This is a genomic window from Acinetobacter kyonggiensis, assembly GCF_900107285.1.
GTDB lineage: Bacteria > Pseudomonadota > Gammaproteobacteria > Pseudomonadales > Moraxellaceae > Acinetobacter > Acinetobacter kyonggiensis.
Window position 1 is genome coordinate 57,672 of sequence record NZ_FNPK01000007.1, and the last position, 57,671, is coordinate 115,342.

The following is a 57,671-nucleotide window of genomic DNA, read 5'->3' on the forward strand; positions in this document are numbered from 1 at the left end:
GCCTATGAAAATGACTGCATTAATCTGTTCAAATTATTGATTTATATTTTTAAACATTGATTAGTGAGTTTGTATTGGGGTTGAGTAATCGAAAATAAATCCATAGTTGAGTTAAGTCGAAATAAGGTGAGGGATTTAATCAGTGATAGGGACGGGGCTATAAACGCAGTAGGGTTAAAAACAGAGCAACAAAGGGTAGTATGGTAGTTAATATAGTAAGTTCAAATTTTTAGACCCATCTGGTATCACCCTAACTTGACCTTGATTCAGCATAGTATATGAACGATATTTTCTTTATACACCGTAATTGTAGCATCACTCAGCTATCCATGGCTGAGTGAGAGTCAACACCTGTACATGTTGATGATGAAACCCAAAATAAAGCTCAATGGATCAAGCGGGGAAGTGAGGGGATCAAGTTAGTAAGTGCAGTCGAATGAAAAGGTTCTAAAAAAGAGTAAGCTGAGCCATCCTACGAAGTCATTTATTCAAGTGTTTTTAAACGCGCGATAATATTGTCGTACTCTGCTTGAGTATTGCGATAGTTCGTTTGTAATGAATTAATAGTTTTCTTTTTTTCTACAATATTTTTTTGGTTGTAATCTAAGTTATTTTTTAAGGCAATCGGAGTGTTTTCAGCTTTACGCAAATATTCCATTTGTTGGCGTTTAAAGTAGATTCGATCATTTTGTAGTTGTTTTAACTGATCTTGTTGAAAGGCAAGTTGTTTTTTTATATACAGCAATGCATCATCGCGCTTTTTAATGGCGACTTGACTGTTGGTATAGGCTTTTTTAAGTTTTAAGTCTGCTGATTTTTGTTGTGCTTGTGCGGCACGCAAGGGGGCCTTTTTTACATCGGCCTCACTATTGTAAGCACGATTACGCTGAATCACTTGCATGTTTTGATCTAAGGCTTCATAACCATGGCGAATATGATTTGGTGTTACATTTGTACTAATATTGGCTACGCCTTTAGTATCATAGTAACGATACCATGTTGCTTTAAGTGGAGTTTGAGCACAAATAGATGTAGATTGAAAAATCATTAAAAATAGAAAAATGAATTTTCTAGTCATTTTTTTTTGCGCAATGAAAGCGAGTTTTTGTTTAAACTGACTTTGCACTGTATCCCCCAATGTAATGTTAACTAAATTACTTATTTTGAAGTAATAAAATGGTATATTAGACTCAAAGTTGAGAATAAAAAACCATTCTGAATCAAAAAAAAATCGTTGGTCGATAGAAAGTGTGAAGCTGTTGTGGTAAAAGCAAGAAAATGAGTCTTTGTTTGGAAAATGGTCGTTGAAAATGCAAGTAAAGATATGTTAAAAATGTTTGCAACTTGTAATAGAACTTTCTACTCAAATTGTTTGTACACTCAAAAAATGTGAAGGGTCATTAAATGGACGATAAATTCCAAAATCTAAAAGTTATGGTGATTGATGATTCAAAAACCATTCGTCGTACAGCAGAAACATTATTGCAGCGTGAAGGTTTTGAAGTCGTAACAGCAGTAGATGGTTTTGAAGCCTTAGCAAAAATTGCAGAAGCAAATCCTGATATTGTCTTTGTCGATATTATGATGCCTCGTTTGGATGGTTATCAAACTTGTGCATTAATCAAGAATTCTCAAAATTATCAAAATATTCCGGTCATTATGCTATCGAGTAAAGATGGTTTATTTGATCAGGCAAAAGGTCGTGTTGTGGGGTCGGATGAATATTTAACCAAACCCTTTAGTAAAGATGAATTATTAAACGCAATTCGAAATCACGTAACAGCATAAGTTAATTTTTATTGGGGACAAGCATGTCACGTATCCTTATAGTTGATGATTCACCAACAGAAACATTCCGTTTTAAAGAAATTTTAACCAAAAATGGGTTTGAGGTTATAGAAGCGGCAAATGGTGCTGATGGTGTCACAATGGCACAAGCGGAGTTGCCAGATCTTGTGTTAATGGATGTGGTGATGCCAGGGGTAAATGGTTTTCAAGCAACGCGTCAAATTGCACGTGGAGACACGACAAAACACATTCCAATCGTGATTGTCAGTACCAAAGACCAAGCAACAGACCGAGTTTGGGGGAAACGTCAAGGGGCGAGTGATTATTTAACCAAGCCTGTAGACGAAAAACAATTAATTGATGTGATTAAACACCACCTCAATGCAGGATAAGCTCTATGGCAGCTAATGGATTTATCGAATTACTTCGGCTTGCTAAACGTGGTAATAAAAACTACGTTACAACTGAAAATGAAGTAAACCGATGGTCAGGCATTGCTTTTGAGATGATGGGGCAATATTTCGTTGCCCCTTTAGGTGAAGTAACTGAGGTGATTTATCCACCTAAATATACGCCAGTTCCAAATACTCAATCATGGGTGATGGGGTTGGCTAATATTCGGGGGCGTTTACTTTCAGTGGCTGATTTAGCTCAATATATTTCTGGGCATAGAAGTCAGTTTTCACCTACTCAGAAAGTATTGTGTATTAGTCATAATGACCATTATGTCGGTTTAGTTGTAGATCAAGTTTTAGGGATTCAGCACTTTAATAAGAAAAGTTTTTTTTCTAAAAATAGTGAGTTAGACAGCAATTTAAAAGAATATTGTCAGGGATATTTTTATCAACATAATCAACACTGGCATGTTTTCTTATTTAGTCGTTTATTGCAAAATCCAAAATACATGAATGCATCTATAAAATTTATAAATTAATAGTCGCGCGCTGAAGAATGATGGCGAAAGTCGGGGAGAAGCTGGATGGGCTTTAAACTTAAGAAGAAAAATACAGGTGAAGGCAGCAGTCGTAAGATTGGTGATGTTTTATTCGCTAAGATTCAATCACAGACAGATCAATTATCACGTGTATTTGGTGACAGTGAAAAGTCCAAACCATTAATTTTGGGTGCAGCTTTTTGTCTTGTCTTAGCAATATTCCTGTTATTGTACTTATTCTATAGTGTGCCGCGCAATAATGAGTTAACGCGTAGTGTTGGTGATTTACGTTTGTTATCACAAATGATTTCACGTCAAGCGACTGAAGCAACAGCATCAGGTACGAAAGAATCGATTGATAAATTAAAAAAATCTCAAGAAGCATTTACTAAAAATCTTGAAATTGTGAAAGATATTCATGCTCGTACTCAGCCACTCGTTGACGTAGAGACGCAATGGAAAAAAGTATCAGAAGAAATTGATTTAATTTCTGCGCAACAAAAAATGATTAACCAACTGTATGATACAAATATTGCGATTGGTGAAACCATTCCTGGTATTCAGGCTGAATATAACTTGATGGTTGACCAAATGGCACGTCAAAATATGCCAAGTAATCAGGTTGTTATTGCGAAAAATCAGGTGTTTATTGCAGAACGTATTCTTCGTTCTATCAGTTCGGTATTGACGGGTAGTGAAAACTCTCGTGAATCAGCAGATGACTTTAGTGCCGATACAGAAACGTTTGGTTCTTACCTGAATGCACAGCTCAATGGTAGTGCTGAATTAGGTGTAGAACGCATTACTGATCCAGCTTTACTTGAATCATTAACAGGGATTAAGGCTGAATATGATGATGTATTAAAATCAGCGTCTGCAACGATTCTTAAAAACTCAGCACAAATTGTTAAAGTACGTCAGGCATCTTCTGCAATTTTTGCACAATCAGATGAGTTGTTAGCAAACCTGTATAAATTATCAGTGGGTTCAAGTTTAACCATTGCAATTCCAGGTCTGTTCTTACTTTTATGTTTAGGTGGTTTCTTATTCTGCGTATTCAAATTACTTGGTTTACGTGGTGAATCAGATAAACAGCGTGTAGCACGTTTACAAGAAGAGTATGACCGTAACCAGAATGCAATTTTACGTTTACTCGATGAGATTGCCGACTTAGCAGATGGTGACCTTCGTTCATACGCAACAGTATCTGAAGATTTTACGGGTGCGATTGCCGACTCGATTAACTTCGCGATTGACCAATTACGTGACCTTGTTTCACGTATTACCGATACGTCTCAAGAAGTTGCACAATATACTGCAAATACGCAGGGCATTACCAACCAGTTAGCTGAAGCATCTGAACACCAAGCGCAAGAAATTGCGGGTGCATCTGCCGCAATTAATGAAATGGCGATGTCGATTGACCAAGTATCTTCGAATGCAACAGAGTCTGCGGTGGTTGCGGAACGTTCGGTAAAAATTGCTGCCAACGGTGCTGATGTTGTAAACCGTTCAATTGAAGGGATGGATACAATTCGTGAACAGATTCAAGAAACTTCAAAACGTATTAAACGTTTGGGTGAGTCTTCACAAGAAATTGGTAACATTGTTGCCTTGATTAACGATATTGCCGACCAAACCAACATCTTGGCATTGAATGCAGCAATTCAGGCATCGATGGCAGGTGAAGCAGGTCGTGGTTTCGCCGTGGTAGCGGATGAGGTACAGCGTCTAGCTGAACGTTCAGCATCAGCAACCAAGCAGATTGAAGGTCTGGTAAAAACCATTCAAACAGATACAAACGAAGCTGTAATTTCAATGGAACAAACTACATCTGAGGTTGTTCGTGGTGCGAACTTATCTAAAGATGCGGGCGTGGCATTGGATGAAATTCAAAACGTATCGAGTAACTTGGCGAAATTGATTGCTAACATTTCTGATGCTGCAAAACTACAGTCTGCTTCCGCAGGTCATATTGCAACCACGATGAATGTTGTACAAGAAATTACATCACAAACGACGACAGCAACATTCGATACAGCACGTTCAGTATCTGAATTGGCAAATATGGCCGAATCGCTACGTGAATCTGTAACTGACTTTAAATTACCAGACTAAGGTAAGGCTAAAGCTATGGGGTAATGTGCCTTACTTTCGAGTAAGGCACATCAATAAATCACAGATAAAGCATCGACAAGATGAACTTAGCTTCAAAGTTAGGTCTCGTGTGATGGTGATAATTAAGTTTGAGCGCCCTTCTTGGTGGCAGATAAACGTAAGAAGCCTAAGCTATGAAAGAAATATTAAAAAATTTAGTTGAAACGACTACGCTTCCTGAAGATAGTTATCTTGATCAAGATGCAGAAATTTTAGAAATTTTTGTTGAAGAAATAGAAGAGATCTTCGTTGAATTAAGCACTTTATTTAGCATATGGTTTAAAAGTCCAAGTGATCAAGAAACATTGAGCACAATTCGTCGCCATTTCCATACTCTAAAAGGGTCTGGGCGAATGGTTGGGGCAAAATCATCAGGTGAGTTGGCTTGGACTGTTGAAGATACTTTAAATCGCGCTATTTTGGGTACAATTCCTTTAGATGACAAAGTTCAATACTTTGCTCAAGCGGTATTTAAGATTTATCAATATAAGCTATACCCAGTTTTTAAGAGCGTTCAGCTTGCTGATATTGATTTGCGACCTTTGGTTTTATTGGGTCAGCAAATACAACAAAAATTAAGTTTGGAGCCTGCATTAGAAGAATTACTGGAGCTTTCTACACGTTTAACGACAGAAGAAGATATTACTGGTTTAGAATTTAAAGATGAAGAATCCAGTACAGTTGCTACTGAAGCAGAAGATAATAATTATATAGAAGAAACAGTTGCTATCTTTATTGAAGAAGCTGAAGACCATTTAGCGACGATCGATCAGTTCTTGCAAAATGAAGAAGAGCAGACTCAAGATTATAATGGGCTTATTCGTGCCTTACATACTTTACGTGGTAGTTCATCAATGGCTCAAATTGAGCAGATTTTTGAAGCCAGTACTAAAGTAGAAAATTTATTTAAAACCCTATTACAAGACGATATTATTTCTACATCGAATCAAACGGCATTACTCATTCAGTATGCTGAGTTTGTACGTGATTATTTACATATTTTAAGACAGGGTCAAACACAAAAACTAGATGCAATTTATGAAACATTTAATAATGCATGGAATAATTACGGTTTTGCTTCAACTGAAATAGATGAAGGCGTTAATCCTCAAGGCTTAGTTTCTAAGCTGATTGCATTGAATATTGATTTGTTATTGGATGCTGAGTTCGAGTTTGAAAAACGTGCAAAAGTTGAATATCCAGAATATATACAAGCTTTAACTGAACAAGCGCAACAATTATTAGATCATACGGATAATCGTGCTGCGATTGGAATTCATCAATTTACCCATGAATTAAAGTTAAGTTATGAAACATTGGTATTAAAGCCAGAACTTTTAAATATTGATTATGCGTATGAGTTGTTTGCACAGGCGCATCAAGAATTTATCCATTTGTTTGATACGTTGGCTGCTGGACAACGTGTTATTTTGTCGGCTGATGTTCAGAAAGTATTAAATGATCTTTCTGCTTTCGTGCAGCAAGATTTCGAGCAGTTTGATGAGGTGGAAGCGCCTGTAGCAACCAGTACAGTATTGGCTGTTGTCGATCTTGCGCAGATTTCACAAAAAATCCGTTCTGCTCGCGCTCAAATGCATGCAGCCGATGCGAATCATGATTTTGATACAGATTTGTTGGAGATTTTCTTAGAAGAAGCCGAAGAGTTATTGGTCGGTATTGACCAAGATTTGAATACTTGGGCGAAGGATCAGACCAATACGGCCTCTTTGAATAATTTAATGCGTTATTTGCATACCTTAAAAGGTGGTGCAAATATGATTCAAGCGACTCATATTGGTTTGATTTCACATGAGTTAGAGTCAATTTATGAACGTGTGATTCGTAAACAAATTGTGGTAACACCACAACTTGTTAGTATTGTCCGTTTAGTACAAGATGATGTTACGGATCGAATTCAAATTATTCGTGAAAATAATATTGACTATGCTGGCCGTGAATCAATTGAAATTTTACGTAATATTCAAGAGATTGCACAAGGTAAGCTTGTCGGTGTACCTACTCTTGAAATGGTTGCGGCTGAAGTTGAGACATTAGAAGCACCAATTGAAACATTTGCAGTAGAACTTGAGACAGAGCAAGAACCTGTTTTAGCAGATGTAGCGCATTTTGAAAGTCCAGAAGAAAGTATTCGCTTAATTGCAGAAGAAACTTTCTTAGAAGAAGCTGAAGAAATTCTTGAGTCTACAGACGAGTTCTTAACAAAATGGTTTGAGCAACGAAGCGATCGTAGCTTGCTTCTTCAATTACAACGTGCAGCCCACAGCCTTAAAGGTGGTGCACGTATGGTTGAAAATGAACCTGTCGCGGCAATTTCATATCAATTAGAAACCACGTTTGAACAGTTTGCAGTCCATCACTTTAATTCGAATGCTTACGATTTATTATTACAAACGACATTTTCATGGTTGAAGCAGGCCATCTTTGAGCGTGATTATAGTAATTTTGATAGTTTAAGATTAAGTTTAGAGTCGATTGAGTTGGTGAATGTCACAGCTCAATTACCAAATCGCGTGGCTCAAGCAAATAGCTTATCAACGCCTAAAATCTTTGAGTTTATTCAAGGTGATGGTGCTGAACCACCAGCTATGTTGGGTGAGTGGGACTTAAGTTCTCAACAAGACAATAGTAATGAGATGATCCGTATTTCTGCCGATTTGGTGGAAAAAATGATCGACTTGTCTGGTGAGAATGCAATTAACCGTTCACGTATTGAAATGGACTTGGGTCAAATCGGTAATACCTTAAATGAGATGGAATTGGCGATGAAGCGTTTAGCTGACCAATTACGTCGAATGGAAGGTGAGTTAGAATCACAAATTATTGCCAAACATGGTTCAGAAAATTCACGTTATGCTGATTTTGACCCATTAGAGATGGATCAATATTCATCTTTAAATCAGTTGTCGAAATCTTTGGCGGAATCTGCATCTGACTTGGTCGATTTTAAAAGGACTTTGGCTGAAAAAATTCGTGATGCTGAAGGCTTACTTTTACAACAATCACGTATTCAGGCAGAGATTCAAGAAAGTTTGATGCGTACTCGACTAGTACCATTTTCACGTTTATTGCCTCGTTTACAACGTATTGTTCGTCAGACTTCATCGACCCTTAATCGTCCGACGGAATTGATTGTCAATAATACTGAAGGTGAATTGGACCGTACGATTCTTGAACGCTTGGTCACTCCGTTTGAACATATGCTCCGTAATGCGATTGACCACGGTATTGAAGATACTGAACAGCGTCTGCAAGCTAAAAAAGCAGAAGTTGGTCATATTGAACTCAATATTAGCCGTCAAGGTACTGATGTGTTGGTATCCTTTAGTGATGATGGTAAGGGGATTGATGAGTCTAAGATTCAAGAAAAAGCACTTAACTTAGGTTTGATTAAAGCGGATCAATTCCTTGATAAGCAAGAAATTCTTCAATTGATTTTCCATCCTGGATTCAGTACTGCGAAAGAAGTGACTCAAATTTCTGGTCGTGGTGTTGGTTTGGATGTGGTTCAAAGTGAAATTAAAGCACTTGGTGGGCATGTTTCTGTTGACTCTAATCTTGGCGAAGGAACAACATTTACGATTCGAGTCCCAACCACTGTATCCGTTAGTGATGCCTTGATGGTGAAAGCAGGCGATCAACAATTTGCAATTTCACTTGCTCAAATTGACCGTATTGTACGAATTGCACCTTCAACTCTGGAAGCTTATTTTAATAGTAAAGATGACTTCTTTAAAATTGATAACACCAATTACAAGTTACGTTATTTATCTGAATTCGTTTCAAATCAGCCATTACCACGCTTAAGCAATATTGCACATTCTTTACCGGTATTGTTAATTAAGGGGAATAGTGGTCAAACCATTGCGCTGTTGGTCGATCAGTTGATTGGTTCGCGTGCACAAATTGTAGTGAAACCAATTGGTCAACAATTCTCAAGTGTAGGTGTGGTTGCTGGAGCAACGATTTTAGGTAATGGTCAAGTGTGTTTGATTTTAGAAGGTCAAAACATTGCTCGACAAATTCAAGCAACACAACGCATTAAACATATTGCTGATTCGCGAGATTTGTCACGACACAATAATGCACGTCGTTTAATTATGATTGTCGATGACTCGGTGACTGTACGTAAGGTGACTTCACGTTTACTCGAACGTCAAGGTTATGATGTGGTGACGGCTAAAGATGGTGTCGATGCGATAGAACAACTTGAAAATGTGAAACCTGATTTAATGTTGCTCGATATTGAAATGCCACGGATGGATGGTTTTGAAGTCACGAATTTGGTACGTCATCATGAGGTGCATCAAAATTTACCAATTATTATGATTACATCAAGAACGGGTGAGAAGCATCGTGAACGCGCATTCAGTCTTGGGGTGACACATTATATGGGTAAACCATTCCAAGAAGCAGAATTGCTAAGTAATGTTGAAAATTTGTTAGACGCTAGTCAGGGGGCAACTAAATGAGCCAAAATAGTGTTTCCAGCTCTGCTGTTGATAAAATGACGCAACAAGAGTTGCATCACCTTATTACAGTATCAACTGGTTTTATTGATGCCTATATTATTGACTGTCATGGTAAAGATGCGATGTTATTACCACAAAACATTGTTTTGTCGGCACTCGATAGTGCCACAGATGTGTCCTTTGTGGAGTGGCATGAGCTTAAATTGCCGGTTTATGCGGTGAATAATCCTGAGCATAAAGCTGGAGTTGCGTTGGTTATTGAAGGCGATGATGTGAGTCAGCGTTTTGCATTAATGTGTAATGAGATGCCAAAAACCATCCGTTTACGTATTTCTGAAGTCGTTGATGAAGAACATGCTTTAAGTGATCCAACGGTATTCCAATATGTGCGTATGGCTGATCAAGTTTTTCACATACCCAATTTAGCCCAAATTCAATCATCTTTAGGCTTTTAATTGTATTGAGTATTTCAAATACGAGACCCAAAAAAAGGAACTGTTTATCGTTCCTTTTTTTGTTTTTTGGATTTTAGTTCGCCAATAAACCTTCTAATATTTGTTCATAAATTTCAGCAAGTGGTTCTAAGTCAGCAACATTTACATGTTCATCAATTTGATGGATGCTGGCATTTAAGACACCAAGCTCAAGCACTTGTGCACCTGTAGGTGCAATAAAGCGACCATCTGAAGTACCGCCACTGGTAGAAAGTTCTGTTTCAATTCCAGTGACATTACGAATGGCATTTTGAGCAGCATTGACCAATTCACCGACTGGGGTAAGGAACGGTAAACCCGATAATGTCCATTCAATATCATAATTTACATTGTGGCGATCAAGAATTTCTAAAGTACGTGCTTTAAGTTCTTCTGCGGTCACTTCAGTAGAATAGCGGAAGTTAAACAAGGTATTCATGGTTCCTGGTACAACATTGGTTGCACCTGTACCAGAGTGAATATTTGAAATTTGGAAAGACGTGGCAGGGAAATATTCATTGCCATTGTCCCAAACGGTATCGCATAGTTCAGCTAATGCTTTAGAGACAGTGTGAATAGGGTTGATAGCAAGGTGAGGGTAAGCAACATGACCCTGTTTGCCTTTGACTGTAAGCTTGGCATTGAGTGAACCACGACGACCATTTTTAACAATATCACCCAATTGATTGGTACTAGATGGTTCACCGACCAAACACCACGTCATTTTTTCATTGCGTGCTTCTAAGGCTTCAACGACTTTCACTGTACCGTTAATTGAAGGCCCTTCTTCATCAGAAGTAATCAAAAAGGCAATAGAGCCTTTATGATTTGGGTGTTTTGCGACAAAGCGTTCAGATGCAACCACCATGGCTGCAAGTGCAGTCTTCATATCGGCACTACCACGACCATAAAGTTTACCATCGCGAATTTCTGGTACAAATGGATCGGAGTTCCAGTCATCTAAACTGCCTGTTGGAACAACATCGGTATGTCCTGCAAAACATAAAACTGGAGCTTGAGTTCCTTTACGCGCCCATAGATTATCGACATCTTCAAAACGCATTGATTCAATATTGAAACCAATTTTTTCTAAACGGTCTGCCATAATGTTTTGGCAACTATGGTCGACTGGCGTCACAGAAGGTTGACGTAATAACTGTAAACTAAGCTCTAGAGTTTCTGAGTGGTTCATACCGGTTAAATCAATCGAAAATGTGCCCAGTATAATAGGGGAATCATGTGGATAAGGTAAGGGGCGTTTTAAATATAAAAAAACCTTATCTAGACATAAGGTTTTTTTGAGATCAATCACGTTACATTTTGTCTTGCGTTTTTTCAGCCGTATTGGTGACGGCATCGCCAGCTTTTGAAACGTCTTTACCAAAACCTTTAAACGTATTACAACCGGTTAAAACAAAAGCCATAATGAGGGATGCAGCAAGAATTTTTTTCATCATCATCTCCAAGTGTGAATCATTATTTTGATGTGGTTTTAGGTTAATTAATGCTCAATGTAAACAATATGAGTTTTTGATGGTAGAAAAGTAACCAATTGTTATGCGTTAGAGAGATTTTAAAGTCATTGTGACAATACAATTCATTCTTCAAATGTTAAGCAATTCAAATATCTCTTTTATCAGGTTATCTTTTAAAACCTTGAGAAAGTAGCGCTGCATTTCTAAACATATAGATATGAGATTGATCTTGTTGTTGATATAGGCCATTGATCCACCAATGTGCAGTTTTACTACTTAAATCCGCTTGTGGGCAAATCCATTCCTGACGTTGTAAGCGATAAAATGCGGAGTCTTGAGCAGGAATCACACTTCCCCAACAGCCTAAGCGCCGTTGTGAATTCACCCAAGTTGGAATGGGGTTTTGTGAGTGCTCAATAGGAAGATAAAGTTGACCTTTTAAGACCACAAAGCGTTGTTCAATCTGATATTCAAGCGCATCTTCAAATTGAAATTGTTTCTGGCTAAAGTGATTTAATTTTCGTAGCAATGTGTCACTACGATTCAAGCCGTACCAATAAGCGAGAGAAAAATCCCGTTCCGCCAAATAATATTTTAAAGCCACTTCCCAGTGTTCAATTTTATTGCTTTCTGTATTGCGCAATAGAAAGTCGAGTTCACCTAAAGTTTTAGGCCCTGCAATTTTTTGAATACTATGACCCAGCAATTCATAGGGGTGATAGCTGTGATCGAGTAACCAAAACCAGATAAACATTTCAAAACGTAGACCTAAACGGGTACTTTTTAGCTGTTGTAAAAAGGCTTCTAATTCTTGAGGATGTTGATCTAAATGAAGCAATCTGGAGTGATAATGTTGAAAATGCGTTGCCCATGTTTCAGTGTTATGCAGTTCAAAGGTATGTTTTAGCTCCAATTCAGGAGGAATAGAACTTAAAGTATTTGGACTGCATACGCAAAATGCCAACTGCCTAACCAATAGATTTTTAAATTGAAGCCAAGGTTCATGAAGATCAGAAGCTTGATTTAAAGCAAACATAGAAACACCCAGCGCTAAATTAAAAAGTGCAGAATTACAACGGATCACAGATAAAAACACTTTATACTACCGCAATTAGTTGTATAGGGCAGTGCTATGAAAATGTTGTTTTGGCGGAGTTTAGTGATGATTTTTGTCATTCTAGGCTTTATCGGAGCGCTTTTACCGGGTATGCCAACAACAGTATTTCTTATTTTAGCAGCTTGGGCCGCATCAAAAGGCTGGCCACAAATGGATGAATGGTTACTCAATCATCCTAAGTATGGTCAAACCTTAAGAGCATGGCGTGAAAGCGGGACTGTGCCGCGCAAAGCGAAATGGTTCGCCAGTATCATGATGTTGATCAGCGCTATGCTGATGCTATTGACCAACGCGCCTGTGTTGGTCAAAGTGTTTACAGACTTGATTATGTTAAGCGTAGCAATTTGGTTGTGGCTACGTCCTGAACCTTTGACTGTACAGATTAAAAAACCACAGATTAAAGAGCCTGAGTAATACATATCATGTCATATTCTTTAGCACACGCAGATGTCTGGATTGATTTAGCAGAGCAAACCTTAACTTTACCGAAGCATAATAAATGTTATCTGATTTCTTCAGGTCAAAATGGCATAGGTGAGCAAGAAAATACAGGGAAGACACCCAGAGGTTGGCATAAGATTGCGCTTAAATTTGGTCAGACAGCGCCTCAAAATGCAGTCTTTATTGCCAGACAAGAAACGGGTGAAGTTTATGATGAAGCTCTAGCGGCAGAATTTCCTGAACGGGATTGGATTTTATCTCGTATTCTTTGGTTAAGTGGCTTAGAAGATAACTTTAATAAAGGTGAGGGATGCGACACTTTTAAACGCTATATTTATATACATGGTACGCCAGACAGCGAACCGATGGGCATTCCCATGTCGCATGGCTGTATTCGTATGCGTAATCAGGATGTGATTGAATTATTTGATCTGATTGCTGAAGAGGCTTTAGTTTTTATTTCCGAACATAAATTAAATTTAGCGGACTTGGAAATCAGTATAAATAGATAAAACTGCATCTCAGAATAAAATGATTTACTGTTTATTCAAAAATATGAATATTTGTTGAGTAAAAATTAGGCGATTAATTTAGCTGTTTTTTAGTAAAATCCTAAATAAGTTGCAGAAATTGTTTGTTTTTATAGCGAATCACCTATTTTTTAATCACTCAAACATAAAAAACTCAAAACAGGCAGAAAAGCGTTTGACAGGCTGCATAGATTCTCTATAATGCACCACACAAACGATGAAGTCGTAAAGGGCGCTTAGCTCAGTTGGTAGAGCGTCTGCCTTACAAGCAGAATGTCGGCGGTTCGATCCCGTCAGCGCCCACCAAGTCTTTACGTTAGGTACTTAAAGTGCAGCGGTAGTTCAGTTGGTTAGAATATCGGCCTGTCACGCCGAGGGTCGCGGGTTCGAGTCCCGTCCGCTGCGCCACTTTAGTTCTTAATAAATTGTTTGTACTTTAATAGCGATATTATGTAAGTGCAGCGGTAGTTCAGTTGGTTAGAATATCGGCCTGTCACGCCGAGGGTCGCGGGTTCGAGTCCCGTCCGCTGCGCCATTTACATGATAGACCTTTTAAGGGCGCTTAGCTCAGTTGGTAGAGCGTCTGCCTTACAAGCAGAATGTCGGCGGTTCGATCCCGTCAGCGCCCACCAGATTTTTTGTGATGCAGCGGTAGTTCAGTTGGTTAGAATATCGGCCTGTCACGCCGAGGGTCGCGGGTTCGAGTCCCGTCCGCTGCGCCATCTTAAAATCGAAATGTTAGACCCTTTAAGGGCGCTTAGCTCAGTTGGTAGAGCGTCTGCCTTACAAGCAGAATGTCGGCGGTTCGATCCCGTCAGCGCCCACCATATCTTCGGATATAAAACTTAGTGATAAGTTTACAATGCAGCGGTAGTTCAGTTGGTTAGAATATCGGCCTGTCACGCCGAGGGTCGCGGGTTCGAGTCCCGTCCGCTGCGCCATTTTTCAAACATCCTGATTTTGAAAAATGTGTGACATTAGCATAGATTACGCACAGCGTTGGTCTTGCATCAAAAATTCAATTCTTGAATTTTTTCTTCAGGGCGCTTAGCTCAGTTGGTAGAGCGTCTGCCTTACAAGCAGAATGTCGGCGGTTCGATCCCGTCAGCGCCCACCATATATTCTCCTTGCTCAAATTCTGTTTTTTTCATAGAATCTCAAGCCTATAATAATTTTAAATATTGAAAAACTATGAGAAATCAATATCAACGCAAAGCTGCGTCGAAAAATCAGAATAAAAGTTATAATGCACAAGATATTTATAAACAATTTATTGAAACGATTGTTGCCCAAGGTTCATTGAGTGCTTTATTTGACGATGGATGGGCTTTATGTGCAACTCCCACAGGTCAGCGTGCTTTCGCAGTATGGCAGCATAAAAGCTTGGCAAAGTTATTGATCAAAGATAACTGGCAAAGGTATCAAATTCAGGAAATTTCACTCAAAGATTTTATTGAAAAAGTAATTCCTTTTTTGCGTCAAGAAAATACCTGCATATCGATGGATTTAACTCCTGAAGGGCAAAATGTATTGGTTGCGCCCGAGAAATTGCTCTTAGATCTGAAAAAATATCTTTATCAGATCTATATGCAAAAACCAGAATTATTCAAGGATACGAAACTTCCTTTGCCGCGCAATATCCGTTTAAATTAATTTAATACTCTTGTAAGACCCAACCACTGATAAAAGCAAAGTACTCCCTTAACCATGCGTTATAACGCGTGTTTAAGGGCGTTTCTGCACTGCTCATGATGATGTTTTGATAGCCCAGTTTTTTGGCAATAGCTGCTGCTCGCAATGTATGAAAGTCACTGGTCACAATGGCAATTGGCGCAGAGAGTGGAATTTTCTGATCCTTTAAAATTGTCTTTGAGTTAAATAAATTTAATTCAGTACTGGTACTTTTATCTTCCAAATAAATACGTTGTAGCGGAATGTTATACTGCTGATATAAATATTTTGCCATAATTTCAGCTTCAGTCTCTTTTTCAGTATAACCAATGCCACCGGTGACAATAAGAATGGCTTTCATCTGTTGTTGTGCAAGTTCAGCCCCTTTATCTAAGCGTTTAGCTAAAGTCGGAGAGGGTTGACCATTTTGGATACCACTGCCTAAAATAATAATGGCGTGTACGGTTTGCTCCGTATTTTGCTGTTGAGTATGCTGGTGAATATAAGCGAAAAATACAGCGACACTGATGAGCCAAAGTAAAAAACCACCCCAGCCCCATTTGTAGAGCGCTTTAAGTTGTACTTTTTGCCTTAAAAAGCGCTGCATGGAACGATAAAAAATGGCATGAATCAGCAATACAAAACCTAGCAATAGGGGTAATAAAGTCCCCAGATGAATTTTATTTTGCCAAATTAAAAATAAACCGTCGCAGAACAAAATGCAGCCGAAGATCAAACTAAAAATTCTTTTTATTTTTTCAAACATAAAGATGGTTTTTGTGTAAATGAGATCTTTTGCAGTCTAACTGAAGTGAGATATTTTTCTAGTCTTGATTAAAAAAACCGAGCGACTTAGGCTCGGTTTTTTATCTGCTTAAATGGTCTTTTCTTGAATTAGTAGACATCACGACGGTAACGACCTTCTTGACGAAGCTGATCAACCGTTGCTTCACCTAGAATCGCAATCAGGGCTTGATCCACATCACTGGCCATACCTTGAATACTACCGCAAACATAAATTGCAGCACCATTGTTGACCCATGCTTGAAGTTCTTGTGCGTGTTCACGAAGTTTGTGATGTACATACACTTTGGCTTCTTGATCACGAGAAAAAGCCAAATCAAGGCGTTGTAGCATACCTGTCGTTTGCCATGCTTCAATAGTGCTTTGATAGAAGAAGTCGTGCTCGCGTTGACGTTCACCAAAGATTAACCAGTTTTGGGTATAGTCTTGACGTGTACGTGCATGTAATAAGCTCATTAAGCCCGCCAAACCTGTACCGTTACCAATACAAATGATAGGGCGGTTATCATCAATCAGGTGGAATGAGTCGTTGGTGCGAATACGCAGTGCAATTTCACTCTTTAATGCGGCATGTTGAGTTAACCAGCCAGAGCCTAAGCCGAGTTGACCTTGAGCATCTGCTTGTTGGCGAACCACCAAACGCAATACCTGCTGCGATGGAATACTGGCAATAGAATATTCACGCGAAGGTAGAGTTTGTAATTGCTCAAGCAAGTGTTCTAAATTGGCAAAAGGTTCAACTTCAGTGGTTAAATCTTTGTTCCATAATGCTTGTTCAATCTTGGTGCTCAGCGATTCAACTGGGCTATGTGCAGCAATATGGTATTTTTGCATAAAGTGGGCAATACGCTCAGCACTATTACCAGGTTGAACTTCGGCAATATCACCTGCTTGCCAATGTACTTCATGAGTTGGTTTCAGTTCGATGTTAAATGCTGCTGCACCTAGGCTGTCAGGATTGAGTACATCACGTTGAGTTAATGTCCATGAATCGAATGTTTTTTCAATATTCATGGCTTGTAATTCAAGTTGAGTCACTTTTGCTAAAGCCGTATTCCATGCTTGGATCTGCTGATGATTGGCATTATTCACTTCAATGGTGGCAAATAATTGCTTCGCACCATTTTGTTTTAACCAATCATCAATAGCGTGCCCGAAACTACAGAAAGTTTCAGGGTATTCTTGAGAGCCTAAGGCTAAAACAGCATAGTTGAGATGGCTTAAATCAACTGGTATTGGAAGTATTTTTTTCACAAAACTTGATGCTAAATCGGGTGCTTCACCCGTACCATAGGTACTGACCACAAACAGAACTTGTTCAGTATTTTTTAAATCGTCTACGCTTAGATGTTGTAATGCTTTGACTGTTACAGGTTGACGCGCCTCTTGTAAGCTGGTTGCAGTACGCCATGCTAATTGTTCTGAAGTACCCGTTTGTGTTGCATAAGCAATGAGCCAAGGTTTTGCATTTGGATCGAGCGTGACTGCGGTTGCAGCAAGGCGAGCTTGTTGGGTCAGTTTCTTTTGTTTACGACGTTTGAGATAAAGCATCCAACCTGTCACAAAGAACAATGGCATGACCAACGCAGCAAGCATGGCTAAGAATTGGTATACAGGGCCAAAGAAACTGCCGCGATGCACAGGCAACATGCTGCTCATGATTTTTTCATTTAATTTTTGATCTTCGTAGAGATCCATTTTTTCAATGGTTGAAGTTTGATAATTAAATGTGGCTTTGTTACGTGCACGTTCATGTTGCGGGATGGCATCAACAAAGTTTAACTCGATTTTGCCATCGGCTTTTTTCGGTAAATTGACCGTCAGAGTGGAATAGTCACGGCCGACTTGTGCATTAAAACCAGTCCAAGTTTGGGTTAAAGCGAGATTAATTTGCGCTGCTGAGAGTTCTTTTTTCGCATCTTTATGTTTTGAATCAGCTTCACCACGCACAGCTTGATTTTTATTGCGTTGTTCACCCGCATTTTCTGTTCGTTGACCTTCTGCATTTTGACGATTGCCTTTGCCTTCTTGCATTTCTGCTTGAGGAGACTCAACCCGCAATACTTTATACATGCCATTACGCCACCAGTCATAAGACCAATATAGCCCAGTACAGGCGAGTAATAAGTAAAAAATTACCACCCAAGTCCCCACAACAGCATGTAAATCCCAAAGAAAATTACGACCTTTGAGCTGTGGTTTAATCATGAACCATTGTTTTAAAGAGTGCTTTTTAGGCCAACGTAGATATAAGCCACTCAAAACAAAGATAATCAGGATAAGGGTAGATGCGCCAGTAATTTGTTTTCCGACAGGGCCGACGGTTAAATTACGATGCAACTGTTGGACAAATTGGAAGAACTCTCGACCTTTGATTTCAGGCAAAATTGCGGCAGTGTAGGGATTGATCATCATGTTATAACCCTTACGCGCACCTTCTTTGACAATATTAATGCTAGAAGAGGCAGTTGGGTCTTTGGCAATAGTAATGCTATTAATTTTTATTGTTGAATCAGTATTATAGAAGTGCTGATACAGCTCTGCGGGTGTTAATTTATCTCGATTTTCAGCTGCTACGGTATAACTATCTGGATTGAGCCATTTTTGAATCGGTTGTTCGTATGAGTAAATAGCACCTGTGACACCCATAATAGAGAGAATCAAGCCGGCAGTAATCCCGAGAAACCAGTGGATCTGAAAAAAGATTTTTTTTAACATAGCTGGAAAATGATATGAGTGGTAAACAGTAGTAGCGCCAATTATAACTGAACATTTAGTAGATACTATGGATTTTGAGAGCGATATATATTCTCATTCTCACTTATGCTTGTGGTATTAAAAAAACCCCCAATATTTTGGAGGTTTTTTATGCAAAAAATTTGCCTTACAGCAGGTCTTAAACTTGTTTGGCTTCGCCAACCGTTTCAGTTAAATGCTTACGAATGGTATTGAATGAAAAGTTTCTTGAATCCATACGTTTTGGCAGAATATAAGCACCTTGTTGACCTTTCACTTTAAAGTTAATCAACAAAAATTCTGGCGTGTTATACCATTCATAAATATCTTTCCAGCCAATTGCACCGACACCTTCTTGTGCACCCATTTTTTGGCGCATAATCAGACCGTGCGGTTGCACGCCTAAACGAATCCCTTTGATTTCCTGAACCGGAAACTCATTCATTTTACGTTTAACGTACCATTCTAAACCGAATTTACGAATCAATAAGTAAGCAATAACACCGACCAGTGCGACCCAACAAAAAATAGTCGAATAGTTTTTTAATAAGATAATACCCACAATGGATAATACAGCGACGACAGCCATGATAATCCATGATTTAGTGCTGATTTTGTTGGTACTACGCCAAATAGCAAGTTGAGCTTGACGTTGTTCAGCCTCTGAAATTTCATAGTTCACAGGCTGAAGGGTATAAGCGTATAAATTTTTCGCGGTCATAATGAAAATAACAAATTTAGAACTGTAAAAAGTTTAGCATTATTTATAGCAATTCAGTGAGTATATTGTTCCAAAATCATCCTATTTATAATGAGGCTAATTCGGTGGCTTTATCATCACGGTCATGACTCAAACTTTGCTTTAAACGGCTGAGTTGATTCAGGATGCTCAACATTAAAGATAATTGTTGTAACACAATCAGCGCTTTTTGATCATCTTTATTATTTGAGCTTAAGCGTTGGCGAATCGTATCCAACATATTTTGTGCATTAAGATCAGGGGCTTCATCTTTGAGTAAAGATCCTTGGATATTTTTTAAAGCGAGATCTAAAAGCGTTAACACTTCTTGATCTTCTATTTTCTCACGATGTGCGCCTAAAGCTGCAATATAACTTAATAGGGTATGATTCAAGCATAAAAATTCAAAAGCTAAGGCTTTTTGCGTGGGATCAAAATCGGGTTCTGTGGCTAAGGTTGAAATGAGTGATGCGACTTCTGCATCATTATTATGTGCAGTACGACGGATCACGCGATATTTCAAGCCATTATTACGTCCATGTTTGTATTGCTCTGCAACTTCCGCTAAGTAATTACACTGTGCAGTCAGGGAGCGATTAATGGTGCGCGATAGACGACGAAATTTCCAGTCGGGGAAAATAAAACTGACCCCAAACCATGCCAATGCACAGCCAATGAGTGTATCAATCATCCGAGGTACTGCTGCTGCAAAACCTACACCGTCAAGATTGAAGTTAATCATTGCAAGAATCGTAATAAAAGCAGTTGCTTGTGCATATTGTTTGCTGCGTAATTCAAAGAATAGTACGCCACTTAAAATCAGCAGCAATAATTGTCCTTCAATAGAGGGGATAAAGTATAAAATGGCATAGCCTAAAATAATCCCCACCAAAGTACCGACAATACGTAAACGTAAGCGACGCTTGGTGGCATTAAAATTGGGTTGGCTGACAAAAAGAGCAGTCAGTAAAACCCAATAACCATATTCAATATTGCTCACTTGGACAAAAATATAACCAATCAGTAAGACAATAGAGACACGTATGGCATGTCTAAACAGAACGGATTCAGGGGTTAACTGCTGTTTGATTCGGATAACAATGTCATCCCAGCCTTTTAGGTCATCATCTTTGAGTTGGTTTTCAATATGTTTGGTTCTATCAAATTTAATATGACGTTCAGTTTCTACATTACGCAGTTGAGCATCAATCGCCTTTAAATTTTGATAGAGCGAAAATAGGGCGTTGACCCAGACTTGATCATACTGTTGTTCTGTACGTAACTTTTCTAAAGACAGTTTTAAATTGGCAAAAGCATGTTTAAAGCGTTTGTTGTGCTGATAGGTTTCACGATGCAAAATGCTGTGGCTTAAATCTTTACAGGCTTTGGCTTGAATAAATAAAATCCGTTGGAAGCGAAATAAAATATCACTGTGTTCAAAAATTTTGCCCAGTTTTTGGTAATCAATATGGGCTGAGTCAGCACGTTCATGAATATCTTGGGCAACAAAATAATACTGTAAGCTACGACGGGTATCTTTTTGTCCGCGGTCACCTTTTAAACGGGTCAGCAGTGCGGTTTTCATTTCATTAAAAATACCGACTAATTTGCCATTTTCTAAAGATAATTCAATCATACTTTGCTGATAGCTGTGGGGTGTCATATCGACATCAAACAGGTTCGATTTTGCAAAGAGAAAATCACCTAAGGATGAATAACACTGCGACAACTTGTCTTGTACTTGGCGAACGGGAAACAATAAAAAGCTAATGGTTGAAATCACGCCATACCATGCTGCACCAATCACTAAAAGTAAAGGTTGGATATACCAATGGTCAAATAGTCCAACACCTAGCATTGAGTACACGGAAATGACTAAACAGCCATAGGAAATGGTGGCATAACGACGACCCAGCGAGCCAAGTAAGATCCAACCAATACAGGAAACAATTAAGCCTAAAGCAAATAAAATTGGGTAAGGAAATAGGAAATAAACAGATGTAGCAGTAATAAAAAAACCAATATAGGTATAAATTAGGTTCATGATGCGAACTGAAAAGCGGTCATCAATATCACTTAGACCCGCAGCAACCACCCCTAAAGTCAATGGAATGGTGGCAATCTGATGTCCCATAAAATAAGGAACAAAAGCAGTCCCTGCAAATGCAATGACCATACGCAGGTTATACATAAAGGTAGTGTTGTAGGTCGCTTGTTTAATACGCGTGAGCCAAGATTTCAAATTATGTCCTTACCACAAAGTGATCTATGCATCATGAAGTAAAATTATGTGATTTTTCACTCTCAATTCTTAGAAATAATACTATGTACAGTGTAAGCTTGTCTTCAAAGCTATCATTTAAAAATTAAATATCCATATGTCTGTACAACAGTCTACTCAACAATATTCCACAGCATGGATTCTGCTGTTGGCACTATTGACATCCTTAGGTCCACTTTCTATAGATATGTACTTGCCCGCGTTGCCTCAAATGGCACAAGATTTTGGCGTAAGTACACAAATGGTTGCCAATACCTTACCTGCATATTTTTTAGGTTTAGCATTGGGACAATTGGTTTATGGGCCATTGAGTGACCGAATTGGACGTAAAGCACCACTGTATTTTGGTTTAATCCTTTATATTGTGGCAAGCATGTTATGTATTTTTGCGACCAATGAATGGAGTTTAATTGCGGCACGTATTTTACAGGCGGTTGGTGGCTGCGTTGGGGTGGTGATTGCTCGCGCTGCGATTCGTGACCGTTTAGATATGCATGCTTCTGCACAAGCTTTTGCCAGTATGATGATTGTGATGGGGATTGCCCCAATTATTGCACCCAGTTTGGGGGCGATGGTGCTTAAGTTTTTTTCTTGGCATGCCGTTTTTGTATTTTTGACTTTGATGGGTGTCGTCTGTCTCTTGTGCGTACATTTTTTCTTTAAAGAAAGTTTAGCGCCTGAACGTCGTTTAAAGTTAAATATCAACCAAATTCTAAATTTATATGCAGTGATTTTAAAAGATGAGAGTTTCCGTTGGCCCATGTTGGCGGGTTGTTTTTCTGGTGGCATTTTATTTTGCTATATCAGTTCATCAGCTTCAGTACTCATGGATGACTATGGTTTAAATCAACAACAATTCGCTTATGCTTTTGGTCTAAATGCTTTTGGTATTATGTTGTTATCGACCCTCAATAAAAAACTTGCCTATAAGTTTTCAGTACTGAATCGTTTGAAAATGGGCGGTATGCTACAGCTGTTTGGTGCATCTATTTTATTTATTGTGGGTCTATTCAGTCATAGTCCTCTGTGGATTGTTTTTATCGGCATATTTTTGGCTGTTTCAGGCATCGGTTTTACTGGGCCGAATGCTATGGCTTTAGCCATGTCTGAGCAAGGTGCGCGAGCAGGAACAGCCAGTGCTATTATGGGCAGTATGCAATTTGCCTGTGGTTTACTTGGTGGGGTGATTTTGAATTTTCTGGTTTGGAATGCACTTTTGAATATGGGGATCTTAATGTTGATTTTTGTTGTCATTACACTGGTTGCCATTACGAAATTAACGCCACCTGTACAGCATCAAAGCCCTCATCGCTAATTTAAGAATAAAAAAAAGAGACCTTCATTTAGGGTCTCTTTTTTATTGGCATGAATTGAATTATTGATCTAAGAAAACAGTAAATTCTTCAACGGCAATACGTGGGGTAATAAAAGTATTCACAATATCATCTGTATTGGCATAACCTAAAGCAATGGTACAGACCAATTCTTCATCTTCAGGTGCACCCAGTACATCCAGTACGATTGGATGAAAATGATTCCATGCTGCTTGAGGGCAGGTATCGAGACCACGTGCTTTTGCTGCAATCATGACATTTTGAATCATCATGGCAATATCCATTTTAGAACCAATGCCCATGGCTTTGTTGACGGTAAAATACAAGGCGACGGGTGCATCGAACAATTGGTAATTGCGCAGTTGTTGGCGCGCCATTTTTTCTTTTTCACCTTTTTGGATGTTTAATAAACCATACAAGCCCCAACCATTTTCACGGCGGCGGTCAATGAAGGGTGAAATCCAATTTTCTGGGTAATAAGCAAAGGTTTCTTGATATTGGCTAGCAAGTTCAGGCTGGGTAAATAGCTCGATTTGTGCTTTACAAACACGTTCTACCATTTCATTACGTTTTTTTCCAGTCACGACATAGATTTTCCAAGGTTGTGTGTTGGTTCCTGAGGGTGCGCGACTGGCTACGCTCAAAATATCTTTGATGATTTGAGCGTCAACCGTTTTATTGAGAAAAGCACGAACGGAGTGGCGTGAGGTAATGGCATCATCGACATGGTGAACTTGTTGCAAATTCATGAAAATTCCTTTTTAAAAGCAGTTTTTTAGCTGAACTTTACTATATACATTAGTCGAATATTTGTACGCAATACTTTATGTGAATAATAGCTAAGCTTAAGAATATATTCATTATTTTTAAATAAGCCTAAACAAATAAGATAGTTTTTCAATCGTTGTTTGACAAAACTGATATTAATAAAGCAGAGAACTTGATAGATTGATAGTTACATATGGTTTACATATGTTGCACTTTTATAATATTTTAAGCTTTTTTCACTGTACTAGTAGCAGAAAATGCAATGATTTTTGAAGCTTTTTACAAAAATGAATCTATATTTTTTCATTCATTTGTTGAGTTTTTCAGGGTTGTTTATGCACGGATGCGAGATATTTAAATTGGAGATTAGAATGAGTCGCTTACTCAACCGTAAATTTATGGCTAAAAGCCTAGCATTAGCCGTGACTGCTGTAATGGTAAGCACAGCACATGCTGGTAAAGCTGAGCAAGAACAAATTCAACAACTACGTAAAGAAGTTGATGCATTAAAATCTTTAATTCAACAACAACATCAAGTTCAGCAGCAGCAACAAACTCAAATTGAACAAGTAAAAGCGCAGCCTATACAAATTGCAGCAGTAGCAGTAAAAGCTGAATCGCCACTTACAGGTTTTAAATCTAAAGCAGGCGCGAATGTAAACCTTTATGGTTTTGTCCGTGGCGATGCCAACTACATTATTGAAGGCGCGGATGACGACTTTAATGCAGTGCATAAAGTAAATGGGGCAGGAGCTACAGATCCTAAACTGGTAAATGATAAATTACGTGCGACAGCGAAAACCACGCGTATTGGTTTAGATTTTAATACACCTGTTGGCGATGCAAAAGTAGGTGGTAAAGTCGAAGTTGACTTTGCAAGTTCGACTGAAAATTTACGTATCCGTCATGCTTATTTAACTTATAACGATTGGTTATTTGGTCAAACAACATCGAATTTCTTGTCGAATCATGCACCTGAAATGATTGATTTTAATACCAATCTCGGTGGTGGTACAGCACGTGTTCCTCAAGTTCGTTATGGTTTTAAACTTGCTCCTGCGACTCAATTATTTGTTTCAGCAGAAGAAGCAGATAGCTCAGGTACAGGCATTAAATATAGTTTACCAAATTTGACTGCTAAGTTAACCCAAGGTTTTGCCGAAGGTAAAGGTTCTATTTCTGCACGTGCGTTGGTTGAAAATTATAAATCGACTGTTGCTGATGATAATGAAACTGGCTGGGGTGTTGCAGCAGGTGTTAATTATCAAGTATCTGCACCATTAAAGATCTCTGCTGATGCCTCTCATGTCGTTGGTAATAGCAACTATTTATATGGCAGTAATTCAGCTTATGTTGTGAATGCGAATAACAGCATTGAACAAAATGAATTTAATGCTGTTCAAGTCGGTGCAACATACAAATTCTCGCCTAACTTCCGTTCGACTTTAGCATATGGTGCAATTTTTGCTGATGATGATACTGATTATGCAACGCTGAACACTGCGGGTAATGAAAAAGTTCAACAAGCATGGGTTAACTTTATCTATACACCTGTTGCGCCAATTGACTTAGGTGTTGAATACATCAATGGTAAGCGTGATACATTTGCTGGACAGTCATTCAAAGATAACCGTGTAGGCTTGATGGCTAAATATAGCTTCTAATTTAAAAAGTTTAGATAGAGCAAAAGAGGCGATTAATTCGCCTCTTTTTTATTTAATTTTCGAAAGTATTAATGATGGTTTATTAAAAAATATTCAAATTTGAACCTTATATAAAAAAACAATAATTTACAGTAATTGATAAAATTGTAAAAAACTAAAGACATTAATAACTAAATCTGCATAATGTATCCTCTTTTTTGAACATTACTTACTGTAATATCTTTATTATTGTGTGTGATGTATGTTTATTTTCGCATACCCTGCGTGAATTAACATGACCAGGACTAGAAGCTTTAGATGAGATAATCTCTCATGAGTCAGTCGGTTAGTTGGCATCAAATGAAATGATACTTTTGTTTTGATCGCTAGAACGTAGTAACTCGCATTGTCTTTTTTTATGATTTTCCATCATGATGGAAAAAATCATCTCGCTGTCCTGTAGTTTCATCAAAAATGAATTTTTGTTCTTATACCTTTTTGTTGTATAGCTTTCATTGTGGTTGGGTATTTACCAAATGATGCTTGAAGTTTCATTTCTTTCAAGTGCTAATAAGGCTATAGAACAAAAAGAATCCAACTATTTTATGGACAATAATGATGGAATTTACTTTTAATGCCTTTTATACGCTGATTGCAGCGGTAATCGTTCTTTTATTAGGACGTTTTCTTGTCAATAAAATTGATTTTTTAAAGCGCTACAATATCCCAGAGCCAGTTGCAGGTGGTTTAGTTGCCGCGATTGTTTCATTGTTTGTACACAATATTTGGGGTTTGAGTATCTCGACCAGTAGTGCATTACAAACCAGTTTTATGCTGATTTTCTTTGCTTCTATTGGTTTAAGTGCCAACTTTGCTAAGTTAAGAGAAGGCGGTATCGGACTGGTTATTTTCCTCGTCTGTGTTGCCTCGTTTATTGTGGTACAAAATTTTGTTGGTATTGGCTTGGCGACTTTATTGGGTATTGACCCTTTAATTGGTCTGATTGCGGGTTCAATTACACTCACGGGCGGTCATGGTACAGCTGGTGCTTGGGGTGAGATTTTAGAAGTACAGCATGGTATTCAGGGTGCATTAGCCTTGGGTATGGCAAGTGCGACTTTTGGTCTAATTATTGGCGGTATTATTGGTGGTCCTTTAGCTAAAATGTTGATTAATCGTCATCAACTGGCTATCTCTCGTACCAATAAACAAATTGCTGATCGTGATTCAACCCTCAATGCTGATACCGACTCGACTGAGTTTACTCAATTTGAATATCCGCATCAGGTTCGTTTAATTACGGCTGATAATGCGATTACTACTTTGGGTATGTTCGCAGCGTGTTTAGCATTTGCTGAATTTATGACGGGCTTTAGTAAAGGCACTTGGTTTGAACTTCCGACCTTTGTTTGGACGTTGGCTGGTGGGGTGATTCTACGGAATTTTCTAGAAGGAATTTTCAAAGTAGAGATCTTTGACCGTGCAATTGACGTATTTGGTAATGCATCATTATCACTTTATTTGGCAATGGCATTACTTTCATTGAAGTTATGGTTATTGAGCGATTTGGCTGGTCCATTGGTCATTATCTTAGGTGCGCAAACCTTGACGATGGCGCTTTATGCGGCATTTGTAACTTTCCGTGTGATGGGTAAAGACTATGATGCTGCAGTACTTGCTGCGGGACATTGTGGTTTTGGTATGGGAGCAACACCGACTGCCGTAGCCAATATGCAGGCCATTACCAATATGTACGGCCCATCGCATAAAGCTTTCTTGATTGTTCCATTATGTGGTGCATTCTTTGTCGATTTAATTAATGCGACAGTGATTCAGCTTATTCTTAAGTTTTTTGCATAAGCCTTAATATTGCTATGAAAAGCCTGTTTTTCAGGCTTTTCTTTTTTTTGGCAATGCTGCTATTACGCAAAGCTAACTCAATCAGTGCTGTATTCTAGAATATTTAGGCTTTAAGCGTATTGAGTAAAACTTGAGAAAATGTACAGCAGGGCTGCGCAGTGAAAGGCGAGTGAAGTTAAACAAAGTCAGGAAAATAGTGCGATAATAAAGAGGAGAGATGGGCGGATTTACTTGGGTTGGTCTTATACAGACTAATCATTTTAGATGACAGTTTAACGAAATACTACAGTGTAAAAAATGGATCGTTTCTACACTATACAACTTTTAAAAGCTAAGCTTATTTATCATTAGGTGATTCATGATCAAGATCAAATATGGTTTTATTGCTTTCGCAGTATTTAGTGTTGTGGGCTGCCAAACGATGCCGCAGTCCAAGATTACTGTGGGCTCTACAGGCTTATCTGAATCACCGAGTGTTGAGGCTCAAGTTCGTGCAGATCGGATCAATTTTAAAAAAATAAAGCAACAACAAAGTCGTCCCATCGTGGCTTTGGTACTCGGCAGTGGTGGTGCACGCGGCTATGCTCATATCGGTGTGATTAAAGTCTTGGAACAACAAGGTATTCGACCGGACTTTATTGTGGGTACGAGTGCAGGAAGCATTGTCGGTTCAATTTATGCAAGTGGTAAAACAGCCGATGAATTGCGTGACATTGCGCTGAATATGAAAGCCAATGATGTACGTGATATCAAACTGGACATGAAAGGTTTTTTTGATGGTAAAAAAGTTGAAAATTATGTCAATCAACAAGTGAATAATACGCCTTTAGAATTGCTTAAAACGCCAATGTATGTGGTGGCGACAGAATTAAAAGAAGGCAAAAAAGTGGTATTTAATTATGGTAACACTGGACAAGCTGTACGTGCGTCAGTGTCTATCCCGAGTATGTTTGTTCCCACAAAGATTGGTGAAGATGAATATGTCGATGGGGGCTTAGTCAGTCCTGTACCTGTCGATGTTGCTCGTGATTTAGGCGCAGATATTATTATTGCAGTCGATATTTTAGCTCAACCGATGCATACCGAAACCAGCAATGTTTGGGGAATGTTTAATCAAAATATTAATATTATGCAGAACCACTTAGCCAGAGAAGAGCTTAAACATGCAAATATCGTGATTCAGCCTGATTTAAGAGAGAAGGGACATATTTTTGATGTCAAAGGTCGTGAAATGACCATACAAGCGGGTATTGATGCAGCACAAAATCAATTACAGCAAATTTCAACGGTCTTTAATCAAAAACAGGTGCCACAAGGGCAGAGGCTTCAGCAATTCAGTGTACATGATTAAGCAAACTGATGACTGCAATGATGCAGGTAGATTCAGCAAATTTAAAATTAGATTTTTAGTTAGTTTTGTTTTTATTATTCTTTTAAGCTGATGAGTGAAATTTTTTGATCGTAAAGTAATTTTATTTGAGTGGGTGATATTGTAAAAGTAAACTAATGAGTTAATATTTTTCATGAAAATAAATTAAGTAGCTAAAGGTCTTATTTTATATAATTTTTAGATTAATACTTTTTGTTCAACTATTTAAGTTTACCCTCTATGAGAAAGTCAATAAACTTCATCTCAATAAATTTGATACAAAAACCTGTATCTATAAGGATGGTTAAATGAATAAGAGTAATCCAAAGATAGAAAAAATTACCATAGGTCATAAAGTCAAAATGGCCGCCATGGAGCATCTGGTTTTTACCGTGATTTCGGAAAATACAGATGGCACATATGGGATTGAAACACAGTTAGATCCGCAAAATGTGCTGAATTATGGAAATATTTCTCAAGAGATGTTACGTAAAGTATAAGTATTTGCTTCATCTTGTTTATTCATTTTCATCTTGGTTATTTAATATATTAGACAGTACGTGCAAATGGATTTGCATTCATGCTTGATCCGTAATAGGCAGAGCATAAGAGGATGAACTGAGAAGATTTTCAATTCATCGGTGGGTATTTTTTGTAATAATTCTTTTTGAGCATTTATTCTATAAATCAGTGATATATAAAAAATACATAATATACAGTTATTTAGGTTGATTTTGAGTGTATTTCTTAGAATGCTACTTTTTTAACTATAAATAATAATGATGATTTTATTGTCAATTGGGACATTCAATTTCTTTGAAAAACGATATAATAATAGTTACATATACTATTGTCTGTTAAAGAGTCTAGAGAACGCGATGTCCCCATTAGATCAAATTGCTCCAGCATTAGATGACCAAGCTGAATTAACCATGTCAGTATTAATGACCCCTGATATGGCAAACTTTTCAGGTAATGTTCATGGTGGAACAATTTTAAAATTGTTGGATCAAGTCGCTTATGCATGTGCTAGCCGCTATTCAGGTTGCTATGTCGTGACTTTGTCGGTCGATAAAGTGAATTTTAAAGAACCGATCCATGTTGGTGAATTGGTTACTTTCCTTGCTAGCGTAAACCATGTTGGTCGGACTTCAATGGAAATCGGGATTCGTGTAGAAGCGCAGAACATTCAAAAGCGTACCGTACGTCATACCAATAGTTGCTATTTCACCATGGTTGCTGTCGATAAAAGTGGTAAGCCACAACAAATTCCTGCATTAAATTTAGACAATGATTGGAAACGTTGCCGTTTTGAGGCTGCCGAACATCGTAAAGTGGCACGTCTACAAGAAAGTCATCATCCATCATGTAGTATTTATAAGAAAACTTCATAATGTTTGGCATTATCGATTGAATAAACAGACTGCTTCTAAGCAGTCTTTTTTTGATTCAAAAATAAGATTTAAGCTATACAGGCAGCATAAATCAGCATAATATAAAACGATACGTATCGTTTTGTTTGGGTGGTGTAATGACTGAAGCGGAAAAAACTTCACGTCGTAAGCAGTGTATTTTAAATGCAGTGTCTGAGGCATTAGAAGAATATGATTATAGTCATTTAACTGTAGAAGACATTGCGGCACGTGCAGGGGTGGGTAAATCCACGATCTATCGCTGGTGGAAGCATAAGTCCGATTTAGTCCTAGATGCGTTTAAAGAACAAACTGCACCTGTATTTGAATTAGATTTTCAACAAAGTTTGGCATTTAATTTTAATCAGCAACTTTTAAAGTTATCACAAGCATTAAACCATCCTGTAGGTCGAGCCTTATTGGTGGTGATGGCGGAACATCGTGAAGCTGCGGGTGAATTCTTTAAACAGTATTTATTACCACGCCGTGAGCAAATGCGTAAGTTGATTCAAGTTGCAATTGAGCGTCATGAAATTATTGCTGAATATCCTTTTGAACTGATGCTCGATACGCTTTATGGCCCAATCCACTATCAAATTATTTTCTTCAATCGAATACCTGATCAAACCTACATTGAACATCTGGTCAGTTTAGTCATGCAACCGATTCTTGTTCAAAACTCACCATAGCTATGCAAGTAAGTTGATCATTATGATTACCACAGCCACTGCGCGTTTATGGAATCGCTCTTTTATCTTGTGCCTTTTTAATAATCTGTTTTTATTTACTTATTATTATGCACTACTGACCATTTTACCGATTTATATCATCAAAAATTTAGGTGGAACGGTAAAAGAAGCGGGTTTGGCATTGACCTTATTTTTGGTGTCTTCGATTGCGGTTCGTCCATTTTCTGGACTGATTGTTGAAAAATTAGGAAAAAAAATAGCGTTCCGTGGTTCAGCGTTTTTATTTGTACTTTTTGCATTTAGCTATTTATTTGCCGATAGTTTGTGGGCTTTATTAGTGATTCGTTTTATTCATGGTATTTGGTTTAGTGTTTTGACTACGGTTACAGTGCCTATTGCCAATGATTTTATTCCCGATCATCGTAAGGGTGAAGGCATGGGATATTTCGTCATGTCGACCAATCTTGCCGTGGTGTTTGGGCCATTGTTGGCATTAACGGTTATTCAATTTACTGATTTTAAAAACCTATTTTTAATTTTAGCCAGTGTGGTTTGTCTGGGCTTTATGTTCTGCCTGATGGTTCCTGTAGCAAAAAATCAGATGGATTCAAGCGATGATCAAGGCGTAGGAAAGCGTCTGGGTGTTCATGACATTATTGAAATACGTGTCGTGCCTATCGGTTTTGTTGCTTTGCTTACAGCATTTGCTTACGCCAGTATTATGAGTTTTATTACCGCATATAGTGAAACTCAACAGCTGCTTGCCTATACCAGTTTATTTTTTATTGTCTTTGCCCTTTCGATGATTATTGTACGTCCTTGGGTGGGTAAAATTTATGACCGTGAAGGTGCAAGTGCAGTGATTTATCCGTCCTTTATTTTCTTTGCGATTGGTTTGGTCATTGTTAGCTTTATCTCCAATCAATGGATGCTTTGGCTCTCTGCTATATTTATTGGCATTGGCTATGGTTCATTATTTCCATGTTTTCAAACGGTGGCTATACAGTCTGTGCCTAAACAGCGCATGGGCCATGCAATTTCGACCTTCTTTACCTTATTTGATTTAGGCATGGCGATGGGTTCAGTGGTCCTTGGTTTGATCATTGCCTACTATGGTTATCAAATGACTTATCTATGCTGTGCTGTCATTACTGTGGCAACCTTATTTGTCTATAAATACACCGTTTCAGCAACACTTAAACAACCCAAATAAAGAGGTACGGCCGTGGAATTACGTCATTTACGCTATTTCGTTGCAGTGGCAGAAGAGCTGAATTTTACTAAAGCTGCACAACGTATGTGCACGGTACAACCTTCTTTAAGCCAGCAGATTAAAGACCTTGAACAAGAGGTTGGTGTGCAATTGCTGATTCGCTCGAATCGCAAAGTCGAACTGACTGAAGAAGGTAAAGCATTTTTAAAAGAAGCCTTGTTAAGTTTAGAGCATGCTGAAAAAGCCATTCAAGATGCACGGAAAATTGCCAATTTAAACAAAGACCAACTGAATATTGGTTTTGTTCCCGTGGCGGAAATGAAAATTTTCCCTTATATCATGCCGAATATTCGGGCGCATTTTCCTGAAATTAAAATTAATTTTCATAGTTTGACGGATGCAAATCAATTTAAAGCGTTAAAGAAAGGTGATATTGATATCGCGTTTACGCGCTATGTGGATGAGTCAAGTGAACTTGAGCATGTACAAATTTTTAGTGAGCCATTGGCTTTAATTGTTCCCAAAGACTCCGCAATTGCCGCGCAGCGCCATATCAGTATTAAGAGTTTTAATCAGCAAGATTTTATTATTAGTGATGAAATTGCATCGCCACAACTGCATAAAATTATTACGGATTTCTTTAAGCAGTCCAAACTGAATGTAAATGTGGTGCAACAATCGACCAATATTTTATTGAATGTCAACTTAGTGGGAATGGGAGTGGGTTGGAGCTTGGTGCCCGCTTATGTGATTCCTCTTTTGGGCGATAAAATTGTGGTAAAAAATACTATTGAGCCGTTGCCAATGATTGACCTGCATGCAAGTTATCGTAAAGGGCAAAAAAATGAAGTCATTGAACTGATTTTAAAAATATTAAAAGAGCAGTTTTATATGGGGTTCTTTTAAAAAGCTAAGCATTAAAATGCTAAATGTTGCGCGATGCTTTAAAAAATCAAAAGCATCGTGAGCGATTGCACACATCACATAACAATAATGCAAAAACGATTTTAGCTCTTTATACTTAAAATCTAAAACAACAATATAGGTCTGACAAGAATGATGAAGTTATATAACAATGTACAATCACGTGGCATGACACTTTTTCCTTTGTTCAAAGAGCTGGGAATTGAAGAGCAAATTGATCAAATTCAAATTGCTTATGAAGATATGCATAAAGCAGATTATTTGAAAATTAATCCTATGGGGAAAGTCCCTTGTTTGGTCGATCAAGGCATCGTAATTTCTGAAACGGCTGCAATATTTACCTATCTGGCCGATAAATATATTGAAAAGGGTTTGGCACCCGCATTGGATGATCCAAAGCGCGGGGCATATTTGAAATGGATGTTTTTTTGTCATGGTCCTTTGACTGAATATATGGATTTGCGCAGCCTTGAAGTATCGAATGAACAAATTGAACAGAAAAAACGAGGCTTAGCATTTGGTGATCAAGAAACCTTATTTGCCTTTTTAAAACAGGGGATGCAGCAGGCGAATCCTTATTTGCTTGGGGAAAAAATTTCAGCCGTAGATTTATATGTGGGTTACTGGCTGGTTTTTGCCATTGCCTTCAAAATCTTACCTTATCTTGATGAGTTCAAACCTTTTCTTGAATTGATTGAGCAGCGTGATTCGATGAAAGATGTGGTCTGGTTTCAGAAATTAAATGGCTAATCTTTTTTTTTATATGGTTAATTTAATGATCCAGATGAAATAAAAAGACCACGCTTTTGCGTGGTCAGATCTGTAAATATGATTCAGTTTATGAATTATTTTACATGCAGTTTCTTGAACAATTGTTGGCTGACCTGATCTAAAGTTTGTGGAATTGCCAGCGCTGCGACAAAGCGATCAGGACGTAAAATAACAACAGATTCAGATGTTTTACCAAACCATGTACGAATGTCAGTACCAATATCACCTAAAGTAATCACGCCTTCAAACTTTTTACGGTTTTCATTGCCAAATTGAACTTCAGGAATAATTTGAATGAATTTAACCCCTAATTTTTTCCATACTTGCATATTGGTATCGTTAATTCCCCATTGAGGATCGACTCCCCAAGCGATAATTGCAAAGTCGTTGCCAATGATGTCATCCAGTAAAACTTTTTCACCAGACTCCAGTTTTACATGCGGCTGGATGAACATTTTACCAATAGGGGATTCTTTTTTACCATCTGCCAGCAAGGCACCATCGTTATATTTAGGCATAGGTTTAAAGCGCATTTCAAGCAAATATTGCTTAATCGGTTTGATGTAATTCAATGCATAAGCAATCCCATCACGGACGAAACCTTGCCATTTTTTCGGTGGCGCAAGCACGTGACCTGCCATCACAGAAAGATCAATCATTGCTTTGGCATGGTCTTTACGTTCAACTTGGTACGAATCCAATAGATCAGGAGTTGCTTTACCTTGTACCACCAGCGCAACTTTCCACGCTAAGTTAAAGGCATCTCGCATACCACTATTATAACCTTGACCTTGCCATACTGGCATAATGTGTGCAGCATCACCCGCCAGTAAAATACGCTCGACACGGAACTTATCGGCAATACGTGCATTGTGGGTATAGACACGTTGACGAATCACTTCAATGTTTTCAGCATTCGGTAAAACTTTAGACAATAATTTTGCAATATTTTCTGGTTTGCTGAGTTCTTCTTGTGTTTCACCCGGCATCACCATAAATTCGAAACGACGAATACCATGTGGTAAAGCCGCCGATACATAGGGACGTACTGGGTCGCAGCATAGGTAAATGTGTGGTGTTGCTAAAGGATCATTTTCAATATCAATCACGATCCATTGGTTCGGTGCAGTTTTACCATCAAAAGCAATATTTAAATTACGACGCACAATCGAGTTGCCCCCATCACAGGCAATTAAATATTGTGCATGGATGGTTTCTTGTTTTTGATTTTTGTCTTGCAGCTTTAGCGTAACACCATTTGCATCTTGGCTAAATTCATTGAGCTGACGTGAAAATAACACTTGAGTTGTTGGGTATTGTTTTAAACCTTGCAGTAAAACATTGTCGACTTGAGGCTGAATAAAAGCATTGCGACGTGAGAAACCAAATTCACGGGTCAGTGGTTGAATATCTGCGAAACAGCGACCTTTGGGGGTTAAGAAACGCATCGCATGGTTCGGTGTGGTATGTGGTAATACTTGGTCGACTAAACCGAGAGATTGAATGGTACGCAAAGATTCATCATCAATCCCAATCGCACGTGGGTAGTCAATTAAATGATCCAACTGCTCAATAATCGTGACTTGTACACCTTGCTTACTTAAATAATTCGCAATTGTTAAACCAACAGGCCCTGCGCCCAATATAGCTACTTCAGTCGTATAATTCGTTTTGTTTGTGCTCACAGCGAATATCCATTCAATTCACGATAATGCTTATTAACGATGAATTTAAGGGGCTAAACAAGCTATGCCATAGTAGATATGTTGATTGAAAAGAAAACATGCCAAAGACCATGTAACACATCAATATATTGAAAAACATGTAATAATTTTAAAATCAACTATACGATTTTTTAAATGAGTAATCATTTTTTTCTATGACTCATAACAACCTTCTTACAGATGAAAAGGCTTTGAAAATTTATAAATGAATTTGAATACGTTGCCATCTGGTAAGGAAGAAATTAAAGTGGAAGCATTCAGCAAATCCTGAGCATGATTTGCGCTGATGATGACCTGAATTATTGATGTCCACTTGAGCCAAAAGCGAGTAAGTTTTGAAACTGATTTCTCCAACGCAAGCCGTACCTACTCATATTATTTCTGGATTTTTAGGCGCTGGAAAAACCACTTTGCTGAAGCATTTGCTTAGCCAAAAGCCAGAAAATGAAGTCTGGGCAGTGTTGATGAATGAGTTTGGGCAAATTGGGGTCGATCAGCAGATGTTGCCGCAAACCCAAGGCTATGAAGTGAAAGAACTCTTGGGCGGTTGTCTGTGTTGTAGTAGTCAATTACCGATGCAAATTGCTTTATCGCGACTATTGTCGGAGACCAAACCAAACCGATTGTTTATTGAACCGACAGGTTTGGGACATCCTGCACAATTGCTAGAACAACTGACCGAACCGCATTGGCAGCAAAGTATCGCAATGCGTGCTTTGGTAACTGTGGTGGATGGTTCACGCTTACATGATCGCCAATGGACTGAGCAAAATTTGTATGCCGACCAATTGAAAGCTGCACAAATCATTGTGGTTTCTCATGCAGATCGTATGGATTTTGCCGATGAGCAAGCCTTAGAGATCTTACAGACAGAATATCGGGCCTATGCACAAACTTGGCTTAGGAGTGGGCAAGTTGATATTGCCCTTGAGCAGATTGATCAGCCGTATATCGGGACTGAACGTAAGATTCAACCTTTACTGAAAATTCAAAAAACACTGCTTGCAGGACAAACTTTACCTGAGATTAAACAGTTGCCTTATCACTATGTCGAAACGACACAAGGGTATAGTGTGGCAGGCTGGAAATTACCCAAGCGTTGGCTTTTCGATTTTTATCCATTATTAGATTTACTGTGTGAGCAACAAAATTGGCTACGCATTAAAGGTATTTTTCATACCAATCAGGGCTGGAAAACTTTTAATTTTAATCCGCAGCAATTTAATTATCAGTCTTCAGAAGAGGGGATTGATAACCGCATTGAAATTATTGTGCAAGATCAGCGCGATTGGCAACACTTTGAAGATCAATTATTTCAATGTCAGTTGAATGCAGATAATACGGATAAAACAACTCAGCAAATTTAGTTCAAATCTTATATGCTAAGCGCCAAATTTGAGGACTTTTTTATGGCGCTTAAAGCAACGATTTATAAGGCTGATTTGAATATTGCCAATATGGATGATCATCAATATGCTGATTATCAGCTGACGATGGCTTTGCATCCGTCAGAAACGATTGAGCGCCTGATGGTACGTATTTTGGCATATGCTCGTTTTGCTGATGAAGCTTTAGAATTTACCAAAGATTTATTTGAAACCAATGAACCTGCTTTGTGGGAAAAAGACTTAACGGGTCAATTGATTAAATGGATTGAAGTCGGTAGTCCAGATGAAGATAAAGTTAAAAAAGCCAGTGCGCGCTGTAAACAAGTTGCTGTGGTGACGTATGGTTCGGCTGTTGATGAGTGGTATAAGCGCAACAGTAAATTAAAAACCATGAGTAATGTGCAAGTCTGGAAGCTCTCTACAGCAACGACAGAGGCACTGCCACAATTATGCGAACGCACCATGCAGTTACAATTAAATGTGATGGATGGCGAATGGACCTTGATTGGTGATCAGGCACAAGTGCTGGTTGAATGGGAACAGTTACAGTAAATCATTTGAGGATGCAGGTTTAGGCTTGCATCCGAATAGCAAAATTGCGTATACCTTAAAAACAAGAATTTAAAACAGGTAGATTAATGGATCCTGATTTATATCATTTGCTGATTGCGCTTGGTATTGGTGCAATTATTGGTGCAGAGCGTGAGTATAGAAGTAAATCTGCGGGCTTAAGAACCATGATTATGGTCAGTTTAAGCTCGTGTTTGTTTACGATTCTGTCATTAAAAATTGGTGTGGAAAATCCTGATCGCTTAGCTGCCAATATCTTAACGGGGCTGGGTTTTCTGGGTGCAGGTGTGATTTTTAAAGATGAAAATCGCATTTCAGGGATTACCACGGCCACCACCATTTGGATGACGGCTGCATTGGGCATGGCTGTGGGTGCAGGCTACGAGCTGTTAAGTCTGTTGGGGACGTTGATTGTTCTGATCGTATTAATTTTTTTAATTTATGTACAAGAGCATATTGAGTCACTCAACCAAGCACGAACCTATCGGATTGTTTGTGAATTTCAACAAAAAACGTTAGATCAGTACGAAGACTTATTTAAAACTTATAACATGAAGGTTGTACGCAGCGCACAACATAAAACAGCACATAAAATTAGAGGTCGGTGGATTTTAATTGGTTCAGCTGAAAATCATAAAAAATTGACGGCTTATTTACTCAATGATGCCAATATTGAAGAACTGAGTTTTTAAATGTTGCAACATTCAAATGGGATGGAATTCAACAGACCCTAATCCAGTTTATACTATAGATCGAAAACATAGCTGTAGGTTGGGTAAATGATGATGTCGAATGAATTAGAAATTATTGATTTAAAAGTAGGTGAAGGCAAAGAAGCGGTCAAAGGCGCACTAATCACCACCCATTACACAGGTTGGTTAGAAGATGGAACCAAGTTTGACTCATCTATTGACCGTGGTAATTACTTTGAAACAGTGATTGGCACAGGTCGTGTGATTAAAGGTTGGGATCAAGGCATTATGGGGATGAAAGTGGGTGGGAAACGTAAATTACTGGTTCCTGCACATTTGGCTTATGGTGAACGCAAAATGGGTAAAGTGATTCCTGCCAACTCAAACCTTATTTTTGAAATTGAGTTGTTTGATGTAAAAACACGTGATTAAGATGAATGATTGAATGTCTTGATTGAAAAATATTCTACAAGAGACAGGGATGAACCTTGTAGAAGATACAAAAGTTATTTGAGTTTTATTTTTTTATCGTTACATTAAAGTATGGCTAAGCGTAATTTAAGGAAGATTCGCTTTTTGTTTAAAATAAAATATTTAATACATTTTCTTAAATTTTTCCTTTTGGCATGTTTATGCTTATTCATGTGGCAAAAATACGCATGTGCACAATATGAAGCTGCGTCTGAGTCTTATTACTTACATCAAAAATTAATTAATCAGGTCGATTTTACCGACAAGACCACCAGTCCGTTGAATGGGCTGTGGCAGTATTATCCTGAACAATTGATCATTAAACCTAGTTCAGTCTTAAAATCAGAAACAGTACAGTTACCAATTTCTTTTAAAGCACTGACTGGAACCAATCAAACGTATGGCACATTTATTGGGCATTTTAAAATGCCGAAACAATATCTTGGGCGGCGTATCGCAATTTTTATTCCAAATCAATATGGTGCTTATCGTATGTACTTAAATGGAGATTTTCTACTCCGTTTAGGTGAAGTTGGTCGGGATGCAAAGAGCCATCAAACAGAAAATGCACCTAGAATTGCTTTTTTTGTCGTGGATAAAGAATATTTCACCATTACCATGCAAGCCTCAAATTTTAATCAGTTGCATGGTGGTTTAGAAAACCCCATGCGAATTGGCACCTCTATAACAGTCAGTCGGCAATTCCAACAGTTAATGATGAGTATAGGCTTGGTTTGCGGTGCAGTATTGGGGATTGGGATATTCACCTTAATGTTTTCAATTTTTCAAGGTGTCATTGGGCGCAGTAACATTAGAGTATTTATCTTTGGTATTTTTATCCTATTTTTAGCCTTACATAATTTATTTTCAGCGCCGTATGCCTACACTGCATTTACAGACATTAGTTGGCTGTGGGGGGCACGATTAGAATATCTGTTTACTTATTTGGCGGTGGTATTTTTTCTGAGTTATATGTTTTTACTCAATCAGCGCTATTTGCACCCGATTGTGTATTTTGCTGCTATGGTTTTGCTGACGATTGATATTGTAATCACAAGTTTAACCGTACCAGAAGTATTTCAGCATTTCGCATTTTATAGTTTCATGTTTAGCCTTGTGGTGATTTTAAATTTTGCCTATGGTTTTTACTTAATCCTAAAACATAAAGAACCATATTCTACAGTCAATTTATGGGCGGTCATTTTGTTGTGTGTCACTTTTTTACATGACTTTTTATTGACGCTTAATTTAATTGATTCTTTTAATCTTTCATTTATTTCCACCAGTTTTTATGCGCTGCTGATTATGTTCCAACAGGCAAAAAATTATGCCCATCATACGTCTTATATTGAGCAATTGAATGATAATTTAGTAGAGCTGAACAGTTCTTTAGATCACAAAGTACAACAACGTACTTCACAATTGCATCAGTTAAATGAAAAGTTAGCACGGCAAATTCAAATTGATGCATTAACAGGAGCATTTAACCGTCGTGCTTTAAATAATGAAATTCAGCGTTTATTTATGCTGACTCAAAATCATACCAACAGTACGTTGACCTTTGCCATGTTGGATGTCGATTATTTTAAAAATTACAATGATTACTATGGGCATTTAAAGGGCGATGCCATTCTGAAAGATTTGGTTACGGTGATACAACAGGCTTTACCCGAATCGGCCTATGTGGCACGTTATGGTGGCGAAGAGTTTGCGATTATTTTGCATGATGTGCCACATGCCGTGGTACTCAATGTTTTGCAGCAGGTGCTCAATGCGGTCAGAAAAAACCACTTTGAACATTTAAATCGACCCGATAAAAAGCAATATGTGACTTTAAGTATGGGCGTTGCGTGGATAGATCGAGAGCATCAATATGCAGATATTCATGAATTAATGAAAGCTGCGGATGTGCAACTCTATGCTGCGAAGCATGCTGGGCGAGATCAATATCAAGCGCATAATGCGATAAATAAAGCGAGATGTGCCAAACAAATTTAAAGATGCCTTTCGCGCTGCGGATGATTAAAAATACACAAATGAAGATTGGCAAATCACTTATAAAATAAGCTATTGTTGTTTTTTAACATGTTTGTTTCTTATAAAAATAGTCCTTTAATATTTATTTCAGTTTGGCTTGATAAAAGTGATGTTGCAATAACGAGATACCATACATCATGCAAGGGAAGCTCAATATGTTATTGATGGACGATGAGTGTTGTTCAGAGAATAAATAATTTTTGAGTACCATAAAATGAAGACTCGCTTGCTTTCCACTTTGCTTTCAATCTCACTTTCTGCTGTTTTATGGCAGCTTCCTCATTTGGCTTGGAGTGAAACCTTAGCGCATAATCCGACACTGACCGTCATTGGCTATCATGAAATTACCAATCGTAAAAATGCACTGATTCCTGAATATGCCGTAAGCACGACACACTTTAAACAACATATCGCGTGGCTCAAAAATAATGGTTTTCACTTTATTAGTGTCGATCAGCTGATTCAAGCGAATCAAGGTCAATCTTCGTTACCCGCGAAACCTGTTTTATTGACCGTAGATGATGGTTATGCGTCTTTTTATCAAAATGCCTATCCGATTATTAAAGCCAATAACATTCCTGTTGTATTGGCAGTTGTCGGTTCATGGTTAGAACCGAAAGAAGGGCAAAACATTGATTTTTCAGGCAAACAGATTCAGCGTAATGAAATGCTGTCTTGGTCAGAATTGAAAGAGATGCAAGACAGTGGTTTGGTCGAAATCGCCAATCATAGTTATAACTTACACCGTGGGATTTTAGGCAATCCACAAGGTAATCTTGAATCTGCGGCAGTCACCCGTTTATATAATCCTCAAACCGCACGTTATGAAGATGATCAGCACTATCAACAACGGATTTTTGATGATTTAAAACGAAATAACCAGTTATTGACAGCGCATGGTTTGAAAGCGCCACGGGTCATGGTGTGGCCTTATGGTCACTATAATATGCAAACCGTGAACATTGCGAAACAGTTGGGCATGTCGATTACGATCAGTTTGAATGATGGCGCAGATTCGGCTAAAAGTTCATTGGGGCAACTGAACCGTATTTTGGTTGAAGGTGATATGAGTCTCACCGATTTGGCGCAGGAAATTAAAGATCGTCAGCAGAATTTAGGCGATAATAATCGCCCACAAAAAATTATGCATATCGATTTAGACTATATTTACGATCAAGATCCTGTGCAACAAGAACATAACCTTGATCATTTACTGGATCGTATTGTAGAGGTGGACGGAAATACTGTGTATTTACAAGCCTTTTCCGACCCTGATGCCAATGGTTCTGCGGATATGGTGTATTTCCCGAATCGTTATTTACCCATGCGTGCAGATTTATTTAACCGAGTCGCATGGCAAATTCAGAGCCGTACCCAAGTCAGCCGTATCTATGCTTGGATGCCATTGTTGGCATGGGAATTACCAAAAAATAATCCTGCTGCACAGGATATGGTACAAACTCAAGCAACACAGGACGCTAAACATTTAGATATGGGCTATCATCGCTTGAGTCCATTTTCAGCCGATGCACGAAAAACCATAGCAGGTATTTATACCGATTTAGCCAAATCTGTGCCATTTAACGGCATTTTATTTCACGATGACGCGACGTTGTCGGATTATGAAGATGCCAGTCCTGACGCGATGCGGGCTTATGCTTCCATTGGCTTACCGAATGATTTAGCTAAAATTCGTAGTAATGATGCAGACTTACAAAAATGGACAGCCTATAAAACCAAGTACCTCGATGATTTTGCGATGCAGCTTGCCAGTGAGGTACGTCAGTATCAGCCCTTTTTGCTGACGGCACGAAATTTATATGCACAAGTTGCATTGGAACCTTATGCAGAAAATTGGTATTCGCAGTCATTGGAACAGTCTTTAAAGCGTTATGATTTTACTGCCATTATGGCAATGCCTTATATGGAACAAGCACCGAATCATGATCGGTTTTATCGGGATATTGTGAAACATGTGAAGCGCTTCCCGAACGGTATGAAGAAAACGGTATTTGAATTACAAACGGTCAATTGGCGCACCAATGAAAAAATTCCATCAGAGGAAATGGTGACCACCATTCAGTCTTTATATAGACAAGGGGTAATGCATGTGGCTTATTATCCAGATGATCCTATTCAAGATCATCCAGATACCGAAGAGTTACGTCAAGTCTTTGAACTGAAATCAGAAGATCTTGTTCCTTAAAGCAATTTTATCGGTCAATGCTGCTGCATTTTTGGCATTCTGCGAGATTGCCTTTAACCCAAAATTATCAATGATCCCGAGTTTAGATCAAACTCGGGATTTTTTAGGCTTTACTACGGACTTGAAACGAATAGAGGGCTAAACCCAAACAGAGTAAAAGCAGCCCTAAAATTAAATCTGGACTTAATTGCTCCTGATTTAGCCAACTGCCCCAAACAGTCGCAAGCACGGGTGTCATGATGGTAATGAGCATCAGTGTGGTCGGACTGACTGTGTTGAGTAAGGCATAATAAAAAATCATCGCCAGCACGGAGGAAAATAAAGCACTATAGATGAGAGCAATACTGCTTTGTAAGGAGGGTAACTGAACAGGCATATCCGACCAGAAAAAAGGCAACAAACAACAATAGCCAATCCATGATACTAGGGTTGCACCTGTCATTTGGCTGATTGGATGGATGCTCGCATTGACAGATCGAACTGCAAAAGCAGAAAGGACATAAAGCAGCATTGCAATCAATTCTAAACCCACGCCCAAATAGTTCAGTGTAAAGTTTTGAGAACCGAATCCGAGTGCGAGAAATAGTCCAAATATGCCGAGCATTAAACCCAGCCATTGATAGGCACTAAAGGCTGCACTTTTAAAAATATAAATGGTCATTAAGCCTGAAAGCAATGGTGCAATACCATAGATCATTGAAATAATGGCTGAAGGCACTTTGGATGCGCCCATATAGCAAAAAGCCATGGAGGCAAATAAGCCAATTGCACCTGCGGCATAGCTGAGTAATGCTTGCGGATGAACGGGTATTTTGATTTTAAAGTAAGCTTGACAGATGAAGGCGATTGCAATAGCCAAGCTAAATCGAATAAATAAACCCCACGCCCAATGAATTTCATTCACTGTCCAGACGGCTGCAAGTGGTGTCAGCGACCAAATCAGCACAACAGTAATAAATTGACCGGTTGTAGCGAGGCGTGAGTTTCGATTTAAAGACGCTGCAACCGGATCGCACAGTGGCGAGGATAAGTCTTTTGAATGGAATGGATTACTCATTGGTTATGTCCTTATTTTTTGGCAATAAAAAAGGCCGCTATTGAGGCGACCTGAAGTGATTCTATGCGGTGATAATTATTCTAAACAATGATCACGGTACAAATTCCAAGGCACCTCGTGTAAAAAGTCCACACGTCGTGAATGGGCCTTGTTGACTGGAATGTCCAAAGCAAAACAATTCACAAGCGGCTCTTGAGGGTATGGAATAGTGAACATGTAGAAAAAATCGAGGAATGAATATTTTTTATAGCATAATATTTTAAAAATTGTATAAATTTTATTCAAATTGTTTTATATACTATAAAAATAACAACTATTTACTCGTGAGAGTGACGCCATGCTGAAAGTACTGATATGGTTGTGTTTTTTCATTGTGTTGATTGGATTTTGGAAAGTATTGTTTAAAATTCATATACATCAACATTTTCAGCAATACCGAAAGCAGCAACAAGAAGATTTAAACAAACCTAGTGCCACTTCTATTGGCGAAATACTCCTTGCCGTTGACGCACCTATAGAAGCAGTGGAAGAATATGAACAGCAGCTTTTTGATGATGTCTGCGAAATCTTTTTTGACCAAAAACGGACTGAACGAAATTTGAGTCAAGCAATGTCCGTTCAAGAAGATGTACTGAGAAAAATGCCTGCAAAAACTCAGACCCAAATTCGTAAACTTGATTTAAGTGAATGGTCTATTTATTGGACTTTTCACGATCAGTCTTTGGAATACTATGTGGGGTATTATGGGATATTTTATACACATGTTGACCGTTTTGGAGATGAGCATAAATTTGAGATGAAAGATGAGCATAGCCACGTTTAATCAAACCCACTTGTTTGAGTGCCAATACTTTTAGTTAAAGGATGAAATGCTCTACATCTTCATATGGTTGTTAACTGTTTTAAAATTCTGAGCTTGACCTGATTAAGATAAAAGCTGTCGTCATTTAGGCGGTACATTAAAATCGCACCTTCATAATCGGCTACGCTTTGTTTGGCTAAAATTTTGGCTTCATGATCGCTTAGTTGAACTTTAAAGAATTGGTAAAATGCCATTTCCCAATCCTGAAAAATGCTGCGAATTTTTTCTAAAATATCGACAGATTGATACAGTGCTTCGATAGAAAGAATCCCCACCAAACAGCCTTTAACCCCATAACTAAAAAATTCTACCGCACGTTCATGTATCTGTTCAAAATGCTCAACAGTAGAAAGTGCTTTATTTTCACTGAGTTTAAATAAATGCGTCTTTAAATATTGCTGGGTGAGTTCGAGTACATCTATAAGTAAAGCTTCTTTACTGGCATAGTAATAGTAAAAAGATGCTTTGGTCAGTCCACAGGCTTTGGCGAGCATGCCCATACTGGTCGCTGCATATCCATACGTCTTAAATTGTAAGGCGCATCTATTGAGAATTTGCTCTCGGCTAAGTTTCTGTGGACGCATTTATTTGAAGTCTCTATCCATTTTTTGTGGCAATGAAGTCATGAAAGGAATGTAAAATTTCATCCCAGATTTTTTCTGAGCCTTTACGGAAATAACCCATATGCCTAATTTCTTTTAAGCCATAGTCTGAAGCTGAAATATTAATAAATTGCATGGGTGCGTTGCTGTAATGTTGCATAAAAGCATGGCGTGAATTGGGTAAAGCCCAATCATCATCCAATGCAGATACTGCATAAATAGGGGTTTTCACCTGAGCATATTGTGCAATTAAGGCATGTTGTTCAGGGTCAGCAAAGAAATAAGTTGGGTTTTTACACCATTTTCGCCATTGCTGATAGACCCCAATGGGTAAATCTGCCCCCATATTCAGTTTGCTCCACGGTAAATAGCCTGTGACTGCAACTATAGGTGGAAAAATAATATTCCAGATCACCTGAACTTTCATTTTTTCTTTAAAAGGCATATAACCATGCCAGCCTGCGCCCGTACCAAAGCAATACATTGCAGTCACTTTGGCATGGTTGGGCGCTAAACCCAGTGCTTGTCCACCATAAGAATGTCCCACCATAAATAACGGAATCTGATCCTGTGCCAGAAAATCAATGGCCGCAGCAAGGTCTAAAGCCCCCCAATCAAGGTAAGACATTTTAAAGCCTTTGAGCTGCTTCGGAGCAGAAAGTGCCACACCACGATAATCAAAGGTCAGCACTTGATAGCCAAACTGTGTGGCATATTCAGCAAAGCGACGATAAAACGCTTGTGGAACACCTGTTGCGCTAGACAACACGATATTGGCTTTTATGCCATGTTCTGGTGTGTAAAGTGTGCCAATAAGCGCATAACCATCGCTTGCGCTAAAAGGTTGTGTCGCAACGCTAAACTGCTGTTTTTGTCGGTTTTGATTTAAATTGGGCATAACGAACTCATTTTTTATGTAGATTTGGACTCAAATTATTGACCTTTAAATTGTGGTGCACGTCGTTGCAGCATGGCCATTACACCTTCTTGTACATCTTGCGTTGTTAACAAGGGGGTGAGGTGTTGTTGTAAATGAGAAAATGCGACTTCTGTACTATGTTCAGCGGCTTCTTTGGCAGAGGCAAGGGTTGCTTGTACTGCAAGCGGTGCAGCTTGGGCAATGCGTTCAGCCAATTCAATGGCACGATTGAGCGGTGCTTCAGGGGTCATTTCATTGATCAGATTTAAATGGAGTGCTGTTGCTGCATCAAAAGCATCGCCCGTAAGCAAGTAGCGCATGGCTTTTGACCAACCCGCAGCTTGTACAAAACGGGCTGTTGCACCGCCAAAAGGTAAAATGCCACGTTGCACTTCCATTTGGGCAAATTGAGTATTGTCTTGTGCGATGACAATATCCGCATTTAACATCAGTTCTATTCCTGCGGTATAGCAAAAGCCTTGTACTGCAACAATCACCGGTTTTTTACGTTTGCGTCCGCTGGTTCCCCAAGGGTTAATATGATGTTCATCATAATTGAAGATACCGCTACTGAGCTTGGGCTGTAATTCGATCAAATCTAGGCCTGCGGTAAAGTGATCGCCGTGCGCAAAAATGATGGCACAGCGTAATTCAGAATGGTCTTCATATTCCGTTAAGGCCAGTGATAAGTCATGAATAAGATAACTATCAAAGGCATTTCTTTTTGTCACACGGTCGAGTCCTATTAAAAATACAGACCCACGAATTTCACGACTGACTTTACCTTGTTGTTGTGACATTTTTATTCTTCCAGATTGATCATTTTTTATATTTTTAAACGATCGTTAGAAAACTGTCAAATCTGTGCAGTCAAATTTTTGAGTGATATTTGTATTTACAAAGTTTTATGGGAGAAAGGATCGTGATGCACAGCGAGTTAACAGACGAATCGGCATAATTTATCTTGCGTTCAGCGCCATTTTTTTCATAATAGCGGCACTATTTATACTTTTGTTTATTGCTATGTCACCTTTAGAAATTATTGCGGTCATTATTAGTGTTATTGGTGTGACATTAACGGTTAAACGAAATATGTGGTGTTGGTGGTTTAACTTTGCGGCATTTGTTTTATATGCTTATTTATTTTATGAATTTAAGTTGTATGGCGAAACCATCTTGCAGTTCTTTTTTATAGTGGTGAACTTTTATGGTTTCTATCATTGGTTCAAAGGTAAACAGCAAGATCATGAAATTCGCATTGAACCGATTGCTAAGAAAACAGTCATTTTCCAAATGTTGTTGGCAGCGTTAGGTGGTTTAATTTTCGGTTTAACTTTAAAACATTTTACCGATGCTGCTGTACCAATGCTTGATTCACAATTGGCTGCTTTTAGTTTGCTGGCAACCTATTGGACCAGTCGTAAACATATTGCCACTTGGGTACTTTGGGTTTTTGTCGATATTGTTTATGTGGGCATGTTTATTTATAAAGATTTATTCTTGACTGCGGGTTTATATGCGGCTTTTGTTGGTTTGGCAGCTTTTGGTTGGTGGCAGTGGGAACAGGTGAAAAAGAAACAGGCGCACAGCCATTTTAAGGGGGTATAACCTATTTTAGGCTGCACTTGGATGAATAAAGATGCTGATTGATTTCATACAATCTCAATTGACACAATTTGATGAAATGGCAGCACGGATTCAGGCTGCACCTGAAAAATATATCAATTTTGATTCGGTCTCAGATTTTTATAAAGCCAAATGGCTAAATGATTTTCCAAGAGGAACCACATGGTCAGCCACAGGTCTAGATGATGGTGCTGAACAATTTTATGCAATCATTGAGTATCGGAAGCATTTTGTGAGTATTTCCTGCACCGAGAAAATTGAAATACGCTGTGGCATTCATCCAGAATAGTTTTGTATACTCGGTCAATGACAGCATGACTAAAATTCAATTAAATAAACCGCGCTAAAATATGCTAGATCAGTGCTGATCTAATAGTTTTAAGATATTTAAATAATTAAAAAATAAAGGATAGTAACATGGCACATCGTTTTACCGTCAATGCCACCATTCATGGTGTTTCTTTGGATGAGTTTCGTCGTTTAGCAGCAGACCCAGAGATGCATGAGGCTGTTTGTAAACGTATTCCGGGAGAAAAATTAGAAATTTTAGAATCGCAAATTGTGGGTGATATTTACACTTTAAAGCGTGCTTATAATTTGGATGTCAATATTCCCGATATTGCTAAAAAGCTGCTGAAAGATGCATTTCGCTTAAAACGTACAGATATTACCAATCTAGATGCTTTGACTTCGACCGTTGAATTGGGCGCAAATTTACCTTTAGAAGCACAAGGTGAGCGCTCTGTTACAGGGAATGCGCAGCAAGTGAATATTCAATTAGATTGGACCATTAAAATTAAAGTGCCATTGATTGGTGGCTTGCTAGAAAAACATGCTGAAGGCGAAATTCGTAAATTTAGTGATTTGGAAATCCAAATTGTTGAAGATGAATTAAAGAAAAACTTAATAGTTTAATTTAAAAGACTAAGTTATTTAAGCTCGTTCTTTCTCTTGCTTAATTAATCGAATCGCTCTTATTTTTGTAAAATAAGGGCGATTTTTTTATAGAAAATAATGCTCATTTCTACTGAGTAGGTTTATTTATTTAAAAAGTTATAAGTAATACACGGAGAATAATTTGAATAAAATTAAATGAAAATTATTGATAAAATTCACATTTTGTCCATAATATCTCTACTCTTTAGATAAAAAAGTGATCACGTGGCAGAGTTAATACCTTCAAGTGTACGGCATTTAAAATCGGCAACGTCTGGAGAGAGAAAAGTTTATCAGTTGCTTGCAGATGCTTTTCAAGATGATGCTGCAATTATCTGGTATGAACCGAAGGCTTTAGGACGTTATACGGATTTTATTGTCTGGTTACCTGAACATGGTTTATTGGTGATCGAAGTTAAAGACTGGTCTAAAGATAGATTTATAAGTCTTAACCCAGAAAATTTTATGGGTACTTTTTATGATAAAAATAATGCAGTAGTTTCTGTACAAAATCCTGAGCAACAAGCCCGAAAGTACATGCTTAATATATTGAATCAATGTAAAAAATCGGCATTATTTACCCATACTGCTGGACGTTATAAAGGGCATTTAAAATTTCCTGTTAGTTTTTGTGTAGTTTATACAGAGTTAAAACGACTTGAAGCTGAAGAAATTGAATTATTATTACCTGCAATTACAACAGAACATAAAGTTTTATTTAAAGATGATTTAAAAGTAAGAAAAACCAATATAATTGAGGATCAGCAGCATTTTAAATCTCAATTATTTCGTGCCTTTAATGGTATTAAATTTTCATTTCCGCCATTAAGCTATGCTGAAGAAAAGGCATTACGCTATATGATTTTCCCCGAAATTCGGGTCAATAATTTTGAACAAGATGATCTATTTTATGCTGAACCTCAGGCAATTAAAGCATTAGATATTGCTCAGGAATTAGTTGCAAAAAATATTGATGATGGACATCGTATTTTAAAAGGAGTCGCGGGAAGTGGTAAAACGCTGGTTTTAGCTTGTCGTGCGAAATACTTAAAAACCATTTATCCAGATTGGAAAATTTTAGTTGTTTGTTATAACAACTCTTTATGTAATCACCTGAAAAGTATGTTGGGTGAGGAATATCAAGATAAAATTGAAGTACGTAATTTTCATGCCGTAGTTAAACATATTACCCAAGCAAATTTACAGTTTAAGCCTTTTGAAAGACAGAATGATTATAATGGTCGAGTAGGGCAAATATTACTCGATTATGTTGATCAGCAAAAAATGTTAGAACAGCAATTCTATGATGCTATTTTAATTGATGAAGGGCAAGATTTTGCCCAAGAATGGATTTTAGGTTTAACGCGTTTAGTGAAAGATGACTCGGATAATATTTTATTTTGTTATGATCCAGCACAAAATATTTTTAACCGTGCAAAACCAAGTTGGAAATCTATAGGTTTACAAGTTCAAGGTAAAAGACCCACTGAATTAAGTAAATGTTATCGAAATACCAAAGAAATTTTAGATATTGCACGTAGTTTTTTAAACCCAAAATTACTTGAAAGTTTAAAGAGCCAAGATGAGTTTGACCGAGTATTAGATCCAGATACTGGAGAATGCCGTCAAGGTGAATTTCCAAGTATTTATCATCAGGATGATGTTGAACATTTAGCAGATTTAATTGCACGTAAAATCCGCTTTTTGGTTGGACAAAATATTGAAGCTCGTGATATTGCTGTATTACAAGCCAAATCAGAAGCATACGATATTTTGGCTGAGCAGCTTAAAAATAAAATTTTACATTACAGTCCACAATTAGAAGTGGATATGGTATTTAGCAGCCAAGAAAAGAAAAAATTAGATATTACTCGAAATACAATTAAAATTTTAAATGTGGAATCATCGAAAGGCTTGGAGTTTCCATATGTGTTTTTTATTGGTTTAGATCATATGCCACGTTTAGAAAGTGATAGCCGTGATTTAGATTCTGAGAAAAAGTTAGCATTTGTTGGGATGACGCGTGCACAATTGCAATTGTTTATTTTAGGACGTGAAGATAAGGGCTTTTTAGCTGAAGTAAAGCAGTTGCATGCAGAGGCAAAAAAATTATTAGAACCTGAGCAAGTACCTTTGACTGAGGATCTAGAAGATAGTTCTATGATTGGAAAAGCATGGACAGAAGATGAAGAAGTTAAAATGATTGATGCGTTTATGATTGAAAAACTATCAATTAAAGCAATAGCACATCTACATCAGCGTAAAGAAGGCGGTATCCGTTCACGTTTGAAAAAGCTACGTTTAATCGACTAACTTGTTTAAGTTCAAGATGTAAATTAAACATCTTTAAGATAAGCACAGATTTTATTGTATCCCAAAGAGGGAGGTACTTTCTTTAGAATACATGAGTCTGATTCAAACTTGTTGTTATGCATCATGGCAGTAAAGAATGAGATGAGACATAGTATCTATATAATACATGGCATGTTTCTGTCGCAGTTTAAAGTCGAATAAAATAAGGCAAGATTGAGAGCAGTATACCTATAGATGTCAACATTGCTGTATTTTCAATGAAGTAGGGAAAAATCATCAGTACTAAACCACAGACTAAAGGCACAGTCACTTTTTGTTTTTTACCATAAATAAAATAGCCCAAACCTATAGAACTAAAAAGAACGCCGAGCAAAAGTTGAGTAGTGTTCATCTTTATTATGCTTATGTGGAATTGGGCTTATTATAAAGTAGAAGATTAAATTTAGCTTAAATGATGATGCTTTTTAGGGTAAATATAAAATCAATAACTCTTGATTCATTTTGAATGTGATCGCCTCAAAATAATATAAAAAAGATATGCTTAATATTGAAGGAACGTTTGTCTTATTAAAATTTGACATGGTTAAACTGAAATAGAGGAAAGAAAATATGAGTGTCATTTTACCTGTAGCACAACGTGGAGAAGTCATTTTAACTTTGAAGGCTGCATCAGTTGTAGAGTCGGAATTGAATAGTTCATGGTTAAATGAACTAGCCACAGCCATGCAAGCCACCATGCTTGAACGTAATGGTGTTGGGATTGCAGCTCCGCAAGTGTATGTGTCTAAACGGGTCATTATCGTGGCTTCACGTCCAAACCCTCGCTATCCCGATGCACCTGAAATGGATGCTGTGGTGATGGTCAATCCTGAAATTTTAGAACAGTCTGAAAGTACCATTTTAGGTGAAGAAGGCTGTTTAAGTGTGCCTAATGAGCGTGGGCAAGTGGCTCGGTCGGAAATGATTAAGGTGAGATATTTGACGTTACAAGGCGAGTCAGTTGAAGCCGTATTTCATGGTTTTCCTGCACGGATTGTTCAGCATGAAGTTGATCATTTAGATGGGGTGTTGTTTGTGGAAAAAATGGCTATTTCATTAATAGAATCCCTCCCAACCTCCCTTTAAAAAAGGGATGGGTTGTCATGTGAGTAAATATCTACGTGAACACCTTTCTTTAGCAAAGTAGGGTCGATGGATGATTAATTTCTGGCTTATAATTTAAAAAAATAATAAGAGCTTATAAATTATGCAACCTTATAACAAGAACTTAAAACTTCCATCGCGTGATTTACGAAGCAATATGACCGATGCCGAGCAATGTTTATGGCAAAGATTACGTCGTAAGCAAATTTTAGGACTACAGTTTTATCGACAAAAGCCAATTTTAAATTTTATTGTGGATTTTTATTGCCCCGTAGCGAATTTGGTCATTGAGTGCGATGGTGGACAGCACTATACAGACGAAGGTTTGGAGGCAGATCGAGTGCGGGATGAGGCATTGGCTCAGTTGGGATTAAAAGTTTTGAGGTTTGATAATGGGCAGGTTTTGAATGAAACTGATGCGATGGTAGAGCAGATTTATTATATTGTTAACCTAAGATTAGAATCCCCCTAAATCCCCCTTTTTGTAAGGGGGACTTGTCATGAATTTAATGGTGGTCGTGGATTCGCGGAACTCCCTCCTTTTTTAAAGGAGGGTTGGGGAGGATTTATTTAAATATTTTTTCACCAAAAATATTATAGTCATGCATGATTGCCTGAAAAGATTTTGAATCAGCTGCTTTATCTAAATTGCTTATAACAGTTTCATATACTTTATTGCTTTGATCTTCTGAAATGCCACTGACCTTTACTTGGATTTCTCTAGCCTTATCTTTCATATAACCTAATAAATATTCAGGCATTACCAAATTTGATGGTCGTAGAATTCCTTGTTTAAGTGCAACTCTACTAGCTCTCATCTGTTTTGAATATTTTGAACTTATAATACCTATGATTAAGAATGTTGGTAGTTTCGTGAAAGTATAAATATCTTCATCACCTGAAAGTACATCGATGCCAATACTTCTAAGAAAATAACGATTAATGTTGGATGGAAAATTTAAATATTCAGGTGTTTTTTCTATTTCAGTAAAAGGGAAGATATGCTGTTCATACTGATCTAAATTGGAAGTATTTCCTAAAAGAAAATCTCTTAGATGAGCTTCAGCTCGATTGGTTTGTTTCAGAAAATAATCAGATTCATCATTAAAGTTATTATTTTGTCGTTTAATGCTTATTAAGGTTCGCCATGATAGTGATGCACAGAACTTAGAGAGCCATTCTTTGTAAGATGAAATATATAGTTCTTTGTCTAAACTAGGCAAAAATATTTGTTCTGAAAATAGCTTCTCCCATCCTGAAAATAAAATTTCACAGTTATGACAAAGTAGATATTCTTTAGGAATATCTTGTTGCCTTTTATTCAGTAGCACTGGTTCGTTTCAACCATTTACCTACAAATTTTGGAATTAAATGGCTTTCTTTTAAATTAGTTTCATCTTGACAAAGAGCACAAATTCCATGCATTTACAGACTCATTAAAATATTGAATAGTTTGTTATTTGATCTTATAGAAAATATTCGAATGCAACAATAATCCCTCCCAACCTCCCTTTGAAAAAGGGAGGAGCTGTCACGTAATTCATTTAATCACATGACATACCCCTCTTTTTTAAATGAGGTGAGAAGCATTGCTTCGCAAGAGGGGGATTCAAAAAATTTGCAATAAAAAATCCCCTCAATCGAGGGGATTTTTACTCCCTTTTTTATAAAGAAGGGTCAGGGGATTTACTTAAATATCAATCGAATCATCCAAGTTTGGCATCAACCAACGCTTCGCTTCATCCATAGACCAACCTTTACGCTCTGCATAACTATCTAACTGATCCTGTGCAATCTTACCGACATTAAAGTATTCAGATTGTGGGTTGCTGTAATAGAAACCACTCACGCTTGAAGGTGGCCACATCGCAAAACTTGTGGTTAATTGGGTGCCAATCTTATCGGTAGAACCCAACCAGTCAAATAAAACTGCTTTTTCAGAATGTTCAGGACAAGCAGGGTAACCCGGTGCAGGTCGAATCCCGACATACTTTTCTTTAATCAAGTCTTCATTTGACAGTTGCTCAGAGGCTTGGTAGCCCCAGAACTCTTTACGAATACGCTCATGTAAATGCTCAGCAAAGGCTTCGGCAAAACGGTCACCTAAAGATTGCGCCAAAATAGCAGAATAGTCATCGCCTTTGGCTTTGTATTCATGGGCCATTTCTTCTGCACCAAAGATTGATACAGTGAAACCACCGAGGTAATCTTCAAGGTTTGTTTCTTCAGGTGCAATAAAGTCTGCCAATGATAAATTTGGTTTCTTAGAGACTTTATCTGACTGCTGACGGGTATGTTCAAACTGATGCGTTGCTGTTTGATTTTCATCATAAATGGAAACCGTGTCTGCACCTGTGCGTTTAGCCGAAGCGATATTAAAGACGGCACGAGCATCAAAACGCTTATTCTCTACAATATCTTTTAACATCAGTTGGGCTTGTTCATACAAATCTGTTGCCGCTTCACCGACAATTTCATCGGTCAAGATCGCAGGGAACTTGCCAGCTAAACTCCAAGAAATAAAGAATGGTGTCCAGTCAAAATAGGGCACTAAGGTTTCAAGTGGATAATTCTTCAGGACTTGGCTGCCGATAAAATTTGGTTGAGGTGGAACATAGTTGTCCCAGTCAACGCTTAAACCATTTTTAATCGATTCTGCATAAGACAATTTTGCAGCTTTAGGCTGTTTGTTGGCAATACGCTCACGAACTTTTTCATATTCAGCACGATGCTCTGCAACAAAAGCAGGTTTCATTTCTTTCGATAGCAATGTTGTTGCAACACCTACCGCACGTGAAGCATCGGCCACATAAATCACAGCATCATTAGAATATTGCGGATCAATTTTTACCGCAGTATGCGCTTTAGATGTTGTTGCACCACCAATCAATAGTGGAATATTAAAGCCTTTACGCTGCATTTCTTTGGCAACAAAAACCATTTCATCCAACGATGGTGTGATCAAACCTGACAGACCAATGATGTCACATTTTTCATCAATGGCCGTTTGTAAGATTTTTTCCGCAGGCACCATTACGCCAAGGTCAACAATGTCATAGCCATTACAACCCAGTACAACACCTACAATGTTTTTACCAATGTCATGAACGTCACCTTTTACGGTGGCCATTAGGATTTTACCTTTCGAGTGGCTACCTGATTTTTCAGCTTCGATGTATGGGTTTAACCATGCTACGGCTTGCTTCATCACACGAGCCGATTTTACCACTTGCGGTAAAAACATTTTACCCGAACCAAATAAGTCACCAACCACGTTCATGCCATCCATGAGCGGGCCTTCAATTACATCTAAAGGTCGAGTAGATTTTAAACGGGCTTCTTCGGTATCGACATCAATAAATGCAGTAATACCTTTAACCAACGCATGTTCAAGACGTTTTTCTACAGGTTGATCACGCCATTCTAAGTTTTCAACTTGTTTTTGTGCAGCACTTTGACCACGGTACTGTTCTGCAACTTCAAGTAGTTTTTCAGTTGCATCCTGACCACTTTCACCTTGATTCAGGTTGCGAACAACATCTTCAACTGCATCTTTGAGTTCTTTGGGAATATCATCGTAAATTGCCATTTGGCCTGCATTTACAATGCCCATGGTCATGCCTTGTTTAATGGCATAATACAAGAACACCGAGTGAATCGCCTCACGTACAGGTTCATTGCCACGGAATGAGAACGATACGTTCGAAACACCACCTGAAATCATGGCATGGGGAAGATTTTGTTTAATCCAACCTGTCGCTTCAATGAAATCAACCGCGTAGTTATTGTGTTCTTCAATACCCGTTGCCACAGCAAACACGTTCGGGTCAAAAATGATGTCTTCAGCAGGGAAGCCCACATCATTAACCAATACATCATACGAGCGTTTACAGATTTCACGCTTACGTGCCGCAGTATCCGCTTGTCCGGCCTCATCGAAGGCCATGACAATAATAGCAGCACCGTATTGACGGCATAAACGTGCTTTATGTACAAACTCGTCATAACCTTCTTTTAAGGAAATCGAGTTAACAATCGGTTTGCCTTGTACGCATTTTAAGCCGGCTTCAATGATTTCCCATTTTGATGAGTCAATCATGATTGGTACTTTGGAAATTTCAGGCTCGGACGCGACTAAATTCAGGAAATGCACCATCGCACCTTGCGAATCGAGCATGCCTTCATCCATGTTAATGTCGATGACTTGTGCGCCTGCAACCACTTGTTGTAGTGCAACATCAAGTGCTTCAGCAAAATTTTCTTCACGAATTAAACGTAGGAATTTTTTTGAACCTGTGACGTTGGTTCGTTCACCGACATTTACAAACAGTGAATCATCATAAATATTAAAAGCTTCTAAACCACTTAAACGACAGGCAGGTTTAATCTCTGGGATTTGACGTGGCTTAATATCTTTAACTGCATTGTAAATAGCACGAATATGGTCAGGCGTAGTACCACAGCAGCCGCCAGTAATATTAATCAAACCACTCATCGCAAATTCTTTTAAAAATGCTGCGGTTTCTTCTGGTGTTTCGTCATAACCACCGAAAGCATTGGGTAAGCCTGCATTGGGATGGGCTGAAACGAAAGTATCTGCAATATCCGCTACAGTTTTTACATGCGGGCGCATGGCATCTGCACCTAGCGCACAGTTAAAACCTATCGAAAGTAAATCGCCATGACGTACCGAGTTCCAGAATGCTTCAGCAGTTTGACCCGTTAAGGTACGACCTGAAGCATCGGTAATGGTGCCTGAAATCATCAGGGGTAATTCACGACCAATTTGATTGAAGACTTCTTTCACGGCAAAAATTGCAGCTTTACAGTTAAGTGTATCGAAAACAGTTTCAATCAGAATGATGTCAGAGCCGCCCTCAATTAAGGCATGTGTGGCTTGAATATAATTTTCTTTGAGTTCATCAAAAGTGACATTACGAAAAGCAGGGTCATTTACATTGGGTGAAATTGAACAGGTACGTGATGTTGGTCCAAGTACACCTGCGACAAAACGAGGTTTATCAGGGGTTGAATATTTTTTACAGGCTTCTTTGGCAATACGTGCTGCTTCAAAGTTAATCTCATGAACCAAATCTTCCATGTGGTAATCCGACATGGAAACACGCGTACCATTGAAACTATTGGTTTCAATAATGTCTGCACCTGCATCCAGATAGTCTTCGTGAATACCTTGAATAATATGCGGTTGCGTCAGCACTAAAAGGTCATTATTGCCTTTTAAGTCAGAGGCCCAGTCAGCAAAACGCTCACCCCGATAATCTGCTTCTTCTAATTGATGGCGTTGAATCATGGTGCCCATAGCACCATCAATAATCAGGATGCGTTTGGTGAGAAGCTCTTTTAGGGTGGCAAGCGTGGACATAAATAACCCCAATCCGATGGAATACAAAATGGGCATGATTTTAGCAGAATTACACTACATTTGAGGAATATTCAGCCGACTTAGTAAGACACAGTTTTTAAATAACCCTATTTGTGCTGAATT

General features: G+C 38.2%; 49 protein-coding genes and 8 tRNA genes. 40 read left to right on the top strand and 17 right to left on the bottom strand.

Going from position 1 to position 57,671, the window contains the following annotated elements:
• Positions 1 to 484: 484 nt before the first annotated feature.
• Positions 485 to 1,078: a hypothetical protein gene (locus BLV99_RS07405; protein ID WP_086184878.1), complete on the bottom strand. Its 594-nt coding sequence runs from the start codon at positions 1,076 to 1,078 to the stop codon at positions 485 to 487.
• A gap of 326 nt (positions 1,079 to 1,404) precedes the next feature.
• Here BLV99_RS07405 and pilG point away from each other — a divergent pair, with 326 nt between their 5' ends.
• From pilG to BLV99_RS07435, 6 genes are all read left to right on the top strand, one after another.
• The gene (pilG, locus tag BLV99_RS07410; protein ID WP_004648137.1) at positions 1,405 to 1,788 is read left to right on the top strand and encodes a twitching motility response regulator PilG; all 384 of its coding nucleotides are present in this window, start codon (positions 1,405 to 1,407) and stop codon (positions 1,786 to 1,788) included.
• Between the two features lie 23 nt (positions 1,789 to 1,811).
• Entirely contained in the window at positions 1,812 to 2,180 is a 369-nt protein-coding gene (locus tag BLV99_RS07415) for a response regulator (protein ID WP_004648139.1), read from the top strand.
• 5 nt (positions 2,181 to 2,185) lie between these two features.
• The gene (locus tag BLV99_RS07420; protein ID WP_004648140.1) at positions 2,186 to 2,722 is read left to right on the top strand and encodes a chemotaxis protein CheW; all 537 of its coding nucleotides are present in this window, start codon (positions 2,186 to 2,188) and stop codon (positions 2,720 to 2,722) included.
• Positions 2,723 to 2,767: 45 nt separating this feature from the next.
• Positions 2,768 to 4,840 carry a methyl-accepting chemotaxis protein gene (locus tag BLV99_RS07425; protein ID WP_086184788.1) on the top strand — a complete coding sequence of 691 codons (2,073 nt, stop codon included), beginning with the start codon at positions 2,768 to 2,770 and terminating at the stop codon, positions 4,838 to 4,840.
• 173 nt (positions 4,841 to 5,013) lie between these two features.
• Positions 5,014 to 9,369 carry a hybrid sensor histidine kinase/response regulator gene (locus BLV99_RS07430; RefSeq protein ID WP_092689301.1) on the top strand — a complete coding sequence of 1,452 codons (4,356 nt, stop codon included), beginning with the start codon at positions 5,014 to 5,016 and terminating at the stop codon, positions 9,367 to 9,369.
• Positions 9,366 to 9,824, top strand: coding sequence for a hypothetical protein (locus BLV99_RS07435; protein WP_086184786.1), 459 nt, complete (start codon positions 9,366 to 9,368; stop codon positions 9,822 to 9,824). The genes BLV99_RS07430 and BLV99_RS07435 overlap by 4 nt, the downstream gene beginning before the upstream one ends.
• A gap of 73 nt (positions 9,825 to 9,897) precedes the next feature.
• Here the strand turns inward: BLV99_RS07435 and dapE are convergent, their stop codons facing one another.
• The 3 genes from dapE to BLV99_RS07450 all read right to left on the bottom strand — a co-directional run bounded on the left by dapE (position 9,898) and on the right by BLV99_RS07450 (position 12,353).
• Positions 9,898 to 11,034: a succinyl-diaminopimelate desuccinylase gene (gene dapE, locus BLV99_RS07440; protein WP_092689469.1), complete on the bottom strand. Its 1,137-nt coding sequence runs from the start codon at positions 11,032 to 11,034 to the stop codon at positions 9,898 to 9,900.
• A 121-nt stretch (positions 11,035 to 11,155) separates the two neighbouring features.
• Positions 11,156 to 11,299, bottom strand: a complete 144-nt coding sequence (locus BLV99_RS07445; RefSeq protein ID WP_086165505.1) for an entericidin A/B family lipoprotein — start codon at positions 11,297 to 11,299, stop codon at positions 11,156 to 11,158.
• Between the two features lie 184 nt (positions 11,300 to 11,483).
• On the bottom strand, positions 11,484 to 12,353 hold the full coding sequence (locus BLV99_RS07450) for a DUF1853 family protein (RefSeq protein ID WP_092689472.1): 870 nt from the start codon (positions 12,351 to 12,353) through the stop codon (positions 11,484 to 11,486).
• Positions 12,354 to 12,449: 96 nt separating this feature from the next.
• On the opposite strand from BLV99_RS07450, the gene BLV99_RS07455 reads away from it, so the two are divergent.
• The 11 genes from BLV99_RS07455 to BLV99_RS07505 all read left to right on the top strand — a co-directional run bounded on the left by BLV99_RS07455 (position 12,450) and on the right by BLV99_RS07505 (position 15,058).
• Positions 12,450 to 12,848, top strand: a complete 399-nt coding sequence (locus BLV99_RS07455) for a YbaN family protein (RefSeq protein ID WP_086184785.1) — start codon at positions 12,450 to 12,452, stop codon at positions 12,846 to 12,848.
• Positions 12,849 to 12,856: 8 nt separating this feature from the next.
• Complete coding sequence (elsL, locus tag BLV99_RS07460) at positions 12,857 to 13,387, top strand: cell wall-recycling L,D-carboxypeptidase ElsL (protein ID WP_092689303.1); 531 nt, start codon at positions 12,857 to 12,859, stop codon at positions 13,385 to 13,387.
• 248 nt (positions 13,388 to 13,635) lie between these two features.
• Positions 13,636 to 13,711: transfer RNA gene (locus BLV99_RS07465), tRNA-Val, on the top strand.
• A gap of 25 nt (positions 13,712 to 13,736) precedes the next feature.
• Positions 13,737 to 13,813: transfer RNA gene (locus BLV99_RS07470), tRNA-Asp, on the top strand.
• Positions 13,814 to 13,863: 50 nt separating this feature from the next.
• Positions 13,864 to 13,940: transfer RNA gene (locus BLV99_RS07475), tRNA-Asp, on the top strand.
• Between the two features lie 21 nt (positions 13,941 to 13,961).
• Positions 13,962 to 14,037: transfer RNA gene (locus BLV99_RS07480), tRNA-Val, on the top strand.
• Between the two features lie 13 nt (positions 14,038 to 14,050).
• Positions 14,051 to 14,127 (top strand) — tRNA-Asp (locus tag BLV99_RS07485).
• A gap of 29 nt (positions 14,128 to 14,156) precedes the next feature.
• A tRNA-Val gene (locus tag BLV99_RS07490) sits at positions 14,157 to 14,232 on the top strand.
• A 37-nt stretch (positions 14,233 to 14,269) separates the two neighbouring features.
• Positions 14,270 to 14,346: transfer RNA gene (locus BLV99_RS07495), tRNA-Asp, on the top strand.
• A gap of 100 nt (positions 14,347 to 14,446) precedes the next feature.
• Positions 14,447 to 14,522 (top strand) — tRNA-Val (locus BLV99_RS07500).
• A gap of 74 nt (positions 14,523 to 14,596) precedes the next feature.
• On the top strand, positions 14,597 to 15,058 hold the full coding sequence (locus BLV99_RS07505; protein WP_086165502.1) for a DUF2750 domain-containing protein: 462 nt from the start codon (positions 14,597 to 14,599) through the stop codon (positions 15,056 to 15,058).
• A 1-nt stretch (position 15,059) separates the two neighbouring features.
• Here BLV99_RS07505 and BLV99_RS07510 read toward each other — a convergent pair whose 3' ends face one another.
• The 4 genes from BLV99_RS07510 to yccS form a co-directional block, all read right to left on the bottom strand.
• On the bottom strand, positions 15,060 to 15,842 hold the full coding sequence (locus tag BLV99_RS07510; RefSeq protein ID WP_092689305.1) for a YdcF family protein: 783 nt from the start codon (positions 15,840 to 15,842) through the stop codon (positions 15,060 to 15,062).
• Positions 15,843 to 15,970: 128 nt separating this feature from the next.
• Positions 15,971 to 18,598: a PepSY domain-containing protein gene (locus BLV99_RS07515; RefSeq protein ID WP_092689308.1), complete on the bottom strand. Its 2,628-nt coding sequence runs from the start codon at positions 18,596 to 18,598 to the stop codon at positions 15,971 to 15,973.
• Positions 18,599 to 18,776: 178 nt separating this feature from the next.
• Complete coding sequence (locus tag BLV99_RS07520; protein ID WP_086184781.1) at positions 18,777 to 19,337, bottom strand: YcxB family protein; 561 nt, start codon at positions 19,335 to 19,337, stop codon at positions 18,777 to 18,779.
• A gap of 85 nt (positions 19,338 to 19,422) precedes the next feature.
• Entirely contained in the window at positions 19,423 to 21,597 is a 2,175-nt protein-coding gene (gene yccS, locus BLV99_RS07525; protein WP_086184780.1) for a YccS family putative transporter, read from the bottom strand.
• A gap of 136 nt (positions 21,598 to 21,733) precedes the next feature.
• Here yccS and BLV99_RS07530 point away from each other — a divergent pair, with 136 nt between their 5' ends.
• Positions 21,734 to 22,951: a multidrug effflux MFS transporter gene (locus BLV99_RS07530; RefSeq protein WP_092689310.1), complete on the top strand. Its 1,218-nt coding sequence runs from the start codon at positions 21,734 to 21,736 to the stop codon at positions 22,949 to 22,951.
• Positions 22,952 to 23,011: 60 nt separating this feature from the next.
• On the opposite strand, the gene BLV99_RS07535 is transcribed toward BLV99_RS07530, so the two are convergent.
• Positions 23,012 to 23,719 carry a nitroreductase gene (locus tag BLV99_RS07535; protein ID WP_092689313.1) on the bottom strand — a complete coding sequence of 236 codons (708 nt, stop codon included), beginning with the start codon at positions 23,717 to 23,719 and terminating at the stop codon, positions 23,012 to 23,014.
• A gap of 390 nt (positions 23,720 to 24,109) precedes the next feature.
• On the opposite strand from BLV99_RS07535, the gene BLV99_RS07540 reads away from it, so the two are divergent.
• The 9 genes from BLV99_RS07540 to BLV99_RS07580 all read left to right on the top strand — a co-directional run bounded on the left by BLV99_RS07540 (position 24,110) and on the right by BLV99_RS07580 (position 33,598).
• Positions 24,110 to 25,402 carry a DcaP family trimeric outer membrane transporter gene (locus tag BLV99_RS07540; RefSeq protein WP_092689317.1) on the top strand — a complete coding sequence of 431 codons (1,293 nt, stop codon included), beginning with the start codon at positions 24,110 to 24,112 and terminating at the stop codon, positions 25,400 to 25,402.
• 597 nt (positions 25,403 to 25,999) lie between these two features.
• Positions 26,000 to 27,241, top strand: coding sequence for a sodium/glutamate symporter (gltS, locus tag BLV99_RS07545; protein ID WP_092689321.1), 1,242 nt, complete (start codon positions 26,000 to 26,002; stop codon positions 27,239 to 27,241).
• A 358-nt stretch (positions 27,242 to 27,599) separates the two neighbouring features.
• Complete coding sequence (locus BLV99_RS07550) at positions 27,600 to 28,592, top strand: patatin-like phospholipase family protein (RefSeq protein ID WP_092689324.1); 993 nt, start codon at positions 27,600 to 27,602, stop codon at positions 28,590 to 28,592.
• A gap of 326 nt (positions 28,593 to 28,918) precedes the next feature.
• Complete coding sequence (locus BLV99_RS07555) at positions 28,919 to 29,110, top strand: hypothetical protein (protein WP_086184774.1); 192 nt, start codon at positions 28,919 to 28,921, stop codon at positions 29,108 to 29,110.
• A 378-nt stretch (positions 29,111 to 29,488) separates the two neighbouring features.
• Positions 29,489 to 30,004, top strand: a complete 516-nt coding sequence (locus BLV99_RS07560) for an acyl-CoA thioesterase (RefSeq protein WP_074944010.1) — start codon at positions 29,489 to 29,491, stop codon at positions 30,002 to 30,004.
• A 137-nt stretch (positions 30,005 to 30,141) separates the two neighbouring features.
• A complete protein-coding gene (locus BLV99_RS07565) occupies positions 30,142 to 30,711 on the top strand; it encodes a TetR/AcrR family transcriptional regulator (protein ID WP_086184773.1) in 570 nt (189 codons plus the stop codon).
• A 25-nt stretch (positions 30,712 to 30,736) separates the two neighbouring features.
• Positions 30,737 to 31,924 carry an MFS transporter gene (locus BLV99_RS07570; protein WP_171259166.1) on the top strand — a complete coding sequence of 396 codons (1,188 nt, stop codon included), beginning with the start codon at positions 30,737 to 30,739 and terminating at the stop codon, positions 31,922 to 31,924.
• 12 nt (positions 31,925 to 31,936) lie between these two features.
• The gene (locus BLV99_RS07575; protein WP_092689330.1) at positions 31,937 to 32,830 is read left to right on the top strand and encodes a LysR substrate-binding domain-containing protein; all 894 of its coding nucleotides are present in this window, start codon (positions 31,937 to 31,939) and stop codon (positions 32,828 to 32,830) included.
• 153 nt (positions 32,831 to 32,983) lie between these two features.
• A complete protein-coding gene (locus tag BLV99_RS07580) occupies positions 32,984 to 33,598 on the top strand; it encodes a glutathione S-transferase family protein (RefSeq protein ID WP_086184770.1) in 615 nt (204 codons plus the stop codon).
• A gap of 95 nt (positions 33,599 to 33,693) precedes the next feature.
• Here the strand turns inward: BLV99_RS07580 and BLV99_RS07585 are convergent, their stop codons facing one another.
• Positions 33,694 to 35,304 carry a bifunctional 3-(3-hydroxy-phenyl)propionate/3-hydroxycinnamic acid hydroxylase gene (locus BLV99_RS07585; RefSeq protein WP_092689332.1) on the bottom strand — a complete coding sequence of 537 codons (1,611 nt, stop codon included), beginning with the start codon at positions 35,302 to 35,304 and terminating at the stop codon, positions 33,694 to 33,696.
• Positions 35,305 to 35,678: 374 nt separating this feature from the next.
• Here BLV99_RS07585 and BLV99_RS07590 point away from each other — a divergent pair, with 374 nt between their 5' ends.
• From BLV99_RS07590 to pgaB, 6 genes are all read left to right on the top strand, one after another.
• On the top strand, positions 35,679 to 36,710 hold the full coding sequence (locus BLV99_RS07590; protein WP_092689334.1) for a CobW family GTP-binding protein: 1,032 nt from the start codon (positions 35,679 to 35,681) through the stop codon (positions 36,708 to 36,710).
• 42 nt (positions 36,711 to 36,752) lie between these two features.
• The gene (locus tag BLV99_RS07595) at positions 36,753 to 37,283 is read left to right on the top strand and encodes a YaeQ family protein (protein ID WP_074944027.1); all 531 of its coding nucleotides are present in this window, start codon (positions 36,753 to 36,755) and stop codon (positions 37,281 to 37,283) included.
• 86 nt (positions 37,284 to 37,369) lie between these two features.
• The gene (locus tag BLV99_RS07600; protein WP_092689337.1) at positions 37,370 to 37,993 is read left to right on the top strand and encodes an MgtC/SapB family protein; all 624 of its coding nucleotides are present in this window, start codon (positions 37,370 to 37,372) and stop codon (positions 37,991 to 37,993) included.
• Positions 37,994 to 38,086: 93 nt separating this feature from the next.
• Positions 38,087 to 38,425, top strand: a complete 339-nt coding sequence (locus BLV99_RS07605; RefSeq protein ID WP_074944032.1) for an FKBP-type peptidyl-prolyl cis-trans isomerase — start codon at positions 38,087 to 38,089, stop codon at positions 38,423 to 38,425.
• Positions 38,426 to 38,635: 210 nt separating this feature from the next.
• Positions 38,636 to 40,462, top strand: a complete 1,827-nt coding sequence (locus tag BLV99_RS07610) for a sensor domain-containing diguanylate cyclase (RefSeq protein WP_171259164.1) — start codon at positions 38,636 to 38,638, stop codon at positions 40,460 to 40,462.
• Between the two features lie 253 nt (positions 40,463 to 40,715).
• Positions 40,716 to 42,707: a poly-beta-1,6-N-acetyl-D-glucosamine N-deacetylase PgaB gene (gene pgaB, locus BLV99_RS07615; protein ID WP_092689338.1), complete on the top strand. Its 1,992-nt coding sequence runs from the start codon at positions 40,716 to 40,718 to the stop codon at positions 42,705 to 42,707.
• A 103-nt stretch (positions 42,708 to 42,810) separates the two neighbouring features.
• Here the strand turns inward: pgaB and BLV99_RS07620 are convergent, their stop codons facing one another.
• Positions 42,811 to 43,764 carry a DMT family transporter gene (locus tag BLV99_RS07620; RefSeq protein WP_092689340.1) on the bottom strand — a complete coding sequence of 318 codons (954 nt, stop codon included), beginning with the start codon at positions 43,762 to 43,764 and terminating at the stop codon, positions 42,811 to 42,813.
• 337 nt (positions 43,765 to 44,101) lie between these two features.
• Here BLV99_RS07620 and BLV99_RS07625 point away from each other — a divergent pair, with 337 nt between their 5' ends.
• Positions 44,102 to 44,587 carry a hypothetical protein gene (locus BLV99_RS07625; RefSeq protein WP_092689342.1) on the top strand — a complete coding sequence of 162 codons (486 nt, stop codon included), beginning with the start codon at positions 44,102 to 44,104 and terminating at the stop codon, positions 44,585 to 44,587.
• Between the two features lie 59 nt (positions 44,588 to 44,646).
• Here the strand turns inward: BLV99_RS07625 and BLV99_RS07630 are convergent, their stop codons facing one another.
• From BLV99_RS07630 to BLV99_RS07640, 3 genes are read right to left on the bottom strand one after another with little or no spacing between them, the layout of a single operon-like run.
• Entirely contained in the window at positions 44,647 to 45,210 is a 564-nt protein-coding gene (locus BLV99_RS07630; protein ID WP_092689345.1) for a TetR/AcrR family transcriptional regulator, read from the bottom strand.
• 13 nt (positions 45,211 to 45,223) lie between these two features.
• Positions 45,224 to 46,126, bottom strand: a complete 903-nt coding sequence (locus tag BLV99_RS07635) for an alpha/beta hydrolase family protein (protein ID WP_092689348.1) — start codon at positions 46,124 to 46,126, stop codon at positions 45,224 to 45,226.
• A 35-nt stretch (positions 46,127 to 46,161) separates the two neighbouring features.
• Positions 46,162 to 46,947, bottom strand: coding sequence for a crotonase/enoyl-CoA hydratase family protein (locus BLV99_RS07640; RefSeq protein ID WP_092689353.1), 786 nt, complete (start codon positions 46,945 to 46,947; stop codon positions 46,162 to 46,164).
• Positions 46,948 to 47,170: 223 nt separating this feature from the next.
• On the opposite strand from BLV99_RS07640, the gene pnuC reads away from it, so the two are divergent.
• The 4 genes from pnuC to BLV99_RS07660 all read left to right on the top strand — a co-directional run bounded on the left by pnuC (position 47,171) and on the right by BLV99_RS07660 (position 51,022).
• Positions 47,171 to 47,755: a nicotinamide riboside transporter PnuC gene (gene pnuC, locus BLV99_RS07645; RefSeq protein WP_086184759.1), complete on the top strand. Its 585-nt coding sequence runs from the start codon at positions 47,171 to 47,173 to the stop codon at positions 47,753 to 47,755.
• A gap of 31 nt (positions 47,756 to 47,786) precedes the next feature.
• Positions 47,787 to 48,062 carry a hypothetical protein gene (locus BLV99_RS07650; RefSeq protein WP_086184758.1) on the top strand — a complete coding sequence of 92 codons (276 nt, stop codon included), beginning with the start codon at positions 47,787 to 47,789 and terminating at the stop codon, positions 48,060 to 48,062.
• A 128-nt stretch (positions 48,063 to 48,190) separates the two neighbouring features.
• Positions 48,191 to 48,688: a DUF2505 family protein gene (locus tag BLV99_RS07655; protein ID WP_086184757.1), complete on the top strand. Its 498-nt coding sequence runs from the start codon at positions 48,191 to 48,193 to the stop codon at positions 48,686 to 48,688.
• A 246-nt stretch (positions 48,689 to 48,934) separates the two neighbouring features.
• On the top strand, positions 48,935 to 51,022 hold the full coding sequence (locus BLV99_RS07660) for a DEAD/DEAH box helicase (protein ID WP_092689355.1): 2,088 nt from the start codon (positions 48,935 to 48,937) through the stop codon (positions 51,020 to 51,022).
• 187 nt (positions 51,023 to 51,209) lie between these two features.
• Here BLV99_RS07660 and BLV99_RS07665 read toward each other — a convergent pair whose 3' ends face one another.
• Entirely contained in the window at positions 51,210 to 51,413 is a 204-nt protein-coding gene (locus BLV99_RS07665) for an amino acid transport protein (RefSeq protein WP_086184755.1), read from the bottom strand.
• Positions 51,414 to 51,631: 218 nt separating this feature from the next.
• Between BLV99_RS07665 and def the strand changes: the two genes are divergently transcribed.
• Positions 51,632 to 52,147, top strand: a complete 516-nt coding sequence (gene def, locus BLV99_RS07670; protein WP_092689358.1) for a peptide deformylase — start codon at positions 51,632 to 51,634, stop codon at positions 52,145 to 52,147.
• A gap of 121 nt (positions 52,148 to 52,268) precedes the next feature.
• On the top strand, positions 52,269 to 52,637 hold the full coding sequence (locus BLV99_RS07675) for an endonuclease domain-containing protein (protein ID WP_092689360.1): 369 nt from the start codon (positions 52,269 to 52,271) through the stop codon (positions 52,635 to 52,637).
• 94 nt (positions 52,638 to 52,731) lie between these two features.
• Here BLV99_RS07675 and BLV99_RS07680 read toward each other — a convergent pair whose 3' ends face one another.
• Both BLV99_RS07680 and metH read right to left on the bottom strand, forming a co-directional pair.
• The gene (locus tag BLV99_RS07680) at positions 52,732 to 53,496 is read right to left on the bottom strand and encodes a hypothetical protein (protein ID WP_244516293.1); all 765 of its coding nucleotides are present in this window, start codon (positions 53,494 to 53,496) and stop codon (positions 52,732 to 52,734) included.
• Positions 53,497 to 53,855: 359 nt separating this feature from the next.
• Positions 53,856 to 57,548, bottom strand: coding sequence for a methionine synthase (gene metH, locus BLV99_RS07685; RefSeq protein ID WP_092689363.1), 3,693 nt, complete (start codon positions 57,546 to 57,548; stop codon positions 53,856 to 53,858).
• Positions 57,549 to 57,671: the final 123 nt, after the last annotated feature.

Bases quoted from the DNA above. Each gene is read 5' to 3' on its own strand.
- BLV99_RS07555 (WP_086184774.1), top strand. From the start codon at position 28,919: ATGAATAAGAGTAATCCAAAGATAGAAAAAATTACCATAGGTCATAAA.
- BLV99_RS07675 (WP_092689360.1), top strand. From the start codon at position 52,269: ATGCAACCTTATAACAAGAACTTAAAACTTCCATCGCGTGATTTACGA.
- BLV99_RS07610 (WP_171259164.1), top strand. From the start codon at position 38,636: ATGTGGCAAAAATACGCATGTGCACAATATGAAGCTGCGTCTGAGTCT.
- BLV99_RS07530 (WP_092689310.1), top strand. From the start codon at position 21,734: ATGTCTGTACAACAGTCTACTCAACAATATTCCACAGCATGGATTCTG.
- BLV99_RS07430 (WP_092689301.1), top strand. From the start codon at position 5,014: ATGAAAGAAATATTAAAAAATTTAGTTGAAACGACTACGCTTCCTGAA.
- BLV99_RS07510 (WP_092689305.1), bottom strand. From the start codon at position 15,842: ATGTTTGAAAAAATAAAAAGAATTTTTAGTTTGATCTTCGGCTGCATT.
- BLV99_RS07415 (WP_004648139.1), top strand. From the start codon at position 1,812: ATGTCACGTATCCTTATAGTTGATGATTCACCAACAGAAACATTCCGT.
- BLV99_RS07535 (WP_092689313.1), bottom strand. From the start codon at position 23,719: ATGAATTTGCAACAAGTTCACCATGTCGATGATGCCATTACCTCACGC.
- BLV99_RS07580 (WP_086184770.1), top strand. From the start codon at position 32,984: ATGAAGTTATATAACAATGTACAATCACGTGGCATGACACTTTTTCCT.
- BLV99_RS07435 (WP_086184786.1), top strand. From the start codon at position 9,366: ATGAGCCAAAATAGTGTTTCCAGCTCTGCTGTTGATAAAATGACGCAA.
- pnuC (WP_086184759.1), top strand. From the start codon at position 47,171: ATGTCACCTTTAGAAATTATTGCGGTCATTATTAGTGTTATTGGTGTG.
- BLV99_RS07420 (WP_004648140.1), top strand. From the start codon at position 2,186: ATGGCAGCTAATGGATTTATCGAATTACTTCGGCTTGCTAAACGTGGT.
- BLV99_RS07520 (WP_086184781.1), bottom strand. From the start codon at position 19,337: ATGACCGCGAAAAATTTATACGCTTATACCCTTCAGCCTGTGAACTAT.
- BLV99_RS07625 (WP_092689342.1), top strand. From the start codon at position 44,102: ATGCTGAAAGTACTGATATGGTTGTGTTTTTTCATTGTGTTGATTGGA.
- BLV99_RS07630 (WP_092689345.1), bottom strand. From the start codon at position 45,210: ATGCGTCCACAGAAACTTAGCCGAGAGCAAATTCTCAATAGATGCGCC.
- BLV99_RS07505 (WP_086165502.1), top strand. From the start codon at position 14,597: ATGAGAAATCAATATCAACGCAAAGCTGCGTCGAAAAATCAGAATAAA.
- pilG (WP_004648137.1), top strand. From the start codon at position 1,405: ATGGACGATAAATTCCAAAATCTAAAAGTTATGGTGATTGATGATTCA.
- BLV99_RS07445 (WP_086165505.1), bottom strand. From the start codon at position 11,299: ATGATGAAAAAAATTCTTGCTGCATCCCTCATTATGGCTTTTGTTTTA.
- BLV99_RS07550 (WP_092689324.1), top strand. From the start codon at position 27,600: ATGATCAAGATCAAATATGGTTTTATTGCTTTCGCAGTATTTAGTGTT.
- BLV99_RS07595 (WP_074944027.1), top strand. From the start codon at position 36,753: ATGGCGCTTAAAGCAACGATTTATAAGGCTGATTTGAATATTGCCAAT.
- BLV99_RS07655 (WP_086184757.1), top strand. From the start codon at position 48,191: ATGGCACATCGTTTTACCGTCAATGCCACCATTCATGGTGTTTCTTTG.
- metH (WP_092689363.1), bottom strand. From the start codon at position 57,548: ATGTCCACGCTTGCCACCCTAAAAGAGCTTCTCACCAAACGCATCCTG.
- BLV99_RS07635 (WP_092689348.1), bottom strand. From the start codon at position 46,126: ATGCCCAATTTAAATCAAAACCGACAAAAACAGCAGTTTAGCGTTGCG.
- pgaB (WP_092689338.1), top strand. From the start codon at position 40,716: ATGAAGACTCGCTTGCTTTCCACTTTGCTTTCAATCTCACTTTCTGCT.
- BLV99_RS07405 (WP_086184878.1), bottom strand. From the start codon at position 1,078: ATGACTAGAAAATTCATTTTTCTATTTTTAATGATTTTTCAATCTACA.
- def (WP_092689358.1), top strand. From the start codon at position 51,632: ATGAGTGTCATTTTACCTGTAGCACAACGTGGAGAAGTCATTTTAACT.
- BLV99_RS07565 (WP_086184773.1), top strand. From the start codon at position 30,142: ATGACTGAAGCGGAAAAAACTTCACGTCGTAAGCAGTGTATTTTAAAT.
- elsL (WP_092689303.1), top strand. From the start codon at position 12,857: ATGTCATATTCTTTAGCACACGCAGATGTCTGGATTGATTTAGCAGAG.
- BLV99_RS07605 (WP_074944032.1), top strand. From the start codon at position 38,087: ATGTCGAATGAATTAGAAATTATTGATTTAAAAGTAGGTGAAGGCAAA.
- BLV99_RS07665 (WP_086184755.1), bottom strand. From the start codon at position 51,413: ATGAACACTACTCAACTTTTGCTCGGCGTTCTTTTTAGTTCTATAGGT.
- BLV99_RS07450 (WP_092689472.1), bottom strand. From the start codon at position 12,353: ATGTTTGCTTTAAATCAAGCTTCTGATCTTCATGAACCTTGGCTTCAA.
- dapE (WP_092689469.1), bottom strand. From the start codon at position 11,034: ATGAACCACTCAGAAACTCTAGAGCTTAGTTTACAGTTATTACGTCAA.
- BLV99_RS07600 (WP_092689337.1), top strand. From the start codon at position 37,370: ATGGATCCTGATTTATATCATTTGCTGATTGCGCTTGGTATTGGTGCA.
- BLV99_RS07640 (WP_092689353.1), bottom strand. From the start codon at position 46,947: ATGTCACAACAACAAGGTAAAGTCAGTCGTGAAATTCGTGGGTCTGTA.
- BLV99_RS07515 (WP_092689308.1), bottom strand. From the start codon at position 18,598: ATGTTAAAAAAAATCTTTTTTCAGATCCACTGGTTTCTCGGGATTACT.
- BLV99_RS07540 (WP_092689317.1), top strand. From the start codon at position 24,110: ATGAGTCGCTTACTCAACCGTAAATTTATGGCTAAAAGCCTAGCATTA.
- BLV99_RS07650 (WP_086184758.1), top strand. From the start codon at position 47,787: ATGCTGATTGATTTCATACAATCTCAATTGACACAATTTGATGAAATG.
- BLV99_RS07455 (WP_086184785.1), top strand. From the start codon at position 12,450: ATGAAAATGTTGTTTTGGCGGAGTTTAGTGATGATTTTTGTCATTCTA.
- gltS (WP_092689321.1), top strand. From the start codon at position 26,000: ATGGAATTTACTTTTAATGCCTTTTATACGCTGATTGCAGCGGTAATC.
- BLV99_RS07620 (WP_092689340.1), bottom strand. From the start codon at position 43,764: ATGAGTAATCCATTCCATTCAAAAGACTTATCCTCGCCACTGTGCGAT.
- BLV99_RS07425 (WP_086184788.1), top strand. From the start codon at position 2,768: ATGGGCTTTAAACTTAAGAAGAAAAATACAGGTGAAGGCAGCAGTCGT.
- BLV99_RS07560 (WP_074944010.1), top strand. From the start codon at position 29,489: ATGTCCCCATTAGATCAAATTGCTCCAGCATTAGATGACCAAGCTGAA.